Raw genomic sequence first — 57,671 nt, forward strand, 5'->3', positions numbered from 1 at the left:
TGTATTTCGAACGGCAAAAACGATCAGTCGGCTTGTGGTGCTTCTNCCGGTTTGACTGCTTCTTCGTAAGAGACCGCTTTGTCGGTCACCTTAGCCTTCTGCAGAACAGTATCCACAACTTGTTCTTCCAGCACAACCGAACGTACTTCGTTCAGCTGCTGGTCGTTCTTGTAGTACCAAGCTACAACCTGCTCAGGCTCCTGGTAGGCCGAAGCCATTTCCTGGATCATTTCGCGAACGCGATCTTCGTCAGGCTTGAGGTCGAACTGCTTGACCACTTCGGCCACGACCAGACCCAGCACAACGCGGCGCTTGGCTTGTTCTTCGAACAGCTCGGCCGGCAGTTGGTCAGGCTTGATGTTGCCACCGAACTGCTGGACCGCTTGAACGCGCAGGCGATCCACTTCGTTGGACAGCAGGGCCTTAGGCACTTCGATCGGGTTGGCAGCCAGCAGGCCGTCCATTACCTGGTTCTTGACCTTGGACTTGATAGCCTGGCGCAGCTCGCGCTCCATGTTCTTGCGAACTTCGGTGCGGAAGCCTTCGATACCGGTTTCCTTGATACCGAACTGAGCGAAGAACTCTTCGTTCAGCTCTGGCAGCTTTGGCTCGGAAACGGTGTTCACGGTCACGGTGAACTCAGCGGCTTTGCCAGCCAGGTCCAGGTTCTGGTAGTCAGCAGGGAACGTCAGGTTCAGAACGCGCTCTTCGCCGGCTTTTGCGCCAACCAGGCCGTCTTCGAAACCAGGGATCATGCGGTTGGAACCCAGCACCAGCTGAGTGCCCTTGGCGGAGCCGCCAGCGAATGCTTCGCCGTCAACCTTGCCAACGAAATCGATGTTCAGTTGGTCTTCGTTCTGGGCGGCGCGATCGGCCACTTCGAAACGAGTGTTCTGCTTGCGCAGAATTTCCAGCATGTTGTCCAGGTCGGCATCAGCCACGTCAGCGCTCAGGCGCTCAACAGCGATACCNTCGAAGCCAGCAACGGTGAACTCAGGGAACACTTCGAAAACTGCAACGTATTCCAGATCTTTGCCAGCTTCCATCGATTTAGGCTCGATCGAAGGCGAGCCAGCCGGGTTCAGCTTGTGCTCAACAACAGCTTCGTAGAAAGAAGCCTGGATCACGTCACCCACAGCTTCCTGACGCGCATCGGCACCAAAACGACGCTTGATTTCGCTCATTGGCACTTTGCCTGGACGGAAACCAGCGATCTTGGCCTTTTGGGCAGTCTGCTGCAGACGCTTGTTGACCGCAGTCTCAATACGCTCTGCCGGCACGGTGATGCTCAGGCGGCGCTCGATAGCAGTAGTATTTTCAACAGAAACTTGCATGGATATTCCTCGTTGCACAGACGTTAGCCGGCCGTTTCCGACCCCAGAATCAAGGGCATGCATTCTAGTGGGTCAAACTCAAGAAGTCACCCTACTGAAAACGGGTAGAAAAACAGCAGGCCATTTATAGGTNNGGACAAACGGTTGTGCCTCGCCCTGTTAGCAAATACAGCCAGTCACGCCAGGGCTCTGCACCCATCCTTCTATATATAGAAGAAGTTGCCAATCATCTCCCTGACAGCCGGTCTTGCGAGCAAGGCCGGCGGGCGGCGCGGCATCATCGAGAAACATAAATACGACGAAACACCCCACCCCTGCGACTCAGGACATGCAGTCGCTTAACACTCGAACCGCTAAAACAAAAAAGGCGCCAGACTGTTAAATCTGGCGCCTCTCGAAATATGGGGTGGACGAAGGGGATCGAACCCTCGACAACGGGAGTCACAATCCCGTGCTCTACCAACTGAGCTACGCCCACCATATTGCATTAACAAAGAAGNCAATCAACTCCCCTGCTGCGCCCCAACCAGGCCAACCGGCTTGAGTGAAGCTTTATTTGGTGCGGATGAAGAGACTCGAACTCTTACACCTCGCGGCGCTGGAACCTAAATCCAGTGTGTCTACCAATTCCACCACATCCGCGCTTGAAGCTCTTAAAGCAAAGGCGCCAGATGATTAATCTGGCGCCTTTCTAAATATGGGGTGGACGAAGGGGATCGAACCCTCGACAACGGGAGTCACAATCCCGTGCTCTACCAACTGAGCTACGCCCACCATATAGCGCTACTTGTGCCAAAGCTGCCTAATGGCGCACCCGGCAGGACTCGAACCTGCGACCATCCGCTTAGAAGGCGGATGCTCTATCCAGCTGAGCTACGGGCGCCTTATTAATCTGTACTCTTGGAGGATTACAAACTAAGTGCTTCCAGCCTTACAGAACAGCAATTCTGCTCGACCTTCTTAAGCAGTGCTAGGCTGTGCCCGACAAGTGCGACGAATAGTATAGAGGGCCTTGAAACCCGTCAAATCTTTTTTGAAAAAAATTCATTTTATTTAAGGGGTTAGGCCAATTTGCAGACCAAGCGCCTTTGCCCTCACGTCCTGGCGTGCGAGAATACGCGCACTTTTTTTCCCCTCTCGATGGTTAATCACGCGTAATGACTGCACAACTTATCGACGGCAAATCAATCGCCGCCAGCCTGCGCCAGCAGATCGCCAAACGCGTCACCGAGCGTAGCCAGCAAGGCCTGCGCACGCCTGGCCTCGCGGTGATCCTGGTCGGCAGCGATCCTGCCTCTCAGGTTTATGTCTCGCACAAGCGTAAAGACTGTGAAGAAGTCGGCTTTATTTCCAAAGCCTACGACCTGCCTTCCGAAACCACTCAAGAAGCACTGACCGACCTGATCGATCGCCTGAACGACGACCCGGCGATTGACGGCGTTCTGCTTCAGCTTCCTTTACCTGAACACCTGGATGCCTCCAAGTTGCTGGAGCGCATTCGTCCAGANAAAGACGTNGACGGNTTCCACCCTTATAACGTCGGCCGTCTGGCCCAGCGTATCCCGCTGCTGCGCCCCTGCACGCCGAAAGGCATCATGACGCTGCTGGAAAGCACCGGTGTCGATCTGTACGGCCTCGATGCCGTGGTGGTCGGCGCGTCCAACATCGTCGGTCGCCCGATGGCCATGGAACTGCTACTGGCTGGCTGCACCGTGACCGTCACCCACCGCTTCACCAAGGACCTCGCCGGCCACGTCGGCCGTGCCGATCTGGTGGTGGTTGCCGCCGGCAAGCCGGGCCTGGTCAAGGGTGAGTGGATCAAGGAAGGCGCCATCGTTATCGACGTGGGCATCAACCGCCAGGAAGACGGCAAGCTGGTAGGCGATGTGGTGTACGAAACCGCCCTGCCCCGCGCGGGCTGGATCACCCCAGTACCCGGGGGTGTCGGCCCGATGACGCGTGCCTGCCTGCTGGAAAACACACTGTACGCGGCAGAAACACTGCACAGCTGAGTGCCTGCCTCGACATAAGCAATGAACAAAAAAACCCCGCCAATGGCGGGTTCTTTTTGCCTGAAGTGAAAGATCGACCATCCGCCGGAAAATGACTTTTTTTTCACGTTCCCACGGACTTTTACCTCCTCCCTGAACAACCATCGACAGTTATTCAGCCATACTCCAGAATGTCGCGCTTTTACGAAATAACCCGTTACATAACGGCTTATCAACACCTTATGAGTCTGCCAGCGTGAAAATCCGTCTTTCCATCCTGAGCCTATTGTTTGCCTTTACAGGGACGTTCCTCACGCCAACGGTCAATGCCGCTGAAACCACCGCGGCACCCCGAGACACGAAACAACTCAAGCTCGCTTCCGGCAGTTCTTTGCTGCTGGATATGCAGACCAACAAAGTCATTTATGCCAGCAACCCCGATGTGGTTGTCCCCATCGCGTCGGTCAGCAAATTGATGACCGGTCTGATTGTGGTCGAAGCCAGGCAGAACATGGACGAGTACATCAATATCAACATCAGCGACACGCCGGAAATGAAAGGCGTGTTCTCCCGGGTGAAAATCGGCAGCGAAATGCCCCGCAAGGAAATGCTGCTGATCGCCCTGATGTCCTCGGAAAACCGTGCTGCTGCGAGCCTGGCGCACCACTACCCTGGCGGCTATCCGGCCTTCATTGCCGCAATGAACGCCAAAGCCAAGGCGCTGGGCATGACCAGCACTCACTACGTCGAGCCGACGGGCCTCTCCCCTCGAAACGTCTCCACGGCCCGCGACCTGAGCAAATTGCTGATCGCCGCCCACAAATACCCGTTGCTGACCGAGCTGAGCACCACCAAGGAAAAAACCGTTACGTTCCGCAAACCCAACTACAGCCTGGGTTTCCGCAATACCGATCATTTGGTCGGCAAGCCGAACTGGGACATCAAGCTGACCAAGACCGGTTTCACCAACGAAGCCGGTCACTGCCTGGTATTGGTGACCAGCATGGGCAATCGCCAGGTGGCGCTGGTAATCCTCGACGCCTTCGGCAAGTACACGCATTTTGCCGATGCCACCCGCATTCGCAGTTGGGTCGAAACCGGCAAAGGCGCAGACGTGCCGTCGGTAGCCTTGCAGTACAAGTCGGACAAGAACCTCAAGCACCGTCAGAGCGGTGTTGTTGAAGCGTCAAAATAAATCAGCGGCAAAAAAACAAAGCCCCGATCATTCGGGGCTTTTTTTCGTCTGGCATTAATCGTTCGGCAAAGGCATCTGGTCATCATCGGGAATGCCATCCCCAGCGCTTGGATCTCTCATGCCGTGGGGATGCTCCGTCGGTACCACCATTGGACGCGCCAATGGATCCCTTAACGGATCGTTCGGATCCATCACCGGATCAATGCCCTCTTCGGGCGTTGTAGGGACACTGTCCGGACGTTTGTCGTTGAAACTCGAATCAGTAGACATACGCACCTCACCAAGGGTTAGGGTTTCAGATCAGCGAGTGGGTCGTAGGGCTTCGCCGGAGCCTTGGGATTGTCGCCCGGCTTTACATCCCTGGGCGCCTTGGCAGGTCCGATGGGATCGACCTGAGGATCGGCGAGGTCCGGCGAATCGGGGTCGAAATCCAACTCGTCGCCCGAAGAATGTTCGGATGAATGCGGGCCGTCAGGGGTATTGGACTGTGCCATGTGGCGCCTCCTGGAATCTGGCCCGGAGAAACCAGGCCTTATCCCTTAGAGGCAAAGCGTGCCTGGCGGTGCCGGGCACATGACGAACGGAAACCTATTGCGCGGTCAGCGCTTTCTTCGCACGTGCAGCGGCCTGTTCCTGACCGGCCTGTCCAAGATCACTCGCCGCCTTCAACCAGCGCTGCTGATCGACGTTGGCAGGTATCTGATTGGGCTTCTGAATCAATACAGCCCAGCCGCCGGCATCTTTAAAAGAGGACTCAAACGAACTGAAGCTCATCAAATTCCGGCGGTTCATGCCGGCGCGCAGCAACACCGTCTGCTTCTGACGGTTGTACCCGGCAAGAATGGCGTAACGCGGTTCAGCCCAGAGCGCCGTGCCTTCAGTGAAGCGCACCATCACCGGATAGCCGGCCGCGACCTGGGTTAACAGTGCCGGCAAATGGCTGTCGAGGGGATAAACCACCATCCCGTACTCACGAGCAAGGTTTTGCATGTTCTGCTGCAACTGGGCTTCGGCGCCCGGCAAGTGCAAGGGTTTTTCGAGCAACCCGGGCGTAATCACGACGCCCTGCTGTGCCAGCATGCTGGCCAATACCTGTGGTCCGCTCTGATAGTCCTGGCCACGGTAGAACGTACCGCTGAGTTCGACACGTTCCGGCAGCCGCTTGATCTCCGGTGCCACACTCCCCGCGCATCCTGCCAAAACTGCGACGCAACCCACCATCAGCGCCGCCGCTCGAATCCGAGAAAATACCCGCACGATCATCACTCTCTTGTTCAGACGCCAGGCAATACGCTCCCGGCTTGGCCGTCGATCATAGGACGCCACGCGACGCCGGTATAGCCTTAACCCGCAGTTGAGTGCGTTCGATAGAGCGAACTGGTTGATGACAGCCGACCTTTGGTCAATAGCCTGAAACACAGCAGCGACTAGACTGTCATTTGCAAAGAGTGTGTGCCCGATGCAGGGCAAAGAGGAGGCACCGATGAGCCTGACAATGACAATCGTAATGTTGATTTCCGGCTGGCTGGCCGTGGCCGCCGCCATGTTGTGGGGCGTTTTGCGGATTACCCGTCGGCACCATCACCACCCCGCTCAATCGTCGCCTGTGGCCAAGACCGATAAACCACCGGTACACCACGCGACCGCGCACTGATCTTTTCGGATTCGCAAACAAAAACGGCCGCCTGGGCTCTTTCGAGCGCAGGCGGCCGTTTCGTTTTTGCGGGTTAAGCTTCAGCCGCTATTTTCTTCTGCTTGGCCCGGCGCGACATCATGTTCAAGCCCTCAATGGTCGCCGAGAAGGCCATGGCCGCATAGACGTAGCCTTTTGGCACGTGAGCGCCGAAGCCTTCAGCGATCAACGTCATGCCGATCATGATCAGGAAGCCCAGGGCCAGCATCACGACCGTCGGGTTGTCGTTGATGAACTTGGCCAGTGGTTCAGCCGCCACCAGCATCACGATAACCGAGGTCACCACGGCAATGATCATGATCGGCAAATGCTCGGTCATGCCCACGGCGGTAATGATGCTGTCGATGGAAAACACCATGTCCAGCATCAGGATCTGACCGATCGCAGCAGCGAAGCCCAAGGTCACGGTCGAGGTCGCCGACATCGGATCATTCGGTGCCGGGTCCATGCTGTGATGGATCTCGGTAGTCGCCTTCCACACCAGGAACAGGCCACCGGCGATCAGGATCATGTCTTTCCACGAAAACGCGTGGCCGAGAATATCGATCACAGGCTCCGTCAACTGGACGATGAACGCGATGGTGCTCAGCAGGCCCAGTCGCAGAATCAGCGCCATGCCGATACCGATGCGGCGTGCTTTCTGCCGATGCTGCTCGGGCAGCTTGTTGGTCAGGATCGAGATAAAGATCAGGTTATCGATGCCCAGCACGATTTCCATGACGATCAAGGTGGCCAGGGCGACCCAGGCGGTGGGGCTTGCAGCGAGTTCTAAAAGGTATTCCATGGGTCAGTCCTGACTCGTTTGAACGGTTTAGATGTCCTGGGACGAAGATTCGGTTTTCTTCTTATCTTCGGCCGATGGTTCTTTTTTGCTGATCAGGCCGCCGGTGGCATCGCTGATCGCCTCTTCGGCGGCTTTGTGGGTGTCGTCAATCGCCTGTTTGGCGGTTTCGGCAGCCTTGCCCATCAATTGCTGAGCGCTTTTCTCGGCCTGGTCGCAACCGGCCAATACCAGTAAAGACGCAATCAACAGTGCCGTGGTTTTAAGCTTCATGATGCTTTCCTCGATAGAACAAAACGGGCCGAAACGATGGCCCGCTGATAGCGACGCATTCTAGGGAGGCAAACACTTCAGGAAAATTCGTATTTTTAGCGGNTATACTTCGATTTTTACGAANTGTATACGACGATGCTCAATTACCGACAGCTGCATTATTTCTGGGTGGTGGCCAAGACCGGCAGCATCGTGCGCGCCTGTGAGCAATTGAACCTTACGCCCCAGACCATCAGCGGGCAGATTTCTCTGCTCGAACAAACCTATGGCATTGAGCTGTTCCGACGGGTCGGCCGGCAGCTTGAGCTGACGGAGGCCGGGCGTCAGACCCTGCCCTACGCCGAGCAAATGTTTCAGCTGGGCGGCGAACTGGAGGCGATGTTGCGCGCGCAGCCCAATGAACAGCAGATCCTGTTCAGGGTCGGCGTGGCGGATGTGGTGCCCAAATCCATCGTTTACCGGCTGATTGCACCTACGATGGAATTGAGCGAGCCGCTGCGCATCACCTGCCGCGAAGACAAACTGGAACGGCTTCTCGCCGACCTGGCGATCCAGCGGCTGGACCTGGTGATTTCCGACAGCCCGATGCCCTCGCACCTGGACATCAAGGGTTACAGCCAAAAACTCGGTGAATGCGGGATCAGCTTCTTCGCCACCGCCGAGCTGGCGGCACAGTACGGTCAGGATTTCCCACGCAGCCTGCACGGCGCACCACTGCTGATTCCCGGGCCGGAAACCGTGGTGCGCAGTCGCTTGCAGCGATGGTTTGCCGAGCAGCAAATCCAGCCGCGCATTGTCGGCGAGTTCGACGACAGCGCACTGATGCAGGCTTTCGGTCAATCGGGCAGCGGGATTTTCATCGGCCCGAGCGTGATTGCCGACGAAGTGAAACGCCAATACGGCGTGGAGCTGATTGGCCAGACCGACGCCGTGACGGAGTCGTTCTATGCAATCTCGGTGGAGCGCAAGGTCAAGCACCCCGGCATCGTGGCGATTACCGAAGGTGCCCGACGCGAGCTGTTCACCGAGGTGTGAAGGGTCAGGCGCAAATTTCGCGAGGTTTCATGGTCATCAGCGCCATGGCCAGGAGAATCGAAACCAGGATAAACGCGGCTGCGGCAAAACCCAGCCCGCCCAAGCCAACGCTGTCGATCACCCGTCCGCCGACCATCGCACCCAGGCCGATGCCGAGGTTGGCCCCGGCGATGTTCAGCGACGCNGCAAACGCTGGCGCATGGGGCGCGGCCTTCATCAACCGCACGTGGCTGACCAGGAACATCGCCGCCTGGGTCACGCCCCAGATCCCCATCGCCGCCGCCAGACCGAGTGGCGAATGAATGTTCGGCACCAACGCCACCATGCCGGCGATCATGAACGTGCAGAACATCATCGAAGCCATCAGCGGATGACGATCCACCGCGCGTCCGCCCAACGAGTTGCCGATCAGACCGACCGCGCCGAAGCCCATCAGGCACCAGCCGACCACCGTGCCGTTGAAACCGGCCAGGCGCTCAAGGATGTCTGCCAGGTAGGTATAAGCGGTGAACATGCCGCTGAACACCAGCACTGACAGCAGGATATGACCCTGCATCAACGGGCTGCGCAGGATCTTGAACTGCGAACGGAAGCTCACCTGATGCTGATGCAGATTGGTTTTCGGCAGGTAGATAAACAGCAGCAACGCCTTGGCAAACGCGATCACCGCCAGTATGGCAAACGCGGTACGCCAGCCGAACATGTCGGAAATCAACGTGCCGACCGGAATGCCGAACACCGTGGCACAGACGATGCCGAAGCCGATTTTTTCGATGGCTCGCCCGGCGTATTCGGGGCCAACAATGTCCACCGCGGTTTCACTGGCCAGCGCCCAGAACACCGGCAACCCCAACGCGGGGATCAAGCGGGCAATGGCCATCACCCCGATGTTCGGTGCAAACGCCGCGAGGGTGTTGGCCAGGCCGAACATGATCAACACCGAGATGAACAGTTTGCGCCGCTCGAACCTTGCGAAGTACGCGGTCAGAAACGGCCCGAACGCGGCGACGGTGAAGGCAAACAGAGTCACCAGCAAACCTGCTTGGGGGATGCTGACTTCAAGGTCTCGGGCAATCGCCGGCAACAGGCCGACGATGATGAACTCCGTGGTCAGCACGGTAAAACCGGCGGCCGACAACAGAAGGATGGGCAACAGCATGCAGAACTCCAGAAAACGACGACACCAGCGATAGCCCGAAGGCCCACTGGCATGACTTGAAAATGAGGATGGGCAATCTTAACAGAGTGTTTCCGATCAGGGTTGCACGAACCTGCCGATCTCGTTGATCACGCGGGCGGCAGATCGTCACAGGTCTGAAGGATCAAGACCACGCTGTGATAAAGTCCGCGCCCTGCGATACGTACACCTTGTTCATCGGCCATTCACTGGCATTGATGTCGCGATACCCCCGCACCTAATAATCAGAGATGCCGTTTTATGACTGCTTCATCCCCTTCGCTATTGCAACGCTTGAAACGCTTGAGCCTGGTCTCGCAAATCGTCATCGGCCTGATCGCCGGGATTGCCCTGGCGCTGATCGCGCCGGAGGTGGCGAAATCCACGGCATTCATCGGCAAGGTCTTCGTTTCNGCCCTGAAGGCCGTCGCACCGATCCTGGTGTTCGTGCTGGTCATGGCCTCGATCGCCAACCATAAACACGGCCAGGAAACCCACATCCGGCCGATTCTGTTTTTGTACCTGCTGGGCACGTTTGCCGCCGCGGTGGTCGCGGTCGTTGCCAGCATGATGTTTCCGTCCAGTCTGGTGCTGTCCACCCATGACGTCGCTGTCACCGCTCCCGGCGGCATCGGCGAGGTGTTGCAAAGCCTGCTGTTGAGCGTGGTGGATAACCCGGTGAGCGCACTGATGAATGCCAACTTCATNGGCATTCTGGCGTGGGCCATCGGCATGGGCATCGCGATTCGCCATGCTGGCGAAACCACCCGCACCGTGCTCGACGACCTGTCCAACGGCGTGACGCTGATCGTGCGCGTGGTGATTCGCTTCGCGCCGCTGGGGATCTTCGGCCTGGTGGCATCGACCTTGGCCACGTCTGGTTTCGGGGCGTTGATCGGCTACGTGCATCTGCTGGCCGTGCTGCTGGGCTGCATGTTGTTCGTGGCGCTGGTGATGAACCCGGTGATTGTGTTCTGGAAACTGCGACGNAACCCCTACCCACTGGTGCTGATGTGCCTGCGTGAGAGCGGCATCACCGCTTTCTTCACCCGCAGTTCGGCGGCAAATATCCCGGTAAACCTGGCGTTGAGCAAACGCCTGGGCCTGCATGAAGACACCTATTCGGTATCGATCCCACTGGGCGCCACCATCAATATGGCCGGTGCCGCGATCACCATCACCGTGCTGACCCTGGCGGCCGTGCATACCCTGGGGATTGCCGTCGACCTGCCGACCGCCGTGTTGCTCAGTGTGGTGGCGGCNNTGTGTGCGTGTGGCGCTTCGGGCGTGGCCGGTGGCTCGTTGCTGTTGATTCCCCTGGCGTGCAGCCTGTTCGGTATTCCCAGCGAGATCGCCATGCAGGTAGTCGCCGTAGGCTTCATCATTGGTGTGTTGCAGGATTCGGCGGAAACCGCGCTCAATTCGTCCACGGACGTGCTGTTCACCGCTGCGGCTTGCCTGGGCGAAGAAGCAAAAGCGCAACGTCTGGCATAACACTTCACCCTGTGGTGTAGTCGCACAATGTTTACACATGAAAAAGCCCCCGGGCTTGCCTGGGCGAAGAAGCAAAAGCGCAACGTCTGGCATAACACTTCACCCTGTGGTGTAGTCGCACAATGTTTACACATGAAAAAGCCCCCGCAACCTCAGGCTGCGGGGGCTTTTTTGTACCTGGGCGGTTTAGAACGCGCCCATGTAGTCGCGCTTGCCCACTTCTACGCCGTTGTGACGCAGCAAGGCGTAAGCGGTGGTGACGTGGAAGAAGAACTGCGGCAGGCCGTAGGTCAGCAGGTAGGACTGGCCGCTGAAGCGCTTCTCTTTCGGGGTGCCTGGGCGGGTGATGATCTCGATGCCTTCTTTGCCGTCGATCTGCTCAGGCTTGATCTCGCCGATGTAAGCCAGAACCTTGGCGATCAGGGCTTGCAGTTCAGCGAAGGTGGTTTCGGTGTCGTCGTACTTCGGCACTTCGATCTCGGCCAGGCGCGAGGACACGCCTTTGGCGAAATCAACGGCGATCTGCACCTGACGCACCAGCGGGAACATATCCGGGAACAGGCGCGCTTGCAGCAGTGCATTGGGCTCGATGTTCTTGGCGGTGGCATGGGCTTCGGCTTTGTTCAGCACATCGCTCAGGGCGTTGAGCATTTGTTGGAAAACAGGAACCGAAGCGGCATACAGGGAAATAGTCATGGCAGTCTCGTGTGGTGACAGGGGGAAACGTGGGGCGATTATAGCGATGCGCGGTCCCAGGTGAAGCGATAGATAGTGTCGGGCGGGCCAGGATGNCGGCAGGAGAAGAATATGAAACCGGGAAAGGACGCAGAACAATGAGCATTGAGCAAGAGACGACCTTCGACGAGCCGCGCCTCAACAGCACGGAAATCCGCATTCTGGGCTCGTTGATCGAGAAGCAGGCCACCAGCCCGGAAACCTATCCGCTGACCCTTAATGCATTGGTGCTGGCCTGCAACCAGAAAACCAGCCGCGAGCCGGTGACGAATCTCACCCAGGGGCAGGTCGGCCAGAGCCTGCGCGCCCTAGAAGGTCGCGGCTTTACCAAACTGGTGATGGGCAGCCGTGCCGATCGCTGGGAGCATAAGGTCGACAAGGCGCTTGAACTGGTGCCGGCCCAGGTGATTCTGGCGGGATTGCTGTTTCTGCGCGGGCCGCAGACGGTCAATGAACTGCTGACCCGCAGCGGACGCATGCATGATTTTGAAGATGCCGAGCAGGTGGTGCACCAACTGGAGCGCCTGATTGCGCGCGGGCTGGCGCTGTTGGTGCCGCGTCAGGCGGGGCAACGGGAAGACCGTTATATGCATGCGTTGGGTGATCCGGCGGATATCGAAGTCATCCTCGCTGCCCGGCAAAACCCGGCCGAACGCGGTGCCGGTAGCGGCGTATCCGTAGAGCGTATCGAAGAGCTTGAGGCGCGAATTTCCGCACTCGAAGAACGACTGGCACGCCTCGAGTAACCAATACGATCCCTGCTACAAGATCTGCGCCATGCCTGTAAGGTTATTCGCCATCCCAGTAANGTAACCAATACGATCCCTGCTACAAGATCTGCGCCATGCCTGTAAGGTTATTCGCCATCCCAGTAATCCACGCCGTCGCCCGGGCGGGCGATGGCGACGAAGCCTGAGGCATTGCCTTCGGCGTCGACCTTGAAGTCGTCCATCACCACGTATTTGCCGGAATCCGGGTACTCGCAAATCTCCGGCGATTGCTGGGTGCTGACCGCCAGGTAACGAAGTTCGCCCTTGCTGTTGTTGATGATCTGGTGCGCCGCTTCAGGACCGCCCGGCGGGCAGGCGATCACGTCACCGGCGCGGATCGGAAAACGCTCGGCACCAAGGCGCACCACCCCCTCCCCAGCCACGACGTAAAACATCTCCTCGTTGACCCGATGACTGTGAAAAGGGCTGCCACGCATGCCTGGTTCGAGCACGTACAACCGATAACCGAGCTTTTGCGACCCCAACTGCTGGCCGACGCGGGCCATTCTCTGTTGGTAGCGGCCGGCGGTTTCACCGGTGGGCGCCAGGGCTTCGGGCAGCGGTTCGAGTTCGACCTGATTCAGGTTGAGAATGGGGGGATGCATGGGAACCTCGGGCACGGTTTGTTGGTTGGGGGGCAAGTCTTTGCTTGCTGGCGGGAGTATAGGCGGGAAATGTGCGGCAATTGATTGGGCTTGCCTGNNGCGAGCAAGCTCGCTCCCACAGGGTTCTCTGTCGATCACAACATGTGCGTACGACGCCAATCCTCTGTGGGAGCGAGCTTGCCCGCGATGAGGCCAGTACAGCCAACCAATAATCTGAAGGATCAGCTGCGAGCAAACTCCACCGCTTTCTTGAACTGCTCATCCGTCGGCCGCACGCCGGTGTACAGCACAAACTGCTCCAACGCCTGGATCGCGATCACTTCCAGCCCGGTAATCACCCGCTTGCCCTGGGCACGCCCGCGCACGATCAGCGGTGTTTCTGAGGGTATCGCCACCACATCGAAGACGGTCTCGGCAGCAGCGATGGTTTCAGCGTCGAACGCCAGTTGATCGGCCTCAGGGCCGCCGCTCATGCCAATCGGCGTGACGTTGATCAACATCTGCGGACGCTGAGTGCCAAGTTCCGCCTGCCACTGGTAGCCCAGTGATTCAGCCAGCGCCCGCCCGGCACGTTCGTTACGCGCCACGATCACGCCGTTGGTATAACCACCGTCGCGCAAGGCACTGGCCACGGCCTTGGCCATGCCGCCGCTGCCACGCAGGGCAAAGGTCGCGTCTTTTGGCACCTGATGGGTTTCAAGCAGCTGGGCGATGGCGATGTAATCGGTGTTGTAGGCCTTGAGGTGGCCATGGGTGTTGACGATGGTATTGATCGATTGAATGGCCGCTGCCGACGCGTCCAGCTCATCGACCAGCGCAATGCAGGCTTCCTTGAACGGCATCGACACGCCGCAGCCACGAATGCCCAGTGCACGAATGCCGCCAACGGCACCCGGCAGATCCTGACTGCTGAACGCCTTGTAGTAAAAATTCAAGCCCAACTGTTCATACAGATGATTGTGAAACCGCAGGCCGAAGTTGCCGGGGCGCCCGGAAAGCGACATGCACAGCTGGGTGTCTCGGTTGGGGTTCATCTGCATGAAACATCTCCTTCATAAGCACTTTCAGATGGACGGGATTAGCCATTCCATCGTGGTCTGATCGATTATTACGGCGTGCCTGAGCAGGTTCGCCGGGGCCGTAAAGAAGTCGGTACAGACCTTACACAAAATTTACCCAGCGGCCGTGCTGTTTTTCAGAAATACGTTGTCTTAAAAGTATCCCCGCGACAATCCTTGAGTCTATTGATTGCACAAGCGCCGGGTCGAAGAACCGAGGAATTATCATGATCCGTAAAATCCCCACAGTTGCCTTGCTGCTCGGAGCTCTTGCTATCACAGGGCAAGCAGAGGCTGGCGGCGGTCACGGTTGGCAGGGTCCAGCGGTATTTGGCGCGATCGTTGGTTCGGCAATCGTCGGCTCGGCCATCATCAACAGCAACCGGCCTGTTTACGTACAGCAACCGGTCTACGCCCAGCCGCAGCCGGTTTACATACAACAGCCGCCACCGGTTTATTACCAGCCCGCGCCGGTCTACGTGCAGCAACCGGTCTACTACGCACCACCGCCGGTTTACTACGGCCCGCCACGTGGTTATTACGGTCCACCACGCGGCTACTACGGCCCTCCCCACGGTTATGGCCGCTGGTAACAGATTCAACAGGCCCCGCCTTATCAGCGGGGCTTTTTTGTGACCGTTCGTCGGCGAAGGTCTGGGAAAATCGCGTCAAGGTCGCTGTCGGGACAGTGTGGGCGGTTCAGTTTGGCAAGATTGACTCGACCGCCCTTCCCCCGACTTGGGGAAAACGGTCATATTTATGTCATGCCAGGTCCGCAAGCTTGGATCTGTCCGTAAACAACAGGTTGATAAAAACAAGGACGACCTCATGCCCACGCAAAACCCGCACCGCATTGTCGGCTTGTGCACGTCCAGCAAGGTCTACAGCGCACTGACCGAACTCAAGCACCTTGAGGGCCACCGCAGCGCNAANTTNCTTTCGCTGCTGGCAGAAAACCTGGTGCGCAAAGGCCTGCTCAACGAGCAGGAAGTGGTCCATATGCTTGATATGGTGGTCGACTGAACCCGACACTCACTGGCGTCAATGACGACTATCGAAAGTGTTGATTGTCCGTTCGAGAGGCAGGTCCGTAAGGTAGCTCCATCGATTGATGGAGGTATTTATGTCCCAGGTTCAGATCATGTCCGTAATTGGCAGCGCCGTTCCCGCACCGCTCAGAGAGCTAGGATTGCTCGCCTGTTGGTATCTGGTGCAGGACGGCGAGCCGATCAGCGGACCGCTCACTTCACTGCCGGCCGCCCAAGCGTTGTCGCAACGAATCGGCCAAGGGAAGTTCAGCGCTTAAGGCAGCTGCACCCTTGGTTTGGTTTCGAGGAAAATGGCCCAGCTCGACATGAACAGCGCCGCGATCAGCGGCCCGATAACAAAGCCGTTGAGGCCNAAAATCGACAGGCCGCCCAAGGTCGAGATCAGGATCAGGTAATCCGGCATCTTGGTGTCCTTACCCACCAGGATCGGGCGCAGCACATTGTCCACCAACCCAATCACGAAAACGCCGAACAGTCCCAGCACTACGCCCTGCCAGATCGAACCGCTCAACAGGAAAAATGCCGCCACCGGCGCCCAGACAATCCCCGCCCCCACCGCCGGCAACAGCGATAGAAACGCCATCANCACCGCCCAGAGCAACGCACTGGGAATGTCCAGAAACCAGAAAATCAAACCACCCAGCGCACCTTGGGTNACGGCCACCAGNAGGTTGCCCTTTACGGTCGCCCGAACCACGCGATTGAACTTGAGCTGCAAACGACGTTTCTGGTGTTCCTGCAACGGTACGGCGGAGCGAACTTTACGCGCCAGTTCCGCGCCGTCTCGCAGGAAGAAGAACAGCAGGTAGAGCATGATGAAGAAGCCGACCACAAAATCGAACGTGCCCTGACCGAAACTGAAGACCTGCGTGGCGACAAACTCATTGCCCGTCACCGCACTCTTGATGATTTTCTCCCGCAGCCCGTCCAGCTCACCGAGCCCGGCCCGATCCAGCAAATGCTGGAAGTACGGCGGCAAGCTGTGCTTGAAATGTGTCACATACCCCGCGATGTCCAGCTCGCCGCTTTCAATGCTTTTGTAAAGCGACGCCCCTTCCTGGACCAGCAAGATACTGAGAATGATCACCGGCAGGATCGCGATCAGCAGGCAGATGCTCAGGGTGAGCAGGGATGTGAGGTTGCGCTGCCAGCCGAACTTCAGTTGGATCCGGCGTTGCAGCGGTGCGAACAGAATCCCGAGGATCACCGCCCAGAACACCGCGCCGTAGAACGGCAGCAAAATCCAGATAAAAGCGGCGGTGACCACTCCGAGCAAAATCACCAGCGATTTGTTGTGTACCGTCTGTTCGTTCATGTCCGATCCATGTCAGTGCGCTCTGATATTGAAGAGCCGTGCTGATGCTTAGTCCGCGACGGTTCGCGCGAGTGCCATCCGTTTGTTCATCAAGCATAGATCCAGATCAATGAACCCCGCGGGCAAGGCGATTACCCTCGCGGGCTTTTGCGATCGACACTGCCATGACGCTCCTTGCTCCCGAACTGCTCGCCCCCGCCGGCACCTTGAAAAACATGCGCTATGCCTTCGCCTACGGCGCCGATGCGGTCTACGCCGGCCAGCCGCGCTACAGCCTGCGAGTGCGCAACAATGAGTTCGACCACGCCAACCTGGCACTCGGCATCCACGAAGCCCACGCGCTGGGCAAACGCTTCTACGTGGTGGTGAACATTGCGCCGCACAACGCCAAGCTGAAGACCTTCCTCAAAGACCTGGCCCCCGTAATCGCCATGGGCCCGGATGCGCTGATCATGTCCGACCCGGGGCTGATCATGCTGGTGCGACGCCACTTCCCCTTGATGCCCGTTCACTTGTCGGTGCAGGCCAACACGGTGAACTGGGCCAGTGTCGAGTTCTGGCAGCAACAGGGCTTGAGCCGGATCATCCTGTCACGGGAACTGTCGCTGGAAGAAATCGCCGAGATCCGCCAGCAAGTCCCGGCGATGGAGCTGGAGGTGTTTGTGCACGGTGCCTTGTGCATGGCCTATTCCGGCCGCTGCCTGCTATCGGGCTACATGAACAAGCGTGACGCCAATCAGGGCAGTTGCACTAACGCCTGCCGCTGGAAGTATTCGGCGACGCAAGCCACGGAAAATCAGCTCGGTGAAATCGTCCAGCAGTTCAGGCCGGAGCCGACCCTGGGCATCGGCGCGCCGACCGATCAGGTGTTCCTGTTGCAGGAAGCCAATCGCCCGGATGAACAGATGCCCGCGTTCGAGGATGAGCACGGCACCTACATCATGAACGCCAAGGACCTGCGCGCGGTGCAGCATGTGGAACGCCTGACCCACATGGGCGTGCATTCGCTGAAGATCGAAGGCCGTACCAAATCCCACTTCTACTGCGCGCGCACCACCCAGGTGTATCGCAAAGCCATTGATGATGCGGTGGCCGGCCGAGCCTTTGACCGTAACCTGATGACCGATCTGGAGTCCCTGGCGCAACGCGGCTACACCGAAGGCTTTTTGCGCCGTCATGTGCATGACGAATACCAGAACTACCAGAACGGCAGCTCGGTTTCAGAACGTCAGCAGTTTGTAGGCGAGTTGACCGGCGAACGGCGTGATCGCCTGGCGCAAGTGACGGTCAAGAACCGCTTTGGCCTGGGCGATCACATGGAACTGATGACACCCCAGGGGAATTTCCACTTCGATCTGCATCAGTTGCAAAACGGCAAAGGCGAGCCGATCGACGTGGCGCCGGGAGACGGGCACACGGTGTATGTGCCGATTCCGGATGCGGTGGATTTGCGGTTCGGGTTGTTGATGCGGGATGTGAACGGCGTTTAGCGCCTTTGTGTCATGCAATAACTGCGGCCTAACCGGGCAAAAACTCCTCACGCAACATCGCCACAAACGCTTCCCGCGCCGGGTGAACCCCGGCGTTTTCATGCCAGTAAAACAGGTTGTCGATGGCCGTCAGCTCAGGGAACTCAAACCCCGCGCACCCCGCCCCTTTGGCGTACTGGTCAAACACCCCTTTGGGCACCAGCGCGACACCGGCCCCGGCGCTGACACACCCGACTATCGCGCCATAACTGGCCAGGCTGACAATCGGCAGCGCCTGTCCCTGTCGTAACAACCAATGCTCCAGCGCCGCCCGGTAAGGACAGCCTTGGGGCCACATGAACACGGTCTTGTCCTGCAAATCCGCGATATCGCGTACCGGCCCCAGGGATGTCGAGGCTATAAGCAGCAGTTCTTCACGGTACATCGGCGTGCGCTTTAGCTGCGAGCGCTCGACATCCACCGCGACGATGGCGCCGTCGAGCCGATGATTGAGCGTGTCATCGAGCAGCTGGCTCCAGGTGCCGGTGGTCAGCTCCAGCGCGACGCCGGGATATCGCTTGTGAAACTTGGCCAGCAGGCGCGGCAGACGACCGGTGGCCGAGGACTCGATGGCACCGATACGCAGCGGGCCGGATGGTTCGGCCGAAGGGTCCACCGCCCGTTTGGCTTCAACGGTCAGCGCCAGAATTTTCGAGGCGTAAGACAGAAACGTCTGGCCCGCCGGGCTGATACGCAAGCCTCGGCCCTCGCGTAGAAACAGCGCCACCCCCAACTCGGCTTCCAGCGACTTGATGCGTGCGGTGATATTCGAAGGCACGCAATGCAACAGCTCCGCCGCCCGGGCGATGCTGCCGACCTCGGCAACGGTCTTGAACATGCGAATCTGCGCCAGCTCCATACATCATCCAAAGTGAACAGTTGCCGCAGTATAAGTCAGTTGTGGCGAATGGTCAGGCTTCCGATACTCGGTGCATCAACCCACCGGTAATCGACCATGAAGCCCTCAACGCACACCGTCAAAATTCTCCTGGCCATGGCGTTTGTCGTCGCCTGCTGGGGCTTCTCACCGACCGGCATCCACATCGGCTTGCAGGCCTACGACCCCGGCCACCTGGCGCTGCTGCGCTTTCTGATCGCATCGGTGTTCATGGCGGTCGTCGCCGCATTCAAGGGCATCAGTCTGCCGAAGCTTGGCGATCTGCCGTTGCTGTTCGTCCTTGGTTTTTTTGCCGTGAGCCTGCACCACGTCGCTTTGAACATCGGCCAGCAAAATGTCAGCGCTGGCGCTTCCAGTGTGCTGGCACAATCGACGCCGTTATTCAGCACCCTGCTGGCGCGTTTCGTGTTCAAGGACCAGGTCAGCGCCTGGCGCTGGGGATGTGTCTTGTTGGGATTGATGGGCGTGGTGATTGTGGTGGCCGGTGATCGAGGGCTGGGCAGCATGGATGCGCACGGATTGCTGATCTTGCTGGCGGCGGTGTCGTGGAGTTTCTACTTCGCATTGCAAAAGCATCATTGCGCTCGCTACGACGGCTTGACGCTGGTCTGCTACACGGTCTGGTCGGGCACGGCGCTGTTGCTGATTTATCTACCGGGGTTGGCCGGCAAGGTCGCCAGCGCGCCGATGCAGGTGCAAATGGCCGTGGTTGTCTTGGGCGTGTTTCCCAGCGCCCTCGCCTACCTGGCCTGGGCGTTTGTGCTGGCCCACATCGATTTGAGTCGGGCGACCATGACGCTGTATCTGATTCCGCCCACCGCCATGGCCATTGCGGCGTTTGCCATGGGCGAGCAGCCAACGTTGATGATCGGGATCGGTGCCGTGGTGGTGCTGATCAGCGTGCTGGCGTTGAATCTGGAGCGGCGCCCTGCGGTCATCGCGGCGCAGCCTGCCCGGCCATGACTGCACGCCATGCAGAATTAAAGAATCGCCTTGCGATGCCGACGTCCTCTGTTCACAAGAACGTGACGCCATCGCCTGGAAATGCTTATGAACCGTTTCGCTGCTGCCTGTGTGCTAGGGATGTTGTCCGGTTGCGCCAGCCCGCCACCCGCGACTCCCGCCCCACCTCCCTACCGGCAGCCGGTTCTGACAGTGCAAGAAGTGTTCAAGAAAACGCCACTGGAAAACTCAGTGATGCGTAACGGCGATGCGCTCAGCTATCAGGTCCACACCCCGGCTTACACTCGCCATGGTTTACCGAGCGTTGTACAGCTGCAAGCGGACTGCAAGGTGCCCGATGTCAAACTGCTGTTCCTCGACGACTTCCCGATCGCGACGACGGATGGCAGCCACCAGCACACACCGTTGACGGTTCTGATTCCCAAGGAACTGGCAGCCGAGCTGGCCAGCAAGCCGCACTTCAGCGAAGCCTGTACGCGCACCGCAGCGTCGGACTGGCGCATTGTCCATCGCACTGAAGCCGCTCGCTGGGTGATGATCGACGTCAACAGCCTGAAAACCGAGGGCAACGTCAGGCGGTTCTGGGGCGGGTTCGACGAACCCGTGCTGCTCACCGACAAGCCCAACCTGCAACTGTTCGGACAGACTCGCGAGCGCTACGAAGTCGATTGCGCACGCAAAACCTATCAAGTATTGAGCTCATTCCAGCTCGGCCCGAATGATCGGGTGTCCATGGGCGGGGTACTGAACAACCCGTCGCAGGCCTTCGTACAGGGCAGCGCGGACACCCAGACCTTGCTGAACGCTGCGTGCGCCGCACCCTCGCAGCGCTCGACACTGCCTGCGTATGTCGCCCGCGCCAAACTTGCGCTGAGCTACCAGATAGAACCTCTGTCCACTTCAGTACTGAAAGCTATCACCGATTTAAAGCTCGCACCGCCCACCCGGACACTCAAGCGCACGGTGTCGAAGATCAATAACACGCTCTTATATTTTTCAATCTCAAGCACGGAAAATGCGCTGGTGTTCGACACCGACGCTCAGAGCGGACAATTGCGCGAGCGCCGGGAAAAGGCTCCCGCCGGCCGGTACATCGTCAGTTTCAGAGGCTTGTTGCCACTGGCAGAACACTATTCGCTGACAGAGAGCACGCGAAACAGACCACCGTTATCCACCGTCACCGACACTCAGCAATTGAGTTTCACCGGCGACTGGCAACGCATGCCGGTGGGTGCGTCACTGGAAATGCGCGCCAGCAAACGGGAACGAAGCACCCTCGATGGCGAAACAATGAAACGGGAAAGTGTGCAGTGCATCGTGCAGCGTGTGCTCGACGCAGCCCAGGTCAACAGCGAGTTGAAAGGTCCCGCCAAAGAACTGCGCTGTCAGTTTGACCTTGGCCAGAAACTCAAACGTGACAGCAAGATTTTCTACCTTGAAGACTACGCTTACTTCTTTCTGTCCTCGTCCATGTTAGGGGGCACAGAGAGTCGAGTCAGGCTGGTCAAGGTCGAAGAATAAAGAAAAACCCGGCACAGTGGCCGGGTTCTGTTTATCGCCTGTCATCGGATAAAGGGGTTGGCTCATCCGCTGGCGGTACGTCCTCGTCAGCGGCCGGATCCTTCCAGTCTTCAGGTCGATCGGCGTCTGCGGCAGCCGGGTCCAGCGAAGGGTCCCTGCCGGGTTGAGAATCGTGATCCAACGTCGGCTCGTCGGTGCCGGGCATCGGTCTGGTCGGGGCGGTATCGGGTGTTCCACCTTGGAACATTGAGTCGTTAGCCATGACGCACCTCACTGATGAGGTCCAGCAAATCTGGGCCGTACTCGTTGGAAGCGGGCGCAGGAATGGCGTGCTATCGACTGGACAAACGGTTGTCAGGCGCCGGCCGAAAACCGGTCGCGACTGTTGGTCAGGTGCAGCCACATGGCGGCGCGTGCGGCGTCCGGGTCCTGCCGTTTGATCGCGTTGAGAATCGCCTCGTGCTCGAGGTTGGCCAGTTGCCCCAACTTGCTCAAATCCGCCGCGCCACGCTCGGCGGCATTGACCCGGGTCCGGGGAATCATGGCGCTGCCCAGGTGCTGCATGATTTCGGTGAAGCACACGTTGCCGGTGGCTTCGGCGATCAACAGGTGAAAGCGCTTGTCGGCCTCGACGCAGCTGTCGTTGTTGGCGAGCAGGCTTTGATAGTCGTCGAGTGCTTCGCGCATCTGCAGCAATTGCTGATCGGTGCGACGGCTCGCTGCCAGCGCGGCGGCCTGGGTTTCCAGGCCCATGCGCAACTCCAGAATGCTGCGCACCCCCAGCGCGGTATCGACATTCAATCGAAGCCCCTGCTCCGGCGCGCGCTCCAACACAAAGGTGCCGATGCCGTGACGGGTTTCCACCAGGCCTGAGGCCTGCAACTTCGAGATCGCCTCACGCACCACAGTGCGGCTGACCCCGTGCTCCTGAACAATCGTGTTCTCCGACGGCAGCTTGTCTCCCGGCAACATCTGCCCGAGCAAGATGCTTTGGCTCAGCTTGGCCACCAGGTCATGGGCCAGGTTGTGGGTGCGCTTGCGCGCGGGCGCGTCGAGGTCTTCTTGCATGGCGATCATCCGGAAGCAGGGCTAACGGAATCGTAGCACTGCGCTCGGCTGGAATCCCCAACAAAACAACTCAACTTGTATGACAACACTCAACAAATGGTCGTAAATGACTTCCACCTAGCCCCTACAAAACCACAAACAAAATAAAAAATAGCCGGTGAAGCGCCATTTATCTGGACGCAAGCGCTTGCAGGACAAAAAAACCTAGTTGTATGATGTCTATCAACATAGCAACACCCCGTCACACCCCGCATAAAAATAATCAGTGGGAGAAAACCAAGTGAATACCTCCATATCCGTGATGCACGAAGGCGCCGATTCGGTCCTGAAGTCCGCCATCTCGAAAGTCAAACGCCATGTCCTGCCGCTGTTCGTCATCATGTTCATCGTCAACTACATTGACCGCGTGAACATCGGCTTCGTCCGCGCCCACATGGAGCAGGACCTGGGCATCGGCGCTGCCGCCTACGGACTCGGCGCCGGCCTGTTCTTCATCGGCTATGCGCTGTTCGAAGTCCCCTCCAACATGCTTCTGCAAAAAGTCGGCGCCCGCATCTGGCTGACCCGCATCATGCTNACCTGGGGCATCGTCGCCACGCTGATGGCGTTCATCCAGAACGAAACCCAGTTCTATGTCCTGCGCTTTCTGCTGGGCGTGGCCGAAGCCGGGTTCTTTCCCGGGGTGATCTATTACTTCACGCGCTGGTTGCCAGGCGTCGAGCGTGGCAAGGCGATTGCCATTTTTCTCAGCGGTTCGGCGATTGCTTCTCTGATATCCGGCCCGCTGTCCGGGTTGCTGTTGCAGATCAGCGGATTCGGGATGCATGGCTGGCAGTGGATGTATTTCATCGAGGGGATGTTTTCAGTCGGGCTCTGCGTCTTCGTGTGGTTCTGGCTGGACTCCAAACCCCACGACGCCAAATGGCTGACCCGCGCCGAGCAAGATGCGCTGGTCAAAGCCATCGATGACGAACAACTGGCCCGGGAAGCGGCGACACCGATCAAGCCGTCGTTGGGTACGCTGCTCAAAGATCGCCAGATCATCCTGTTCTGCCTGATGTATTTCTGCATCCAACTGACGATTTACGCCGCCACCTTCTGGCTGCCGAGCATCATCAAGAAGATGGGCGACCTGAGTGACGTGCAGGTCGGGCTGTTCAACTCGATCCCGTGGTTGCTGTCGATCGTCGGCATGTACGCCTTCGCATCTTTGTCCGCCAAATGGAAACACCAGCAAGCCTGGGTCGCCACTGCCTTGTTGATTGCCGCAGTCGGCATGTTCATGTCCACCACCGGCGGGCCGATCTTCGCCTTTGTCGCGATTTGCTTTGCGGCCATCGGTTTCAAATCCGCTTCGTCGCTGTTCTGGCCGATTCCTCAGGCATACCTGGACGCGCGAATCGCGGCGGGCGTGATCGCGTTGATCAACTCGGTGGGCAATCTGGGCGGCTTCGTTGCGCCGACCACGTTCGGCCTGCTGGAAGAACACACCGGTTCCATTCAGGGCGGGCTGTATGTCTTGGCCGCGACATCGATCATCGCCGCGATCATCGTCTTCGCCGCGCGCAACACACCGAAAACCGCACCCGCCGTTGCCCTGGGCAAACCAGCGCCCAATCACGCCTGAATCACTGTGTTGAAGGACAAGACAATGAACCCACAAGACACCGCCAAAGCCCCGATCATCACCAGCATGCAAGTGGTGCCGGTGGCCGGTCACGATGGCATGCTGCTCAACCTGAGCGGCGCACACGGGCCGTTTTTTACGCGCAATATCGTGATTCTCAAAGACAGTTCCGGCAATACCGGTGTCGGTGAAGTNCCGGGGGGCGAGCGCATTCGCCAGACGCTGGAAGATGCACGTTCGCTGGTGGTCGGCAGTCCGATCGGCACGTATCAGAAGATCCTCAATCAGGTGCGCCAGACCTTTGCTGACCGTGATGCTGGCGGTCGCGGTTTGCAGACGTTTGACCTGCGCATCACCATTCACGCGGTCACAGGCCTGGAAGCCGCCCTCCTCGACTTGCTCGGCCAGCATTTGGACGTGCCGGTTGCGGCCCTGCTCGGTGAAGGCCAGCAGCGTGACGAGGTGAAGATGCTCGGTTACCTGTTTTATGTCGGTGATCGCAATGAAACCGATCTGGCCTATCGCAGCGAACCGGAGGCCGACAACGACTGGTTCCGCGTGCGTCACGACAAAGCCATGACCGCCGACGCCGTGGTGCGCCTGGCCGAGGCCGCGCACGCTCGCTACGGTTTCAAGGACTTCAAACTCAAGGGCGGCGTACTCAGCGGCGACGAGGAGATCGAAGCCGTCACCGCCTTGGCCGAACGGTTCCCGGACGCGCGCATTACCCTCGACCCGAATGGAGCATGGTCACTCAAGGAAGCCATTCGACTGTGCCGCGATCAGCATCACGTACTCGCTTATGCCGAAGACCCGTGCGGCGCGGAAAATGGCTACTCGGGCCGCGAAGTCATGGCTGAATTTCGCCGGGCCACGGGTTTGAAAACCGCGACCAACATGATCGCCACCGACTGGCGCGAAATGGGCCACGCCATCCAGCTGCAATCGGTGGATATTCCGCTCGCCGACCCACACTTCTGGACGATGCAAGGCTCGGTGCGTGTGGCGCAGATGTGCAATGACTGGGGCCTGACCTGGGGTTCGCACTCCAACAACCACTTCGATATTTCCCTGGCGATGTTCACCCAGGTGGCGGCGGCGGCGCCGGGCGACATCACCGCCATCGACACTCACTGGATCTGGCAGGACGGCCAGCGCCTGACCAGGGAGCCACTGAAAATCGAAGGGGGTTGCGTGCAGGTGCCGAAGAAGCCCGGGCTAGGGGTTGAACTGGATCTGGATCAACTGGCCAAGGCCCATGAGTTGTACAAAGGCATGGGACTGGGCGCGCGGGATGACAGCGTGGCGATGCAGTTTCTGATTCCGGGGTGGAAATTCGATAACAAGCGGCCGTGCCTGGTGCGCTAATTCTTCGAAACCACCTCACCCCCTGCGGGAGCGAGCTTGCCCGCGATGAGGGACTGACATACAACATTGATGTTGACTGNNATGACCTCATCGCGGGCAAGTCGAACCGTCACACCGCCGCCCCCACAGAATTTTGTATCAGCCCGAAGCTTGCAACAACCACTCCTTGAACATCGCCATCGCCGACGTTTCAGGGCGCGACTGCAAGCGGGTCAACCAATAGCTGCCAGTGGTGATACCGATGTCGAATGGTTGCTCGATCGCCCCCGCCGCCAGTTGTCGGGCGAACATCAGCGGCGGCGCCAAGGCAATGCCGGCGCCTTGTAGCGCCGCCTCCATCATGGCCAGCGAGGAGTCGAAGACGATGCTCTTGGGCGGTGGCGTATTGGCCGGTAACCCCGCGGCCAGAAACCACTCGGGCCACTCGTCCGTGCGATAGGAACGCAACAGCGTCTGCTTAAGCAAATCCGCAGGTTCTTGCAACTGCCCGGCTATTTCCGGGACGCAGAGCACCGACAACGGCGCGTCGATCAGCTTTGACGCCTCGATCCCGTGCCACGCTCCGGCGCCAAACCGGATGGCGTAATCCAGGCCTTCGGCAGCCACATCCACCCGGTTGTTGTTGGTCGACAGGCGCAAATCTATGAACGGATGTTTCGACTGGAAGTCCGCCAGTCGCGGCAACAGCCATCCCACCGCAAAGGTCCCCACGGCGCCCACGGTCAACACTTCACGAAAATGCCCGCCCTCGAACTGGCCTAAGGTATGTGCAATACGGTCGAAGGACTCGCGCAACACCGGCAGCAGGGTTTCGCCCTCACTGGTCAGCATCAAGCCGCGTGGCAGGCGCTTGAACAGCGTTACGTTAAGCTGGGCTTCGAGGCTTTTGACTTGATGACTGACGGCCGCCGGCGTGACGAACAACTCCACCGCTGCCCGAGTGAAGCTCAAATGGCGCGCGGATGCCTCGAAGGCACGTAATGCATTCAGCGGCAGATGAGGACGAATCATGCCCACTCCCAAATTTTTCTAATGGCTAACCCGAAATATCGTCGTTTGTCGATTGCCGCCCGACTGCCTAGATTTGGCGCGCCCGTCAGCCGTCCGGTGTTGGATCCGGTCGGAGTGTAGCGGTTAAAGTAATGGCAACTCATGGAGAGTGGTTCCAATCATGTTCAAATTTCATCTGCCAAGACTGGCGTCCCTCAGCACTTTCGCCCTGTTACTCAGCGCAAGTCATTGTATGGCCGCCACAAAATCCGACGATCAACTCGACGCCCTGGTGAAAAACGCCATCGGGCCGGTCATGCAACAACAGAATATCCCTGGCGTCGCGGTCGCGATCACCTTGAAGGGTCAGCAGCATTACTTTAACTACGGCGTGGCGTCGAAAGAGGACGGTAAACCCGTCAACAAAGACACGCTGTTCGAAATCGGCTCGGTGAGTAAAACCTTCGCCACCACGCTGACGGCCTACGCCCAGGCCAGCGGCAAACTGTCCTTGTCTGACCGGGCCAGCCAGGTGTGGCCTGAGCTGCGCGGCAGTGCATTCGACACCATCAGCGTATTGCAACTCGCCACTTACACCGCTGGCGGGTTGCCGCTGCAGTTCCCTGACGAGGCCGATCATCCAGACAAAATGCTCGCCTACTTCAAACAGTGGAAGCCCGTTTATGCACCAGGCACCCACCGTCAGTATTCGAACCCCAGCCTTGGGCTGTCCGGTTATCTGGCGGCCAAAAGCATGGGCCAGCCGTTCGATGAGTTGATGGAAAAAACCCTGCTGCCCAAACTCGGCCTCAAGCACACTTACCTCAAGGTGCCGCAGGAGCAGATGGGGCTTTACGCCCAGGGTTACGGCAAGGAGGGCAAACCGGTGCGGGTGAGCCCGGGAGCGCTGGATTCGGAGGCGTATGGGGTGAAAACCAGCGCGGCGGATTTGCTTCATTATGTTGAAGCGAACCTGAAACCGGAGACGCTGGAGAAACCAATGCAGCAAGCGATTGCCCTCACTCACAGCGGTTACTACACCGTGGGCGAGATGACGCAGGGCTTGGGTTGGGAGCACTACCACTATCCGGCCAGCCTCGAAACGTTGCTGAGTGGCAACTCGACGGAGATGGCGATGGAAGCGCACAAAGTCCAGTGGCTGAACCCACCGCAACCTGCGCAAGACGCGGCATGGTTCAACAAGACCGGGTCGACAGGTGGCTTCGGCGCTTATGTCGCGTTCGTACCTTCGGAAGACATCGGCATCGTTATTCTGGCGAACAAGAATTACCCGAACGCCGAACGAATCAAGATTGCTCACAACATATTGAGTGCCCTACTCAAGTAAGAGTCAGTTCACTTCCTTCAGGCCGGTCAAATACCTGTGGCGGGGGGGCTTGCCCCCTCGCCATAGGATCGCGTGCTCAAGTAAGAGTCAGTTCACTTCCTTCAGGCCGGTCAAATACCTGTGGCGGGGGGGCTTGCCCCCTCGCCATAGGATCGCGTGCTCGCAATAAAATGGGCGACCTTTTTGGGGTCGCCCATTGTCGTTATTACGTCAGTTCAATGCCGAGTCGGCGCAGGAGCGTCAGGCGCATCGTTCCTCGGATCGAGATTGTCCCGAGCCTGATTCACCAACAACTCCGCAATCCCCGCCAACTGCTGAATCGCTCCCAGCATCACCCGGTTCGAGCCATCCAGCTTGACGGCAAAACTCACAAGCACCGCATTCAGGGACGCAAGGGTTTCGCTGGCCTGATGCAAAAGGGTGAGGGTGTCGACGCCCGGGGCAACAGACAAGATCTGATTGATCGGGACGGAACGCCTGGGCTTGCGCACTCGAATGCGGGTGTCGCGCTCGGCCGTTTCGCCCAGCCGGACAAGCTTCAGGTGAGTGGCGTCGGTTGGGCGTTGCGGATCATTTTTGCCGATCTTCTTCATAGACGAGGCTCCTTTCTGGCCATTGGTTATTTCGTCCCTGGATCCCTCAGTGTTGCGGACTCCCACGTCCGACCGCGATGGTTGCGGTGGCTGACAAAGGCTAACGGCGCGCTCTGACAGAAACCAGTTCATGAAGTCCGACAGGACTTGCAGGAAATTTCCGAGACCAATGAAATCAATACCTCCCCGCCCGGAACACGCGCCTTTTTTTAGCCGCAGCCGAGCAAAAAAAATGGGCGTCCCCTTGAGGTCGCTTNNNGAGCAAGCCCGCTCCCACAAGGGTGATGGCGGCGTACACAAAGACCGAATCCTGCCGGGGTCAGTCAGTGTTCAATCATCCGGCATTTCAGGGGGCTTGGCGGGTTTGGCGGGTTTGCCCGGTTTTTCACCCTTGGCACCTTTGGCGGCCGGTTCGGCAACCACGGGGGTCGCGACTGTCGGCGGTGCGGCTTCTTTCTCGGTCGCCGGCAAGGCGTCGATGGTTTCGAATATCTTCTTCAAATCGACCGACTTTGATTCATCCCCCGAACTCTCGAACTTCTTCTCGCCGTCCTTGCCCACCAGGATGACTTTGGGCAACGCCCCCGCGCCGAGTTTCAGCGAGCGGATCAGTGCCATGGTGTCCTGCTGGCCGAGATCCTTGCCGTCGAGCTGACCGAACATATTCAGCACGGTGTACACCCTGATATTGCGCTGGGCGACACCTTCCTTGTTGGCCGGATCGTTCAGCGAATTCTTGAGGCCCACCCAGACGGGGTCAACGGTGCTGGGAGCAATCACAATCAGTGGCCGGGCCCTGCCCTTGTCGATGTCCAGCGGTGAGCCGTCTTCGGCGGCGAGCAAGGGGCCGGCGAAAGCCAGCAAGGTAGTCAGGGTCAAAGACCTGATGAGCATGCGCATCTCCTTTTGATATCCACGCTCTAATGATTGCGCATCGCGGCGATCGTTCCGGGTGACGTACCGCAATTGTGTTCCGCCTTGACCCAAGCTTAGGTCAGGGCGGTCATTGCGCAACAGGCTGAGCTAATCTCATCACTCATAACGAACCACCTGATCCGCCGTGAGGCCCTCGCCATGAGCGCTCAGTTGAACCACACCATCGTCTGGTGCCGAGACAAGCAGATTTCGGCCCATTACCTCGCCGAGATCCTCGGCTTACCCGCTCCCGAGCCGTTTGGGCCGATGCTGACCGAGCCCTCTAAGCGTTCCATTATCCTTTTGACCAGGGCCAGGCCTACGCCCAACCCGCCTTGTTTGGTGGTAAAAAAAGGCTTGAAGACCATTTGTTGCTGTTGCTTGGTCATGCCCTTGCCGGTATCGCTCAGGATCATGCACACATGGCCGGTCTGCGGCGATTCAATCTCGATACTCAGCACGCCGCCCCTGGGCATGGCTTCCAGGGCGTTGGCAATCAGGCTATTGAGAATTTGCGTCAGCAACACCTGCTGACTAACCACTGGCGGGCAGACCTTGGGTGTGAAACGGACTTCAACGCCGGAGCGTTTGATCAGCGCGTCGAAGGCACCCAGGGTGTCATCAATGATCAATACCAGATCCACCGCCTCATAGTCGTCATTCATCGGCCGCAACGACATCAGCAATTCACGAACCCAACGCGACATGCGATCGACCTGATTGATGATGTCGCCGATGTTCTTTTGCGTATTCTGGCTGGCGATTTCCTGGGCCAGTTCGGCGCTCGAGCGAATGTTCGCCAGCGGATTGCGCAAACTGTGGGCCACGGCCGAGGACATTTCACCCAGCGCCACGAAGGTTTCGTTGGCGATCAACTGTTTCTGCTGGCTCTCGAGCAGCTCGGACGCACGCCAGACAATCCAGAATAGCCCGAGGTAAATGACGGCACCACCAAGCAGGGTCGCCAGCCAGATCGACTTGAAACCACGCTGGATGCGCGCCACCAGGTCTGCAGGTTCTTTGTAGATCTCCACCATGGCGATTACTTTGCTTTTGTCGGCATTGAACATCGGGATGTAGTTCTCGATGAACAAGTACTTGGGTTCGCGCAGCAGCATCTGTTCGGGACGTTCTTCATCGATCTGGTGGTAGCTGGTGGACACGGTTTCCTTCATCTCAAAGGATTCGTCCAGCTCCTTATCATTTTCAATGCGCACGCCGACCAACTCCGGGTTGGTCGACCAGACCACCGTGCGATCCAGAGCGTACACCACCGCCAACAGCGTGTCCGGCAAGTGTGCGACATGATCAAGAAACTCTGTGCGGGCAGCCGCACGAGAGCCAGGATCGACGTCGGAATAGGCATTGTCACCTCGAGGATCGAGCATTTCGCCCATGGTTCTGTTCGGGGTAATCGAGGCGTGGCGGATTTCGGCATCACCAATGGCCTGAATGAATTGCGCAGTCAGCATGGAGTCGCGCTCGATGCTTTCCTCGACGACGAAGCGCGTAGATATATAACCCAGCCCCAGCGCCACGGCGGCGATGATGAAAAAACTGCCTAGGGAAAACCAGCGCAGCAGATTGAACTGGCCACGCAAGCCCGTGCCTTCTCCTGCCGCCCTGTGCGGCAACGCAGGTACTTTTTGACGTTGGAGTATCTGCATGGGTGGCTCCTGAGTACCGGGTTGAAGCCTCTTCATTGGATCAGTGCTGGTGGCATTGATCGAGCCCGACGGCTCAATGATTGTATTCAGCTGCTATTGCAGCTGCGCCGCCTGCAACGATTGTTGACGGTCAGTTTCTTCCTGCAAAAATCCCATAATTGACTGCGCAGCGTTCTCATCCAGACGCAGGTTGGGCATCGGGATTTTGTCGAAACGTTCAAACAGCTCCAGCGCGATAGGGTCCTTTTCCGCGAGCATGCGGTCCGGTTCACGAATCCAGCGGCTGAGCCAGGCCGGGGCGCGTTGCCGAGTCACGCCAATCAAATCCGGGCCGATACTGCGCAGCCCGATGCCCTGCCCGTCCAGCGGACCCAGGCTGTGGCACGACGCGCATCGGGTGCGAAACAGTTCTTCGCCATTGCTCGGCGGACGGATCTCGGGCGCATCGGCGTAACTTTCTTCAACACTGGGTTTCTTCCAGTTCTGCAACGTGTTGGCCAACTGATCGGCGAGGATCCACGGGTTCTCGAACGGCGAGGCTTTCATCCAGCGACCGGTGCTTTGGTTGCCGACGATCAGGCTCAGGTTGTGGTCTTTGCTACGTCCGTTGTCGACGCCTTCGATGAACAGGCCGAGTTTTTTTCGAAGATCGGTGACCGCTTCGAATTCACCGGTCAGAAACTTCCAGCCCGGCCCGACCTTGAAGCGTTGTGCATAAGCCTTCAGCACTTCTGGCGTGTCGCTGAGCGGATCAATGCTGATGGAGTAGAAGAAGATGTCCTGGCCGACCCGGTCGCCCAACAACTTTTGCACCTGACGCAAGCGTGCGGTTTCCAGCGGGCAGGAGTCGCTGCACGAAGTAAATATGAAATTGATCACCACCACCTTGTCCTTGATCAAGTCATCGAAGAAATGCACCTGCCGACCGTCCTGATCGGTCAGCAGGGTGTTGGGGAAGTAATCGCTGCCCCAGGGTGTCGCCGATTCCGTCGGCGACAACACCCCTTCGTGGGCGAGCAGCACCTGACTGGCCAGGAGACAGGTCACCAGGACCAGAATCAGGTGCATGCCCAAGGCGCGGGAGCGCGGCGTAGGCGGTGGTGTGTCGGCTCCCCTGCGCTTCATTTTTTCACCGCCACTTGTGGGCCGAAGCCATCGCCATTGCGGAAGGTTGGCAGTGCGGCAGAGTTGACGTAGCGCACGCCATCCCAGCTCGGCAACGGTGTCGGCATCAACTGGAATTGCCCGGGTTTCTCAATGTCCCAGCGCAGCAGCATCGAGTTATCTTCATGCTGAGTGTTGTGACAGTGCTCCATGTACGTCCCGGCGAATTCGCGAAAGTTGATCGCCATCTCGACGCTGTCCAGGCCATCGTTTTCCGAACCGATGCGGTACACGTCCTTGCGTGCCCATTTTTCCCATTCCGGTGGCGCCTTGCCGCCGCGGCTGAGTATGATCCCCTCTTCGAAGTGCACGTGCACCGGGTGGCTCCAGCCCTTGCCGCCTGCCTTGATGTTCCACACTTCCAGGGTGCCGAAACCGCTGACGCCGGCATCGGTGGGACCGGTTTTCAACTGGGTTGCCGTGTTCAAACGACGCGGGTCCATGTGGAAGCCGAATCCGCCATCGGTCTTGACCGTCCACGGTGCTTCATCGGTGCCGTCGGAACGGCCAAAGGTGAAGGTGCGGTGGCGCGCCTGGGACAGCAGGACCTTGTCGGCGGCATTGTCGCGATGGATTTTCAGCGGGATCATCACCAGGCCTTCGGCTTTACCCGGTTTGGCCGGTTCGTACGCCGCTGGGTCCATGGCCAGGTCCTGACCGGTGTAGGCCTTGACGTTCAGTTGCAACACCTTGCCTACCGCCGGGTCACCCTTGTCCCACTGCGGTCCTTTGCTGCTTTGCTTGATCACCGCCAGGTATTTCTCCGACAGCACATCGCTCAGCGAGACAGGTTCTTTCGGACCTTTGCCATCGTCATGGGCGAGCAGGTTGACGAAGAAAATCTTGTCGCCTGGCTTGATGCCGTTTTTGGCGAAGTTGACGATGATGTCGAAGCGCTCGGCAATGCCCTGGGTNGGCAGGATTGCATTGTGGTCCTGCCGGTCACCGTCGGCATCCAGGTCCATGCTGCCGTCGAAGGGCACGGCGTGTTCCATGATGTTGCCGTCGTTGCCGATCAGGTGGAACGGCACCCGGTTGTAGGAAACCCCCGAACCCGCCGGCCCCGGAAACTCGCCGCCATTGCCGCTGATTTCACGNACGAGCGCCAGCTTGTAGTAACGCGACACCGAACCGTTGAGCATGCGGAATCGATAGCTGCGGGCGCGCACGTCCAGGGTCGGTTTCCACTGCCAGTTGACCAGCACCTGGTCACCGAGGAAGCCGTCGGTGTTGAACGGGTTGAACCACAGCTGACCAGCCTGATCCCACGCCTTGTCGGCGAACACCAGGTTGACGTCGTAGTCGCGGTTGCCCCACGGCAAGGCGCTGCCGCTGGGGAAACGCAGGTTGACGCCGTCGTTCACTGACTCGTTGCCGCGGTCCAGGGCGCTGTAGTAATTCATCATCGCCGCGTTGCCCTTGTAGACGTTCTGCGCGGTGAAATCGAGCATGTGGTCGTGGAACCAGTGGGTGCTCATGGTTTCGCGCCAGTCGCCGCGGATCTTGATCGTGCCGTGGTCGCAGGTCTTGCGGCTGGGGCTTAAATCGTTGGTCCACAGGGTTTCGCCCGGCGAGCACGGGAACGCCGCGCGCGGGTCATGGGCGTCGGTGTTGATGCTGTCGTAACCGGCCAACTGGATCGGCCAGCGATAGTCGTAATACTGCCCCGGGAAGAAAAAGGCGTTGGCATAGCCGTCGCTTTCCGCCGGTGAGTGACCGTTGTGTTCGTGGGTGCTGATGGTGTGCAGGCCGAAGCCCATGTTGGCCGACGGGTCGATTGGCAAGCCGTTGTAATGGCGCATCAGCACCGGTTGACCGTAACGCACCATCAGCAACTTGGGCGGCAAGGTGCCGTCGAAGGTCCAGACCGAATTGTGGTTCTGCACCGGCATGTTTGGGTGGAAACGCGCATCGACGCCTTTGGCGGTGCCGTCCGTGGCCGGCACACCGGCAACGTTGTGATAGAGGCCACCGGGGCCGAACTCACCCAGCGCATAACCATGCATCTGATGGCTGTCACGCCAACCGCTGTTGACCCTCGCCCCGGTTTGCACGGTTTTGTAGGCCGTTTGCGGGTAGAACTCGTTCCAGCGCTGATGCGACCAGCCTTTTCCTGGCGGCCGACCTTCAGCAGAAGAACCGATATGGCGGTTGAGAAAATACTCGATCTGCGCCTGCCACGGGTTGCGGTCCACCACGTTCGAGAACTGGCTGGGGAACGGCGTCAGTCCCGGTTGACGCAAGAAGGCATCCAGCGCCGCACTCGGCGGTGCACTGCGGGCTGCGCTGGTGGGATCTTGTTGAGGCAACGGCCCAATGGCCGCCGGGGGAAAACCCAGCGGCGCCGCCGGTGTGGTGGGGTCGAGTTTTTCCGGGCCGAATTCTTCGAACAGCACCAGCTGCTGAGTGAACGGCTGAGCACCAAACAANGGGCTNGGTTTGCCGTTGGTGGGGAAGTTGAANNNGGTCTGCAGCGCTGGCGGCAGGATGTTTTCCTTGCGCGTGGTGTCTTTGCTGCCTTTGACGCCACCCGGCAAGTCGAAGGAATCGAGGTTAGCCGGGGGCATGGTCAAAATGGCGTTCAAGGCGCCTACTTTGTCAGTCGGTTCGTCGTAATATCTGGAAGGATCGTTCGGCTCAGGCTCTCGTTCGTCATCGATGGGGCTGGCACGCAGCGTCGCTGTGCCCAGAGCCATTGTCAGGAGGACGCTTAGAGGCGTTATCAGGCCGAACCATTTGAAGGGGAACCGCGCTTTTCTGTCCATCACCAGCCGCCTCGAAATCGTGAAGGGGTAGTGGTGGGAGTGCAAGGAGTTCGCCAGATTCGTAATGCTCTATACAAAGCATCAATACCCAGCAGAACAATGGCTTATCAACATCAATTTGCCATGCCCAAAAAGCGACTGGGGCATGGCACCCGCTACTGGGTAAAGTTCCTCCCCATATTCAGGGAATTCGCTTGAACAACAGGCGGACACACCGTGCCGTCGCCCTCGCGACTTTCCCGACTGAACACCCCGCCGCACCGCTCCATCATCCGCTTGACCTGCACCAGGCCACCTTGCCTGGTGGTGAAAAAAGGCCGGAACGCCAGGCTGCGTTGCTCCAGGATTTTTGCGACAGGAACAGCCCGGCGTCTTATCAGCTTGTTCAGCAGGCAAGAGTCCGTGGGAAGCATTCATCACGTTTGGATTACAGGTGGCGGGCGCGTCGAAAACCGATCAACAGAAACAGGGTGAACAAGCCGAGGACAAATCCAAGACCAATCGCCGGGTTTACCACTGGCTCAAGGTGATCTTCTTCGCAGGCAGTGCTATTGAATTGCGCGACAGTAATTCGCTGATGATCCATCGAAGACCGCGTTTGGCCAATTTGGATCGCCGCCTGTTGCTCTAGATCCAACGCCTGATACTTCCAGAGCGTTGAAGATCCTTCTCGGCAGTAGGTAAATTCAGCGGGATGTGAAGCGGCAATAATACAAGCGTCGTTGATGCCCATTTTTTGCAGCGTTTCTGTTGCGGATCGGGTGAAGTCCAGCTCGAAGACCGGAATGATCCCGGTAGCAGAAGCGGTGAGCGAAACCAACAGGCTGCTCATGGCGCAGGTCGTTGAAATGTTCAAGGTCGGGCTCCCCTATTTCCATTCCCTGGTCAAATGTTGATCGAGCGTTTCCCACGAACCGACATACCGGCGTGCCAGAGTGGTTCACGCATTTTCGGCCGAACAAACGGCCAGAGTTTTAAAAAAACGGAGGGCATCCATTGCCCTCCCCTCCGATGTCCACGCTCCCTGCGACATTGCTGATCAGAACCTCAAGTGGCCAGAATGAAGTCTGCGGCAGTGACGGTTGTTGCATCGGCCACACCGACCAGGCGGATGGATTCAGGCCCTGCGGAGCTGATCAAGGTATCCGCACCGATATCGGTGATGATAACGATGCCGGCAAAGGTCGCAGCAGTGACGCCGAACGCGGAAATATCGAGCCGGTCCTGGCCTCCCACCGCGTCGGCATCGAAGCCGATGATCTGATCGGCCCCGAAGCCCGCTGCGAACATGAAGATATCGTTGCCACTGCTGGCAACCATCATGTCGTTACCGGCACCGCCAGTGACCGTATCGTTGCCAATTCCGCCATCGATAAAGTCAATGCCGGTTCCACCCAACAATATGTCGTTAGCGTCACCACCGAGCAGCGTGTCGTTGCCTGATCCACCATTCAAGACATCCGCCCCATCACCGCCGTCGAGGCTGTCATCGCCATTGCCGCCGTTCAGGGTATCGGTGCCAATGCCACCGAACAGTTGGTCGTTGCCGTCGTTACCATTGAGGGTGTCATTACCCGCTCCGGCGGTGATGACGTTGTTCAACCCGTTGCCGTTGCCGACGAAGTTGCCGACTCCGGTGTAGGTCAGATTCTCGACATTAGCGCCAAGCGTGTAGCTGGCCAGCGAGGTCTGCACGGTGTCCGTACCGCCACCTAACACCTCGACCACCACGTCCAAGGCTGCGTCGACGACATAGGTATCGTTTCCGGCGCCCCCCACCAACCGGTCAGCACCTGCACCGCCATTGAGGAGGTCACTACCCACCCCGCCGGTGATGATGTTGGCTAGCGCGTTACCGGTACCGGTGAAGTTTGCGGTTCCCGTATAGGTCAGGTTCTCGACGTTGGCACCGAGCTGGTAGCTCGTCAGACTGGTTCGCACCAGATCGGTACCACCACCCAGCGCCTCGGTGACAAGGTCACCGACGTTGTCGACCACAAACGTGTCGTTGCCGGCACCGCCGTTCATGGTATCCGCGCCGAGCCCACCGTTGAGGGTGTCGGTGCCGTCCTCGCCATTGAGGACGTCGTTGTCGTCTCCGCCGTTGAGGATGTCGTTGCCCGTGCCGCCAAACAACTGGTCGATACCGGCCAGGCCATTCAGCGTATCGCTCCCTCCCAGGCCAATCAGCACATCGTTACCCGCAGTGCCGGTGAGGGTGTTCGCAAACGCATTGCCCTGCAGGACCACGCCACTCAGTACCGTTACTGCCGCCGTCGCCGCAGAGGTCACCGACTCCAGCGTGCCGAAGCCATCGGTGTAGCGCACGATCACTCGCAGTTGCAGATTGCCTTGCGCCGCACCCGGGGTGAAGGTCGCAGCAGTCGCACCGTTGATGTCAGTGAAGGACACACCGACACCTTGCTGCCACTGGAAGCTGAAGGTGCCCAGTCCATCCGCATCGACAATCTCGCCCGTCAGCGCGGTCAGCACCTGCCCTTGATTCGGTGTCGTATCGCTGATCAACAATGCGCCTGTCGGTGCATCATTGGCGTTGGCCACCGGCCCCAGGGTGTTGGATGAAACGCTTTCGGCCGCACCGAAGTCATCCACGTAACCGATGACCACGCGCACTGCCTGTCCGACCTGAGCCTGGCCAAGCGCGAACGTGCTACCGGTAGCGCCGTTGATGTCGACGAAGCCAGACCCGTTGTTCGCCTGCCATTGGTAGGTGAACTGCGGATTGCTCAAGCCATCGACGTCGATGATGCTCGCCGGGTCAGCGGTCAACACCTGGTTCTGCACGGCAAGCCCGGTTAAGGTTGGCCCTGCAGTCGGTGCATCGTTGACGTTTTCCACCGGCCCCAGGATGTTGGACGAAACGCTTTCGGCCACACCGAAAGCATCTACGTAACCGATGACCACGCGCACTTCCTGATCGACCTGAGCCTGGCCAAGCGCGAACGTGCTACCGGTAGCGCCGGCGATGTTGACGAAGCCAAGCCCGTCGTTCGCCTGCCACTGATAGGTGAACTGCGGATTGCTCAGGCCATCGAGGTCGATGATGCTCGACGGGTCAGCGGTCAACAGCTGGTTCTGCACGGCAAGCCCGGTAACGGTCGGCCCTTCGGTCGGTGTGCTGTTCCCGGACGAATCGACGATCTCCAGCGTGCCCTTCGCATCCTGGTACACCGCCCGGACGCGGATGTTCAGACCTGCCACATCGTCCGTCACCCGGTAGGTGGTGCCGATCGCCCGCGTTGCCTCGCCCGCAGCGAGGGAGGTGATGTCATCATAAACGCCCGTGCCGGCAATGGTTTCGACCTGCCAGTAGTAAGCCACCCCGCCAGTCACCGCACCGGTCGGGTTGGTCCCGCTTTGGTTGTCCGCGTCGTGTACCGCCCGATCACTGACTCGCAGCAACTGGCCGGCAACAGGCGTTTCGTCACGCACACCGGTTGCAGCATCGAGGATTGCCAGATGACCCGATGGGTCGTTGTTTTGAGCGGTGCCCACTCCGGACGATTGCGCCACGTCAGCGAACTGCAGACGCTCGATGCCTGTCAGGCGATCGACGCCATCACGCCCCGCCACCGAGTCGGTCACGATGACAGTGTCGCCATCGATCTCGATGCCGTATTCCCCCAAATTACCGGAGAACAATGCAGTGTCGTAGCTGTCATTGCCGGTCAGAATCTCCCGCACGATGACCAACTGGCCCGGGTTGTAAGTACCGTTCAACATAAACGGCACCAGCGGCTCCATGCTGTCGAACGTGGCGATTTCCTCGCCTGTGCCATCGACATTTTCCCGCACGCTTATACGCACGTTCAGCCACTTGTCACCATCGATGATGTCGTCACCACCGCGACCTTCGATCAGGTCGCTGCCGCTGCCGCCGAGGATGATGTTGCCACCGTCGAAGAACGTTGCTCCGGCGGGCAGAAGATCAACCAGGCCGTCGATCAGGTTGATGTTGGTCAGCACACTGCCAGTTGCTCCGGCGCCGGGCAGTGTTGTGGCATCTTCGTTATCACCGCGCAGGTAGTCCCCGTGTGATGAACCCGACAAACCTTCCATGATGTCGAACCGCACCAGCGCCGAAGCCCCCGAACCCGGCACCGGCGGAACATCGAAAAAGCGATCGGTGAAGTCGATGGTCACGCCCTGGGCGAGCCCCTTGAAGGTTGCCCAGTCATAGCCGGAGCCACCGATATAGCGGTCACCCAGGCCGAGACTGCCGACCATGATGTCGTCGCCGCCCTCGCCGTTGAACTTGTCGTTTTCGCTAGCGCCGATGAACACATCGTGGCCGATTATCGGGTCGTTGCCGAGCGGGTCGAAGTTGTCGCCAGGTGCACCATCCGACGTGCCCTTCTCGATCCAGTCGTCGCCTTCGTTACCCATGTCCTGTTCGTTGGCTTTGCTGCCCAGAATGAAGTCGTTGCCGTGGCCACCAATAGCCTCGGAGGCGTCCTCGCCGGTCACGATGAAGTCATTGCCGAACCCGCCGATGATCAGGTTGACGCCATTGCCACCGTGCAGCACGTCGTTGCCGTCGCCCCCCTGGATGTTATCGTCGCCGCCGCGGTCAGTGATGATGTCGTCGCCGGCGCCACCGCGCAGTTGGTCGTTGCCGTCACCGCCTTCGATGACATCGTTGCCGCCGTCACCCCAGACCGTGTCATCGCCTTCACTGGCGATGAGGATGTCGGCATTGTTGGTGCCGCCCAGCACGATGTGCTGATCACCCGTGTACTTGATGTAGTTGGTGTCCGGTCCTGCGGTCAGCGGGTTGTCGCGGAACACGACCTGCTCGCCGTTCTCGCCAAGCGGATCAGCGTTGCCCAGGCCATCGTTGTACTGCTTGCTCTGGTCCCTTTCCAGATAGAAACCAGGGTCCGAGAACACCAGGCCCGGCAAGTGCGTAGCCGAGGTGTTGGCCATGATCAGCTTGGCGAACGAATTGCTTTCCAGTTCGGCATTCATCGACAGGCCAGCCGTACGCTCCAGATAGTAGAAGCGGTCACCGTCCTGCAGTTTTTCCAGCTGGTTCTCGAACACGAAGTTGAAGGTCGAGCCGAGCATGCCGCCGAACGGGGTTTTCTCTTCGGCCAGGCCGCCGATCCAGAGATCGATGGCATCTACGCCCGTGATCGTCACTCCCTTCAGATCGTCGGCAGTTCCCATCACCCCATCTTTGCCGGCCAGCGTGACGTTGGCCCAGGTACCGGTTCCGTTGAGGAAGTCCAAGCGGTCAGCCGGCGCATCATCACCACCAAATACCAGCGCCATGGCTGCAGCGCGTTTGGCTTCCAGTGTGGTCGCCTCCGTGATCGTGCTATGCGTGCCATAGGCTGCGATGAAGTTGATCAACGACTCTGGATGCTTGAGGTGCTGCACCAGGTCGACCCAGCTGATGTAAGGCTTGAGTTGGGTATCACCGGTTTGGCTGTAGATGTCGCGGCGGACCGCATTGAGCGAAGGAATCCCCACATCGCGGCCACGGGCAATGTTGATCGCTGGCAGGTCGAGCGGCAGGCCGAGCAGGTTGTTGCGCAGCGCCTCGGTGACGAACTCGTCGATTTCGTTACCGGCTTGCCGAGTCATCCCACGCACGATCGCACTGGTCGCATCTTCGGGCGTCACGCCACTGGCGGCATACGCCAACGGGTTGAGGAACGCCGCGATCAGGCCGAGTTGCTGATCAGGATCAGCGCTGTTCGGATCGCCGATCACGTTGAAGTCGACGTCGAAGCGATCGACGGTCTCGGTCAGCATCGAGTGGCCAAACCGGTACACGGTATGGGCGAACTCGGCGACGATCGAGGCATCGAGGTCAACGTCATAGACCTGGGTCGGTGCAAAGAACAGGTCAACGTTGGGCTGGATGGTCCGCGCAAACTCCTCGAACACCAGGTGCTGATACTGCATCTCGGTGCCGAACTTGGCAGCCTGGAACAAGCGCTCGCCATTCCACACAAGCGCATCGATCTCAGCCTGGTTGGCGGGCAAAGCGCTCACCGGAGTGAGCAGCCACTCGTTGAGGAAGGCTACGTCACCCGAATCAAGCACGGTGTCCTTGGTCTGCGCGACCAGCCGATTATGCTCGGAGTGGAAGATCGCATGCACCGCGGTCAGGCCGATGTTCTCGTTGACCCGGCCGTCGCCAGCGATGTAATGCGCATCGAGCAACTCGTTGTCGTAGGCCAGGTTGGCCCCGGTCTGCGGATTGAACGGCACTGCGTTGCCAGTATCCGAATCCGCGTCAGGCACGAGCACGCCACCGCTGAACACCGGCGCTGCATTGTGGGCAATGTCGGCGAGGAACTGGTGACCGGTACGCACAGCGTTGGTCAGGCTAATGGGGTCAAGCGGATTGCCTTCGACAAGGACGTCATCAGCCGTGCCACCAAGACCGTCAGCGCCCTTCATCACGACCATCGGGAAGCCGTTCGGCCCCTTGATGAAATTGCCATAAGCGTCGGTCGCCAACAGCGGGGAGTTGTCGACGTCGGCGTCGGTAAGGCGGATACCCAGAATGTCGTTGGCCTGCGCCTTGACCACTTTCCAGGTCGCCATACCACCGATTTCGGTGTCGTCTGCGGTACCAAACTTGCCATCCGCCCCCAGGTCACGGTTAGTGATCAATCTGCCGGTCGCGATGGGGCCGTTGTCGGTCAGCTCATAACCGCGCAGGAAAACCTGGTGTGATGGGTGCGAGCTGTAGGTCTGGTTTTGATCCACGAATGGCGACGTGGTGTTGGTGTGCTCATGGATGTCGTCGGCCGTGCCGAGAACGCCATCCGCCCCGGGCAGGTTGGTCGCGCGGGTCAGCACCATGAAGTTGGTGTTGCCACCGGGCACATACAGCGGATCATCCGGTTGCAGCGGGATGAAGATCGTGCCCGAACCGCCTTTGGTCACCAGGTCCAGACCGTGATCGAAGAACTGCCCGAAGAAGGTCATCCAGGCGTTGAACGGCGCGGACAACCCTGCGTCCGACGCGGTGTTCTCGAACAGGTACACATCATGGTCGTCGGCAGTACCGAACTGACCATCCATGCCGGGGCTGGCGACTATTCGAGTGCCATCCTTGAGCACGTCGTCGTTCCCCTCTGCGCCGAAGTTGAGCACACCGTCCGCACCCGGGTCGTAAGCAGTGGCATAGGCCGCCGGGTTGTTCGACGTCTGGTCGACGATCAGATTACTGATCGTGCGCGGCTGCGAGTCAAACACAAAGCCGCTGTTCTGCTGATACGACGATCCCGGAATGGCCGGCGAGCCGGGGCCGAAGAAGCCGGCAGGAGCACCTTCCGCCGGATTGAAGACCGGATCGGTCAAGCGCGGGAAGGTGTTATCCGCGGCACCAAACTCGGTGTTGTTGATGCCGTTGAGGTTCATCAGGTTGTTGTTCGAGCCGTCGACCGCACGCAGGCCCAACGGCGCGCGGATATTCGGGATCAGCGAGAGGATGTCCTGACCGGCCGCATCAGCCTCGGCAATCTTGATCTGATCAAGGATGAAGTTGAGGTCGGAGCGGACCATGTTAAGGCCCTCGCCCCCCGCAGTGGCATTGACTACCGGTGTCTGCGCCGTCGGCACAACCGGCTCGCCGGGAGCCACCACATCAGTCGGTTGCGAGAACACCACTTCAGTCGTGCCGTGACCATCCTGGTAGATCGCTTTGACCCGCAGTGCCAGCCCGGCAAGATCCGGCGAGACCTTGAACGTGGTGCCGTCGGCACTTTGGAACGCCAGGTCACCCGCTGGCAGCTGGATGATGTCTTCGAACACGCCGGTGCCGGGGTCGGCTTCGAACTGCCAATAGTAGGACACCGAGGCATTGTTGACGAAACCCTGCGGGTTACCCACCGTGATGTTGTCGGAATCGCGCACTCCGGCCATGCTCACCGTCAATGTGTCGCCCACTGTGATCGCGCCGCCGTTTCCATCCGCGACGGTCGGTCTGCCCAACGGTTGTGCGTTCAGATCCGGCACCAGCACTTGCTGGGTATCGGCGAACTGCAGGCGTTCGATATGCAGCAAGGTATCGGTGCCGTCGCGACCCGCTTCGGTATCGGTCACTGTCCAGACATCGTCCGCCACATTGGCCGTGCCTCGGGTGTCACGCGTCACCACATACTCAGACTGAAGGCCGGAGAAAACGGCAGTGTCGAAAGCCGCCCCGCCTGTCGAAGTGCCGGGCAGGATTTCCCGCACGGCCTTGAGCTGACCTGGGTTATAGGTGCCGTCGATCATGAACGGAATCATGTCGACCATGCTGTCGAAGGTGGCGATTTCAGGGCCGGTATGGTTGACGTCGTTGGGGCCATACACCGCAATTCTGACGTTGATCCATTTGTCGCCATCGATCAGGTCATCGCCACCACGCCCCTCGATCAGGTCACTGCCATTGCCACCGAGGATGATATTGCCCGTGGCAAAACCAGTGGTCGGCAAGCCGGCATCGGCCAGGAATTGCTCCAGTCCGCGAATCAACGCCACATTGGTCAGCGCACTGCCCGTGGTCCCGCCGTGGTCGGCAATCGTGACCGCATCAACATTATCGCCCTTGAGCACATCGCCAAATTGCGAACCGGACAAGCCTTCGACCTCGGCAAAACGGTCGAGGATCGAGGTCGGCGAGGCACCGACCGGATTGAACGGCCCGTTGTTCTGGTTTGGCGCGTTGCCGTGTGGTTGCGCCAGCGTGGCCATGGTCAGGTCAACGGTCACGCCGACCCTGTCATTTTTGTAGGTCACCCAGTCGAAACCGGACATGCCGTCCATATTGTCCTGGGCATCGCTGCCGACAAAGATGTCATCGCCACCCTCGCCGATCATTTCGTCGAAGCCACCACCACCGACAAAGATATCGTTGCCGATCACGTCATCATTGAGCAACGGCGAGGCGTTATCGCCTGGCGCGCCGTCCTGGGTGCCGCTTTCGATCCAGTCATCTCCTTCATTGCCCGTAGCTGGCAGGTTGGTCTTGGCACCGAGGATGAAATCGTCACCCTGACCGCCGAAGGTGGTGCTGATGTCTTCGGTGGTGATGATGAAGTCCTGGCCATCGCCCCCCAGGATCAGGTTGCCGCCAACCAGCATGCTACCGGCGACGATCACATCGTTACCGGCATTACCTTCCAGACGGTTGTCACCGAACGAGTCGGTGATGATGTCATCGCCCGCGCCGCCCAGTACCGCATCGTTGCCGGCGCCGCCTTCGAGGCGGTCGTTGCCGCCGTCGCCGTAAAGGGTGTCATCGCCCTCACCGGAGACGATGATGTCATTGCCAGCGGTGCCACCCAGGACGACATGGTCTTCACCGGTATATTGCAGATAATTACTGTCCGCCCCCACGGTGTCGGGGTTATCGCGGATCACCAGCGGCACGATTTCCACACCGTTGATCATGAGGCCGCCAGTTGGATCGGCGCTGCCCGCGCCAAGGCCAGTGAACTGATTGGCCTGATTCACTTCCAGGGTGTAAGTAGGCGTCAGGAACACGGTGTTCGACAGGTGTGTGACATCGGTGTTGAGCATGATCAGCTTGGCAAAGGAGTTGTTTTCCAACTCGGTGCCGAAGTTCAGGCCCGCGGTACGTGACAGATAGTAGAAGCGGTCGCCGTCCTGCAACGCCTCCATCTGGGTCTCAAACACGAAGTTGAACGACGAACCGAGCATACCGCCGAACGGCATCTTCTGCTCGGCGAGGCCACCGACCCAGAAGTCGATATCGTCGACGCCCGTGATCGTTACACCCGCCACGTCGTCGGCAGTACCCAGCAGCCCATCCTTGCCGGCCAGCGTTACGTTGCCATAGGCACCGGTACTGTTGAGGAAGTCCAGGCGGTCAGCCGGCGCATCATCACCACCGAATACCAGCGCCAGGGCTGCAGCGCGTTTGTCTGCCAGCGTGGTCGCCGCCGTAATCGTTTCATGCGTGCCATAGGCTGCGATGAAGTTGACCAACGACTCGGGGTGTTTGAGGTTGTCCGCGAAGTCTGCCCAACTGATGTACGGCTTGAGTTGGCTGTCGCCGGTTGATGAGTAGAACTCACGCCGCGCCTCATTCAAAGTCGGGATACCCGTGTCGCGACCACGCGCCAGATTCAAGGCCGGCAAATCGAGGGGCAGACCGAGCAGATTGTTGCGCAACGCTTCGGTGACGAACTCGTCGATCTCGTTGCCGAGCTGGCGGGTCACACCGCGAATGATCGCCCCTGCCGCTTCGTCCGCAGTGGCCCCGCTGCCGGCGAACGCCAGCGGATTGAGGAAGGCCGCGATCAGACCCATTTGCGAATCCGGGTTGTTCGGGTCAGTGAGCAGCGGATTGAACTCGGGGTCGAAGCGATCGACGGTCTCGGTCAACATCGAGTGACCGAAGCGATACACCACATGGGCGAACTCGGCGAGGATGGCCGGGTTGATCGAGGTGTCATACCCGTTGGGGGCAAGGAATGCGTCAACCTGCGGCTGAATGGTCCGCGCGAACTCTTCGAAGACGAGGTGCTGGTACTGCATCTCGGTGCCGAACTTGGCGGCCTGGAACAGGCGTTCGCCGTCCCACACCAAGGCTGATATTTCGGCGAGTGTCGTAGGCATTGCGGCGACGTCGTCCACCAGCCACTCATTGAGAAACGCCAGATCGCCGGCGGCCAGGATGGTTTGCTTGGATTGCTGGACCAGGCGGTTGTGCTCGGAGTGGAACACATGGTGCACGGCGGTCAGGCCAATGTTTTCGTTCGCCCGGCCGTCGCCGGCAATGTAGTGGGCGTCGAGCAGTTCGTTGTCATAGGTCAGGTTGTTGCCGCCCGCACCCACGGGCTGCGCATTGCCGACATCGGCGTCGGCATCCGCTTGCAGAACCCCACCGACGACGACCGGCGCGGCATTGTGGGCGATGTCGTCGAGGAAACCATGTCCGGTGCTTACGGCGTTGGCCAGACTGATCGGCGCATCCCGGTTGCCTTCGACCAGTTGCGTGACGTCATCAGCCGTCCCGGCAATACCGTCGGTACCGTTACTGGTGCGCATCACCACCTGCGGCATACCGTTCGGCCCCCGGATGAAGCTGCCATAGGCATCAGTCGCGAGCAACGGCACGTTGTGCACATCGAGGTCGGTCAGGTTGATGCCGAGAATGTCACGGGCCTGGGCTTTTACCACTGCCCAGGTCGCCATGCCGCCGCTTTCGCCGTCGCCATCATCGGCCGTGCCGAATTTGCCATCAGCGCCGAGATCGCGGTTGGTAATCAAGCGCCCCGTTGCAATAGGGTCACCGGCCGCGTTGAGGACGTACTCACGCAGGAACACCTGGTGCGACGGGTGCGAGCTGTATGTTTGGCTCTGGTCTACGAACGGTGAGGTGGTGTTGGGCTGACCATCATCGGAAGTGCCGACAATTCCGTCCGCGCCGGCCGTACGCACTGCACGTGGCAGCACCATGAAGTTGGTCGGGCTGCCCGGCACAAACAACGGATCGTCCGGCTGCAGCGGAATAAACACAACGTCGGTACTGCTCTTGCTGAGCAGATCAAGGCCGTGGTCGAAGAACTGGCCGAAGAAGGTCATCCACGAGTTGAAGCCGGCGGTCAGGCCGGCGTCCGGCGACTCGTTGGGGATGAAGAATACTTCCTTGTCGTCGGCCGTGCCGAACACGCCGTCCAGACCGGGGCTGATCACTGGGTCAGCACCACCGTTCGCAGCGACAGCGGCCGGGTTGTTGGCGGTCTGGTCGTTGATCAGGTTACTGATAATCCGTGGCTGCGGATCGACCACCGTCCCTGTCCCGGCGTACGACGCACGATACGAAGCGTCAAGCAGGCGCAGGAAGGAATTGTCCGCAGCGCCAAATTCGCTTTGTCCGGCGACCAGGTTGTTGTAGCTGCCATCGACGGTTCGCAGGCCGTATGGCACCTGACTGTTGGGTAGCAAATCACTAAGGCTGGCGCCGTCGGCATGCGCTTCTGCGATGAAGATTTGCTTGAGAATGAACTCCAGGTCCGACTTGTTGAAATTGGCCATTTCGATTGCCCTCGATCTATATGGGAAAGGCTCGGGACGAATAAATCCTCCCGCGCCAAGTCACGTGCTGGCTTGCGCAGTTCGTTGGTTCAGTGTTTGGCGAGAGCAGGCGTGGGGCAGGCAAAGCCGTCCCCTGCGCCGGTGAATGCGCGCCTGGAATTCGCTGGATGAAATTGCTCGCTGAGCGTTTAGGCAGAGCGATTCCGAGCCACTGGTGGGCCATGGAATCGGGAAGTCGAAGCGAACTTCCTGAACAGCTCCGTCACGGTGCAACAGAACAAAATGATCGACATGCCGTGCTCCTTCAGGACCACCGTGCCCTGCACTTTCGAAGCGATGGCAAGATTCAGACGGGCGCCCTTGAACATGACTAAAGTTCTATAGCAATGCGCTGTCAATATTACGACGTAAAAAAATATCATCGTCATTGGACATGCCAACTTACTGTTATTAAACGACATATAAATATTCATACGAACTACTAGAGCGAAATGTTATTTCAAACTGTATCGCTAGAGAGACAAACGCCACCTACGCTGCTGCATGTGAACATAAAAATTTACGGAACTTTTCCAGGAACGCTATGGCTTGTGTCCGCGAGAAGCATTCGCAACTACATCTATGGTTTTTCACACATTTTCCTTGCTGCTTTTTGCCGCAAGCACACCCGGCTTTTCGGTGAGGGTCTATCAAATGCACAAGCTCTCAAGTACCCGATCCGAACTGGCCGACGCGCTCTTTCGACTTCGCCGCAGTTTTTACTCGTTGGCCGGATTCAGCGGCGTCATCAACGTCATGATGTTGACGCCAGCTATTTATATGCTGCAGGTCTACGATCGGGCCTTGGTCAGTCGTAACGTCACAACATTGACGATGCTGACCTTCCTGGTGATAGGCCTGTTCTTGCTAATGGCCACGCTGGAAATGTTCCGCACCCGTGTGCTGATCCGAGTCGGCAACTGCCTCGACATGGACCTCAATCGACGCATTTTCACCGCAGCATTCGAGCGCAACCTGAGTCGCGCCGGAGGCAATCCGGCCCAGGCCCTGCAAGATCTCGCACAGGTGCGTCAATTTCTCACCGGCAATGGTCTGTTCGCATTCTTTGATGCGCCTTGGACCCCCATCTACCTGCTGGTCGCCTATTTGATCCACCCGCTGCTCGGACTGGTCACGCTGATCGGCTCGCTGATTCTGGTGGGCCTGGCTTATCTCACCGAGAAGGCAACGCAAAAGCCACTGGCCGAAGCCAATCAGGCTGCCCTCACCTCCGCCAGCTACGCCAACAACAACCTGCGCAACGCCGAGGTTATCGAGGCCATGGGCATGCTGCCTTCGATCGGCAAGCGCTGGTACCAAAGCCATTTGCACATTCTGGAAATGCAGACCCTGGCTTCCGACCGTGCCGCCCTGATCAGCAGTACCGGACGCTTCGTGCGCATCACTTTGCAATCGCTGATCCTCGGCGCCGGCGCGTTGCTGGCGATCGAAGGCAAGATCACCCCGGGGATGATGATCGCTTGCTCGATCCTCACCGGCCGCGCGCTGGCCCCGGTTGAACAAGTCATCGCGTCATGGAAGCAATTGCTTGGCTGCCGTTCGGCCTGGGCCCGGTTGAACGAGATGCTGAACGACTATCCTCGCCGGCCACCGAGCATGTCGCTGCAGCGGCCGCTGGGCATGCTGGCGGTGGAGAATGTGTATGCCGGTGCGCCCGGCACCAGCAACACGATTCTGCGCGGAGTGAGCTTCAACCTTTCCCCCGGCGAAAGCCTTGGCATTATCGGTCCATCCGCCTCGGGCAAATCCACCCTCGCTCGTCTGTTGGTTGGCGTTTGGCCGGCGCAGGCCGGCAAGGTGCGCCTGGACGGCGCGGACATATTCACCTGGAACAAGGGCGAACTTGGCCCCTGGCTCGGTTACCTGCCACAGGACGTGGAGCTGTTCGAGGGCACCATCGCCGACAACATTGCGCGCTTTGGCGAAGTGGACAGCGATGCGGTCATACGCGCCGCCAGGACGACTGGAGTGCACGAGATGATCCTGCGTTTGGCGCAGGGTTATGAGACCCGTCTGGGCACCGATGGCAGCCCGCTGTCCGGAGGCCAGAAGCAACGCATCGCCTTGGCTCGCGCGCTGTATGGAGAACCCAATCTGATTGTGCTGGACGAGCCGAACGCCAACCTCGACGACGTCGGTGAAAAGGGCTTGGTCGAGGCGCTGGCTCAACTGAAAAACCGCGGCGCCACCGTCATTCTGATTTCCCACCGTCCCAATGTGCTCTGCGCCGTCGATAAGGTGCTGATGCTGCGCGACGGCGGTGTGCAGATGCTCGGTACTCGCGACGAAGTATTTGCAGCGCTGCGCAAGGCCAGTGTGATGCCTGCGGGCGCATCGACTCCGCTGGCCTCCGTCAAATCACGGGAGTGACCGATCATGCAAATGAGCCAACACACCGAGATGATTCTCGCCGATCCCAGGAACGTGGTGGATCTGGACGTCGGTAAACCCGTGCGCTGGGGCATGTTGCTGATGCTCGCCGGCTTCGGCGGCTTCCTCCTGTGGTCCTGGCTGGCGCCACTGGATGCCGGCGTGGTCGCGACTGGCACGGTCAAAGTCACCAGCAATCGTAAAGCCGTGCAGCATCTGACCGGCGGCACTGTGGAGGCCATTCTTGTTCGCGAAGGTGATGCAGTGAAAAAAGGCCAGGAGCTGGTCCGCCTCGACTCGCTGCGCGCCGCCTCCGAACAGGGTGCGGTCAGCGCCCAGTACATCGTCAGCAAGACGGTGGAAAACCGTCTGGAAGCGGAACGCGACGGCCGCGACGTGGTGAACTACGACCCCGAATTGCTCAAGCGCTTCGGGAATGACCACCGCCTGGTGGCCGCCATGAATCTGCAACAACGCCTGCTGGATACCCGACGCGCCGGCCTCGCTGGCGAAATCAGCATCCTTCAGGAAAACCTCGCGGCGTCGGCGGTGCAGCTCAAGGGCCTGCAGCAGGTCTATGGCGCCCGCGCCTCGCAGATCGACTTCCTCAACCAGGAACTAAAAGGTACCCGCGTGCTGGCGGCCGAAGGCTATGTGCCACGCAACCGCCTGCTTGAGCTGGAACGCAGCAATTCCGACCTCTCCGCCGGCCAGGCCGAAAACCTCAACAACATCGCCCGCATACGCAGCCAGACCACCGAAATCAAGCTGCGCATCCTTCAGCGCCAGCACGATTACCAGAAGGAAGTCGAATCGCAGCTCACCGACACCGCCAAGGAAAATACCACCCTGGCCGACCGCTTGCGTGCGCTGGACTATGAAGTGACCCAAACGGTGATTCGCTCGCCGATTGATGGCATCGTCCATTCACTGAGCATTGCGACCATCGGCGGGATCATTCAGCCCGGCTTCAAAATCATGGAAATCGTTCCGGACAATGAACCGCTGCAGGTTGACGCGATGATTCCGGTACAGGCGATCGACAAGATGGTCCCCGGCCTGGCCGTGGACATTGCGTTTCCGGCCTTCAACCATGCCCAGACGCCCAACATCCCTGGCCGTGTGAAGACAGTCTCCGCCGACCGCCTGCTCGACGAGGAAAGCAAGCAACCGTTCTATCTGGCACAGGTAGAAGTCACTCCCGATGGCATGAGCCAGCTTGGCAGCAATCACATTCGTCCCGGTATGCCCGCCAGCGTCACCATCAAGACCGGCGAGCGCAACTTGATGAGCTATCTTCTCAAACCAATGCTCGAGCGTGTAGACAGCTCGTTCAAGGAACAATGAAATGGACCGTCATTGCCTGATCTTTTGCCTGCTTGCGCTGTCCTTCCCGGTTAGCGCCATGGACCTCAAGCAAGCCTGGGATCTGTTGCAGTACCAAGGCCCCGTCTATCGCGCCGCCGTACATGAAAAAGAGGCCGGCCTGGAAAACCGCGCCATTGGCCAGGCCGGCCTGCTACCGCAGATCAGTGCCTCGGCCTACGACAACAAGGTCAATGGCACCCAGCGCCAGAGCGGCATCGAAAGGGATCTCGACTACGACTCCAAGGGCGCTAACGTGCGCTTGCGCCAGCCGCTGTTCAACAAACAGAAAATGGCCGAGTTCCGCCAGGGTAAACAGCGTGCCGACTACAGCGTCGCGGTGTTCGATGCCAAGAGTCAGGACGCCGCAGTGCGCCTGGCCGAAAGCTATTTCGACGTGCTCCTGGCCAGCGAAACCATCATCCTTGCCAAAGCCAAGTTAAGCGCCTTTGACGAGCAACTCGCTTCGGCTAAACGACGCATGGAGTTGGGGGCCGGTACCGTCACCGACATCGATGAGTCGATCGCTCGCCGCGACCTCGCCGCGGTTGAGCTGATCGAAGCGCAGGACAACCTGGTCAACGCGCGCCGCAAGCTTGAGGAATACATCGGAGAATCCCCCGAATCCCTGACCACCTTGCGTCCGACCTTCGATACGCCACCGCTGCTACCGAGCAACCTGCAGGACTGGTTAATCAAGGCTCAGACTGACAGCCCGCTGATCCATGCGCGCCGTCATAGCAGCGACCTCGCGGAAGAAGAAGTGAAGCGCGCCAGGGCTGGCCACTGGCCGACACTTGATTTCGTTGCCGGCTACACCGCGGGCGATAGCCAATCAATCTCCGAGCTGAATCAACGCAACCGCTACGCCTCAATCGGGCTGGAGGCAAACTTCCCGTTGTACAACGGTGGTGGCACTAGCGCGTTGACGCGCCAGGCGAGTGCCAATAGCTATAAGGCCCTGGACGAACTCGACGCTACGCGCCAGGAAGTCATCTCCGGTACCACCCGTGAGTATCGCGGCGTAGAGAGCGGCGCCCAACGTATTCGCGCGCTGGAGAGAGCAGTGGAGTCCAACGAACGCTCACTGACTTCGACACGCAAAGGCTTCAAAGAAGGCGGCACCAGCACCAACTCGGACGTTCTCAATGCCGAAGAGCTGCTCTTCGATGCGCGCCACGATTTGTTCGAGGCCAAGCTGCGCTACTTGATGTCGCGCCTGCGCCTGGCCTCTTCGGTGGGCAGTCTGGGCGACGACGATATTGACCACATCAACGACTACCTCGGCCCGGAACTGTTGGTCACCAACTGACGTTCACCTGCGCAGCACTTTTTGAGCAGAGGGTGCGGCAGCGATCTTTATCGACAACCAAGAGCAAGCAACGGCCCAACGAGATCAACGATTACGGCGGCGGCCGGCGGGTGTATTTCGATGACCCGGACGGGCATCTGCTGGAGATTCTCACGCGTTCCTGATGCAGCAAGCGATGCCGGCTCAAAACGCCAGTTTGTAGCCGATCAATACCAGCATCGTGGCCAAGCAAGGACGCAATACCTCGTCGGAGACTTTGCCGGTCATGTGGCTGCCGAGGTAAATCCCCGGCAGCGACCCCATCAGCAAAAAGCCCAGCAGGTGCCAGTCCATATTACCCATGCTGGCGTGGCCCAGGCCCGCCACCAGGGTCAACGGCACGGCATGGGCGATCTCGGTACCGACGAGGCGGCGTGTCGGCAGCAGCGGATAGAGGATGAACAGCGCCACGGTGCCGAGGGCGCCGGCACCAATCGAGGTCAGCGCGACCATGGTGCCCAGGACCAGACCGGTGATGACCGTCAACACATTCAAGCGCGAACCGCTGGGGTTGTACTGACCGCCCGCCCGCTTGTGGGCGAAGTCGAGCAGGCGCTTCTTGAAGAAAATCGCCAGTGCCGTGGCAAACAATACGAAGCCCAGCGCCTGTTTGATGACGGCGTTCATCGCGTCGGGCGAGGTCTGCAAACTGCTCAGGAACCACAGCGTCAGTGCCACCGCCGGCACACTGCCGAGGGTCAGCCAACCGGTGATCGCCCAGTCGATGTTGTTGTTCTTGCGATGAACCAGCACACCACTGGATTTGGTAATGGCCGCGTACAGCAAGTCGGTGCCCACCGCCGTGGCCGGGTTGATACCGAACCAGAGCAGAATCGGGGTCATCAACGAACCACCGCCCACACCGGTCATACCGACGATAAAGCCCACGACCAACCCTGCAACCACCAACCCGAAGTTAACGAAATCCATTAACACGCCCGCAAAAAACACATGAAAAAACTGGCCCGCAGCATAGCGATTTTTCTTATAACCACTTATATCGATGCGGACTATCGTTATTCCACAACACACCTATCTTCCTGTAGACACAATCCCTGAGGGAGCGAGCTTGCTCGCGATAGCTGTCTGACATTCAACACTTGTAGTGGCTGATAACCCGCAATCGCGAGCAAGCTCGCTCCCACAGGGGATTTGCTGAGTCAGTGAAGGCTGGGCCAAATTGAAGCGGGATCTACTGCACCGGCAAAAAATTCAAAAACAGCAAGCTCTGCGCGTAGTTCAGGCCGATCCGCCGATAACGCTCGTCCAGCATCTGCGTCAGCAGGTCCAGCCGCGCAACGATCTTTCCGAACTCCACGGCAAAACTCAGGTTGCTGCCCTCCTCCGAAATTTCGTTGGAGAACAGCAAGGGCTCACCGCTTTTACTTTGCCGCTGACTCAAGATCCAGGTGGCTTTCTCGATGTTGCGTGCGGCGTTGCTGACGAAGGTCGGGTTGATCGCATCGGTCATGTAGAACTCGAGACGATTGCCGTGGGCGGTGACCAGCATGCTGCCAATGGCGTAAATGAAAGCGCCGACCCGGTCGCCGAGAAACTCCGGGCTCATGGCGTAGCTCAACGCCGCGAGGTCTTTCTTGCCACCGAGAGTCGGCAGCGGCTGTTGTTGTTCGATGGCCAGGCGCACTTGTTTACCGGCGGTGCGGGCGTCGAGGAAGCCGGATTTTTTCAACTCGTCCGGGTTACGCAGGTAGAGCTTGCTCATCAGCAAGTAGAGGCTGTCAAGGTTGTCGCGCATCGTCAGGGTCGCCATACGGTCGACGCTGGTCTGGAGGAATTCCTGGGGCGTGCCTTCGCGGAACTGGCTGACGATGTCGCTGCCCTGTTGCTGGCTGCAACCGCTGGCGAAGAGCATCGACAGGCTGGCCAGCAGCAGGCATCGGCGACGTAGAGGTGAAGCAAAGAAGGGTAAAACTCGAGCCATGGGTGCTTGAACTTGGGCATTGGCCGACGGTGGGGATCGCCGCAGGCTGGCCAAGGATAGAGCCGCCAAAGCTGAAAAAGTGCAGTGCCGATGGTCCGTAAACGCTGCCCCCTAGAACGAACACCGAGACATTAGTCATACTTTATAGTTGCAACACTCCGCATATCAGCTATAAATCCTGCCTTAATCGATGATCAAAATCGATTATTAGTATGACTACATGCCAAAAACAACAAAAAAGGAAGGTCAACCATGCTGCACTCCCGACACCTGCTCTCCGGCCTCGGACTGTCCCTGATGATCGCCACACTCCCCACTCAAGCGGCTGGCCTGTCCAGCGAACACAAAGCCTTCGGCAAAACCAATGACGGCACCGCCGTCGAACAGTACGTGTTGCGCAACAGCCATGGCATGCAAGCCACGGTCATCACCTACGGCGGCNTTTTGCAGTCGCTGAAGGTGCCGGACAAAAACGGCAAGCTCGACGACGTGGTGCTGGGTTTTGATGACGTTCAGGGCTACCAGGCCGGCAGCGCATTTTTTGGCGCGACCATCGGGCGCTTTGGCAACCGCCTCGCGGGCGGCGCCTTCGAACTCGACGGCAAACGCTATCAGGTGCCGCTCAACGACGGTTCCAACTCGCTGCACGGCGGCCCGCTGGGGTTTGACAAGCACGTGTGGAAAGCCCAGCCAAGCAAAGGCAAGGATTCGGTGGGCGTGACCCTGACCTATCTGTCGGCGGACGGTGAAATGGGCTTCCCCGGCAACCTTAAAACCGAAGTCACTTACAGCCTCACCGAAAACAATGAGTTGCGCATCGACTACAAGGCCAGCACTGACAAACCCACCGTGCTCAACCTCACCAACCACAGTTACTTCAACCTCGCCGGCGCGGGCAACGGGGATGTACTGAATCAGCTCGTCACCCTGCATTCGACCCACTACACGCCGGTCACCGCCAAGCTGATTCCGACCGGCGAACTGGCCCCGGTCGCCGGTACGCCGATGGACTTCACACAGCCCACCGCCATCGGCAAAAACATCAAGGCCGATCACCCGCAACTCAAATTCGCCGAGCCGAAACAGGGCGGGTTTGANTTCAACTGGGCCTTGGATGCCAAGGGCGATGTGGGCAAGCTGGCCGCCGATGTCAGCGACCCAGTCTCCGGGCGCCGCTTGCAGCTCTACACCACTGAACCCGGCGTGCAGTTCTATACCAGCAACTTCCTCGACGGCACGGTCAAGGGCAAGGCCGGCAAGACTTACCAGCACTGGAGCGGTTTCACCCTGGAGACCCAGCACTACCCGGACTCGCCGAACCAGCCGAACTTCCCGTCCACCCGGCTTGACCCAGGCAAGGTCTATACCCAGAGCACTGCGCTGAAGTTCTCGGCCCACTAAACCTCCAACATCCACAATCATGTGGCAGCTGCCGAGCAGCTGCTACACGTCTACGGAACCACCGAGGTATTCTGCTGCCAACCGGAGAGTATTTATCGATTCGAAAAAGGAGGTTTTCATGCGGACCCTCGAACTGGCCGGCGTCAACGTACCGGTCATCGGCCAAGGCACCTGGCGCATGGGCGAAGATCCCTCGCAACACAACAAGGAAGTCGCCGCGCTGCGCCTGGGCATCGAGTTGGGCATGACCCTGATCGACACCGCCGAGATGTACGCCGAAGGCGGCGCGGAGGAAGTGGTGGGTGAAGCCATTACAGGCCTGCGCGACAAGGTCTTTCTGGTCAGCAAGGTCTACCCGCACAACGCCAGCCGCAAAGGCATCCCCCAGGCCTGCGAACGCAGCCTGCGACGCTTGAACACCGANTACATTGACTTATACCTGTTGCATTGGCGCGGCCAGTACCCGCTTGAGGAAACCGTCGAAGCTTTCGAGCGNCTGCGTGAAGACGGCAAGATCGGGCGTTGGGGCGTGTCCAATTTCGACGTCGACGATCTGCAGGAGTTGAACTCTGCGGACTGCGCCACCAACCAGGTGCTTTACAACCTGGAAGAGCGCGGCATCGAATTTGATCTGCTGCCCTGGTGCCAACGGCATCAGCAGCCGTTGATGGCATACTGTCCCATCGGTCAGGGAGGAACGATGCTGGCCCACCCGGCACTCAAGCAGATTGCCACCCGTCACTCGGTGACGCCGGCACAGGTAGCACTGGCATGGATTCTGCGACAGACAGGCGTGATCGCCATTCCCAAAGCGGTCAGACCTGAACATGTGCAACTGAATGCGCAGGCCGCGCAATTGCGGCTCGGAGACGAGGACCTGAAGGCGCTGGACCACGCGTTTCACGCGCCACAACGCAAGCACCGGTTGGCCATGGTCTAAGCCATCGCGGTTCTGTCAGAGGGCTTCTGCATGAGAAGCACTGATCAGCTCGACGACTTTAATTTGCCACGCTTTATCCAGGCTCAAGACCCGGTGTTCAATCGGGTTCAAGAAGAACTGCGTGCGGGCCACAAACGCAGTCACTGGATGTGGTTCGTCTTTCCGCAGTTCGCCGGGTTAGGCGGTAGCGAGATGTCCCGGCACTTTGCCATTCGCTCCGTCGAGGAAGCCGTGGCTTACCTGAATCATCCGCTGCTGGGTTCACGACTGCGTAGCTGCACAGAACTGGTGCTGAGCATCAAAAAAAGCTCAATTGCCGGCATATTCGGCCATCCCGATGACCTCAAGTTTCACTCGTCCATGACACTGTTCGCCCAGATTGCGCCCCAGGGCAGTGTCTTCCACAAGGCACTGGATCAATACTTCCACGGCATACGGGATGACTGGACGCTGCAGCTGCTGGACTCAAAACAAGCCCAGTTGCCCACCAATCAAGGTTGAGAAGTCGTCGTCCACGAAGGGCAGAATCGCATCCGCCACCGGTTGCAATTGCCGGGTGACGTAATGATCGTAGTCGATGGGCGCGCTGCGAATCTCCAGCGGTTCGGGCCCGGCGACACTGATCACGTAGCTGATCCAGCCGCCGTTCTGGTATTGCCGGGGGCGGCCCTGCTGATCGTTGTAGTCATCGGCGATCCGCGCCGCACGGACGTGGGGCGGCACGTTGCGTTCATAGTCATCCAGGGTACGGCGCAGGCGCTTGCGGTAGATCAGGCGGTCGTCGAACTCGCCGGCCAGGGTTTTACGCACGTAGTCGCGCACGTAATCCTGATAGGGCTGGCGATGGAAGATGCGCTGGTAGAGTTCCTGCTGGAATTGCCGGGCCAGGGGCGACCAGTCGCTGCGCACGGTTTCCAGGCCTTTGTAGACCATTTCTTCGCTGCCATCGGCGCGCACGACCAAGCCGGCGTAACGCTTTTTACTGCCCTCCTCCGCGCCGCGAATGGTCGGCATCAGAAAGCGTTTGTAGTGGGTCTCGAACTGCAATTCCAGGGCGCTTTCCAGCCCGTATTCCTGTTGCACATGCTCGCGCCACCATTGGTTGACGTGGTCCACCAGCGCGCGGCCAATCTGCGCGGCCTCTTCCTGGCCGTGGGCACGACGCAGCCAGACGAAGGTCGAGTCGGTGTCGCCGTAAATCACCGTGTGCCCTTGGGCTTCGATCAACTGCCGGGTGCGCAGCATGATCTCATGGCCGCGCAAGGTGATGGACGACGCCAGGCGTGTA

General features: G+C 59.2%; 45 protein-coding genes, 4 tRNA genes and 4 pseudogenes (1 of these 53 running past the window's edge). 23 read left to right on the forward strand and 30 right to left on the reverse strand.

Annotated elements, in window-relative coordinates:
* Positions 1-23: 23 nt before the first annotated feature.
* The 5 genes from tig to B7L09_RS06025 form a co-directional block, all read right to left on the reverse strand.
* Positions 24-1,334 (reverse strand): trigger factor, encoded by a 1,311-nt coding sequence (tig, locus tag B7L09_RS06005; RefSeq protein WP_094468136.1) that lies wholly within the window; start codon positions 1,332-1,334, stop codon positions 24-26.
* Positions 1,335-1,736: 402 nt separating this feature from the next.
* Positions 1,737-1,812: transfer RNA gene (locus B7L09_RS06010), tRNA-His, on the reverse strand.
* Between the two features lie 79 nt (positions 1,813-1,891).
* Positions 1,892-1,976, reverse strand: a tRNA-Leu gene (locus B7L09_RS06015).
* A 56-nt stretch (positions 1,977-2,032) separates the two neighbouring features.
* Positions 2,033-2,108: transfer RNA gene (locus B7L09_RS06020), tRNA-His, on the reverse strand.
* 32 nt (positions 2,109-2,140) lie between these two features.
* A tRNA-Arg gene (locus tag B7L09_RS06025) sits at positions 2,141-2,217 on the reverse strand.
* A gap of 274 nt (positions 2,218-2,491) precedes the next feature.
* Between B7L09_RS06025 and folD the strand changes: the two genes are divergently transcribed.
* Entirely contained in the window at positions 2,492-3,346 is an 855-nt protein-coding gene (gene folD / locus B7L09_RS06030; RefSeq protein WP_094468137.1) for a bifunctional methylenetetrahydrofolate dehydrogenase/methenyltetrahydrofolate cyclohydrolase FolD, read from the forward strand.
* Positions 3,347-3,581: 235 nt separating this feature from the next.
* Complete coding sequence (pbpG, locus tag B7L09_RS06035; protein ID WP_094468138.1) at positions 3,582-4,520, forward strand: D-alanyl-D-alanine endopeptidase; 939 nt, start codon at positions 3,582-3,584, stop codon at positions 4,518-4,520.
* 54 nt (positions 4,521-4,574) lie between these two features.
* Here pbpG and B7L09_RS06040 read toward each other — a convergent pair whose 3' ends face one another.
* The 3 genes and pseudogenes from B7L09_RS06040 to B7L09_RS06050 form a co-directional block, all read right to left on the reverse strand.
* A complete protein-coding gene (locus B7L09_RS06040) occupies positions 4,575-4,790 on the reverse strand; it encodes a hypothetical protein (protein ID WP_094468139.1) in 216 nt (71 codons plus the stop codon).
* Between the two features lie 17 nt (positions 4,791-4,807).
* Positions 4,808-5,014, reverse strand: a complete 207-nt coding sequence (locus tag B7L09_RS06045; protein WP_094468140.1) for a DUF6021 family protein — start codon at positions 5,012-5,014, stop codon at positions 4,808-4,810.
* A gap of 94 nt (positions 5,015-5,108) precedes the next feature.
* A pseudogene (locus B7L09_RS06050) lies at positions 5,109-5,836 on the reverse strand (cysteine peptidase family C39 domain-containing protein).
* Between the two features lie 143 nt (positions 5,837-5,979).
* On the opposite strand from B7L09_RS06050, the gene B7L09_RS32285 reads away from it, so the two are divergent.
* Complete coding sequence (locus B7L09_RS32285) at positions 5,980-6,174, forward strand: hypothetical protein (protein ID WP_094468142.1); 195 nt, start codon at positions 5,980-5,982, stop codon at positions 6,172-6,174.
* A gap of 73 nt (positions 6,175-6,247) precedes the next feature.
* On the opposite strand, the gene B7L09_RS06060 is transcribed toward B7L09_RS32285, so the two are convergent.
* Both B7L09_RS06060 and B7L09_RS06065 read right to left on the reverse strand, forming a co-directional pair.
* The gene (locus tag B7L09_RS06060) at positions 6,248-6,997 is read right to left on the reverse strand and encodes a TerC family protein (RefSeq protein ID WP_094468143.1); all 750 of its coding nucleotides are present in this window, start codon (positions 6,995-6,997) and stop codon (positions 6,248-6,250) included.
* A 27-nt stretch (positions 6,998-7,024) separates the two neighbouring features.
* Positions 7,025-7,267 (reverse strand): hypothetical protein, encoded by a 243-nt coding sequence (locus B7L09_RS06065; RefSeq protein WP_094468144.1) that lies wholly within the window; start codon positions 7,265-7,267, stop codon positions 7,025-7,027.
* Positions 7,268-7,402: 135 nt separating this feature from the next.
* Here B7L09_RS06065 and nhaR point away from each other — a divergent pair, with 135 nt between their 5' ends.
* Entirely contained in the window at positions 7,403-8,302 is a 900-nt protein-coding gene (gene nhaR / locus B7L09_RS06070; RefSeq protein WP_094468145.1) for a transcriptional activator NhaR, read from the forward strand.
* Positions 8,303-8,306: 4 nt separating this feature from the next.
* On the opposite strand, the gene B7L09_RS06075 is transcribed toward nhaR, so the two are convergent.
* Positions 8,307-9,461, reverse strand: coding sequence for an MFS transporter (locus tag B7L09_RS06075; protein WP_094468146.1), 1,155 nt, complete (start codon positions 9,459-9,461; stop codon positions 8,307-8,309).
* A 279-nt stretch (positions 9,462-9,740) separates the two neighbouring features.
* Here B7L09_RS06075 and sstT point away from each other — a divergent pair, with 279 nt between their 5' ends.
* A complete protein-coding gene (gene sstT, locus B7L09_RS06080) occupies positions 9,741-10,973 on the forward strand; it encodes a serine/threonine transporter SstT (protein ID WP_094468147.1) in 1,233 nt (410 codons plus the stop codon).
* 186 nt (positions 10,974-11,159) lie between these two features.
* On the opposite strand, the gene B7L09_RS06085 is transcribed toward sstT, so the two are convergent.
* Positions 11,160-11,669, reverse strand: a complete 510-nt coding sequence (locus B7L09_RS06085) for a DUF1993 domain-containing protein (protein ID WP_094468148.1) — start codon at positions 11,667-11,669, stop codon at positions 11,160-11,162.
* 137 nt (positions 11,670-11,806) lie between these two features.
* On the opposite strand from B7L09_RS06085, the gene B7L09_RS06090 reads away from it, so the two are divergent.
* A complete protein-coding gene (locus B7L09_RS06090; RefSeq protein WP_094468149.1) occupies positions 11,807-12,454 on the forward strand; it encodes a YceH family protein in 648 nt (215 codons plus the stop codon).
* A 110-nt stretch (positions 12,455-12,564) separates the two neighbouring features.
* On the opposite strand, the gene B7L09_RS06095 is transcribed toward B7L09_RS06090, so the two are convergent.
* On the reverse strand, positions 12,565-13,083 hold the full coding sequence (locus B7L09_RS06095) for a cupin domain-containing protein (RefSeq protein WP_094468150.1): 519 nt from the start codon (positions 13,081-13,083) through the stop codon (positions 12,565-12,567).
* A 221-nt stretch (positions 13,084-13,304) separates the two neighbouring features.
* Positions 13,305-14,123 carry a shikimate 5-dehydrogenase gene (locus tag B7L09_RS06100; protein ID WP_094468151.1) on the reverse strand — a complete coding sequence of 273 codons (819 nt, stop codon included), beginning with the start codon at positions 14,121-14,123 and terminating at the stop codon, positions 13,305-13,307.
* Between the two features lie 245 nt (positions 14,124-14,368).
* Here B7L09_RS06100 and B7L09_RS06105 point away from each other — a divergent pair, with 245 nt between their 5' ends.
* The 3 genes from B7L09_RS06105 to B7L09_RS06115 all read left to right on the forward strand — a co-directional run bounded on the left by B7L09_RS06105 (position 14,369) and on the right by B7L09_RS06115 (position 15,447).
* Entirely contained in the window at positions 14,369-14,734 is a 366-nt protein-coding gene (locus tag B7L09_RS06105) for a hypothetical protein (RefSeq protein ID WP_094468152.1), read from the forward strand.
* A gap of 235 nt (positions 14,735-14,969) precedes the next feature.
* Positions 14,970-15,164, forward strand: coding sequence for a hypothetical protein (locus B7L09_RS06110; protein ID WP_094468153.1), 195 nt, complete (start codon positions 14,970-14,972; stop codon positions 15,162-15,164).
* Positions 15,165-15,264: 100 nt separating this feature from the next.
* Positions 15,265-15,447, forward strand: coding sequence for a hypothetical protein (locus tag B7L09_RS06115; RefSeq protein WP_094468154.1), 183 nt, complete (start codon positions 15,265-15,267; stop codon positions 15,445-15,447).
* Here B7L09_RS06115 and B7L09_RS06120 read toward each other — a convergent pair.
* Positions 15,444-16,505, reverse strand: coding sequence for an AI-2E family transporter (locus B7L09_RS06120; RefSeq protein WP_094468155.1), 1,062 nt, complete (start codon positions 16,503-16,505; stop codon positions 15,444-15,446). The two genes, B7L09_RS06115 and B7L09_RS06120, sit on opposite strands and share 4 nt — an antisense overlap.
* Before the next feature lie 164 nt (positions 16,506-16,669).
* Here B7L09_RS06120 and trhP point away from each other — a divergent pair, with 164 nt between their 5' ends.
* Positions 16,670-17,995 carry a prephenate-dependent tRNA uridine(34) hydroxylase TrhP gene (gene trhP / locus B7L09_RS06125; RefSeq protein ID WP_094468156.1) on the forward strand — a complete coding sequence of 442 codons (1,326 nt, stop codon included), beginning with the start codon at positions 16,670-16,672 and terminating at the stop codon, positions 17,993-17,995.
* Between the two features lie 28 nt (positions 17,996-18,023).
* On the opposite strand, the gene B7L09_RS06130 is transcribed toward trhP, so the two are convergent.
* A complete protein-coding gene (locus B7L09_RS06130; RefSeq protein ID WP_094468157.1) occupies positions 18,024-18,893 on the reverse strand; it encodes a LysR substrate-binding domain-containing protein in 870 nt (289 codons plus the stop codon).
* A 96-nt stretch (positions 18,894-18,989) separates the two neighbouring features.
* Here B7L09_RS06130 and B7L09_RS06135 point away from each other — a divergent pair, with 96 nt between their 5' ends.
* Together B7L09_RS06135 and B7L09_RS06140 are read left to right on the forward strand one after the other, a co-directional pair.
* Positions 18,990-19,895 carry a DMT family transporter gene (locus B7L09_RS06135; protein WP_094468158.1) on the forward strand — a complete coding sequence of 302 codons (906 nt, stop codon included), beginning with the start codon at positions 18,990-18,992 and terminating at the stop codon, positions 19,893-19,895.
* An 87-nt stretch (positions 19,896-19,982) separates the two neighbouring features.
* Complete coding sequence (locus B7L09_RS06140) at positions 19,983-21,416, forward strand: hypothetical protein (RefSeq protein ID WP_141213431.1); 1,434 nt, start codon at positions 19,983-19,985, stop codon at positions 21,414-21,416.
* Positions 21,417-21,447: 31 nt separating this feature from the next.
* Here the strand turns inward: B7L09_RS06140 and B7L09_RS06145 are convergent, their stop codons facing one another.
* Together B7L09_RS06145 and B7L09_RS06150 are read right to left on the reverse strand one after the other, a co-directional pair.
* Entirely contained in the window at positions 21,448-21,678 is a 231-nt protein-coding gene (locus tag B7L09_RS06145) for a hypothetical protein (protein WP_094468160.1), read from the reverse strand.
* A gap of 92 nt (positions 21,679-21,770) precedes the next feature.
* Positions 21,771-22,484, reverse strand: coding sequence for a FadR/GntR family transcriptional regulator (locus B7L09_RS06150; protein WP_094468161.1), 714 nt, complete (start codon positions 22,482-22,484; stop codon positions 21,771-21,773).
* Between the two features lie 280 nt (positions 22,485-22,764).
* Here B7L09_RS06150 and B7L09_RS06155 point away from each other — a divergent pair, with 280 nt between their 5' ends.
* Both B7L09_RS06155 and gudD read left to right on the forward strand, forming a co-directional pair.
* The gene (locus B7L09_RS06155) at positions 22,765-24,111 is read left to right on the forward strand and encodes an MFS transporter (protein WP_094468162.1); all 1,347 of its coding nucleotides are present in this window, start codon (positions 22,765-22,767) and stop codon (positions 24,109-24,111) included.
* A gap of 24 nt (positions 24,112-24,135) precedes the next feature.
* A complete protein-coding gene (gene gudD / locus B7L09_RS06160; protein WP_094468163.1) occupies positions 24,136-25,479 on the forward strand; it encodes a glucarate dehydratase in 1,344 nt (447 codons plus the stop codon).
* Positions 25,480-25,617: 138 nt separating this feature from the next.
* Here gudD and B7L09_RS06165 read toward each other — a convergent pair whose 3' ends face one another.
* Positions 25,618-26,490 carry a LysR family transcriptional regulator gene (locus tag B7L09_RS06165; protein WP_094468164.1) on the reverse strand — a complete coding sequence of 291 codons (873 nt, stop codon included), beginning with the start codon at positions 26,488-26,490 and terminating at the stop codon, positions 25,618-25,620.
* Positions 26,491-26,650: 160 nt separating this feature from the next.
* Here B7L09_RS06165 and ampC point away from each other — a divergent pair, with 160 nt between their 5' ends.
* On the forward strand, positions 26,651-27,817 hold the full coding sequence (gene ampC / locus B7L09_RS06170) for a class C beta-lactamase (RefSeq protein WP_094468165.1): 1,167 nt from the start codon (positions 26,651-26,653) through the stop codon (positions 27,815-27,817).
* 215 nt (positions 27,818-28,032) lie between these two features.
* Here ampC and B7L09_RS06175 read toward each other — a convergent pair whose 3' ends face one another.
* Positions 28,033-28,410 carry a DUF6124 family protein gene (locus B7L09_RS06175; RefSeq protein WP_094468166.1) on the reverse strand — a complete coding sequence of 126 codons (378 nt, stop codon included), beginning with the start codon at positions 28,408-28,410 and terminating at the stop codon, positions 28,033-28,035.
* Between the two features lie 330 nt (positions 28,411-28,740).
* Complete coding sequence (locus B7L09_RS06180; RefSeq protein WP_094468167.1) at positions 28,741-29,304, reverse strand: DUF4174 domain-containing protein; 564 nt, start codon at positions 29,302-29,304, stop codon at positions 28,741-28,743.
* Positions 29,305-29,484: 180 nt separating this feature from the next.
* On the opposite strand from B7L09_RS06180, the pseudogene B7L09_RS32290 reads away from it, so the two are divergent.
* Positions 29,485-29,598: pseudogene (locus tag B7L09_RS32290) on the forward strand (VOC family protein); the annotation flags it as partial.
* On the opposite strand, the gene B7L09_RS06185 reads toward B7L09_RS32290, so the two are convergent.
* The 6 genes and pseudogenes from B7L09_RS06185 to B7L09_RS06215 form a co-directional block, all read right to left on the reverse strand.
* Positions 29,544-30,992 (reverse strand): ATP-binding protein, encoded by a 1,449-nt coding sequence (locus tag B7L09_RS06185; protein ID WP_094468168.1) that lies wholly within the window; start codon positions 30,990-30,992, stop codon positions 29,544-29,546. The pseudogene B7L09_RS32290 and the gene B7L09_RS06185 sit on opposite strands and share 55 nt — an antisense overlap.
* A 93-nt stretch (positions 30,993-31,085) precedes the next feature.
* On the reverse strand, positions 31,086-32,117 hold the full coding sequence (locus B7L09_RS06190; protein WP_094468169.1) for an SCO family protein: 1,032 nt from the start codon (positions 32,115-32,117) through the stop codon (positions 31,086-31,088).
* Entirely contained in the window at positions 32,114-34,921 is a 2,808-nt protein-coding gene (locus B7L09_RS06195; RefSeq protein ID WP_094468170.1) for a multicopper oxidase domain-containing protein, read from the reverse strand. The genes B7L09_RS06190 and B7L09_RS06195 overlap by 4 nt, the downstream gene beginning before the upstream one ends.
* Positions 34,922-35,102: 181 nt before the next feature.
* A pseudogene (locus tag B7L09_RS32295) lies at positions 35,103-35,262 on the reverse strand (two-component sensor histidine kinase); the annotation flags it as partial.
* 86 nt (positions 35,263-35,348) lie between these two features.
* Positions 35,349-35,753: a hypothetical protein gene (locus B7L09_RS31950; RefSeq protein WP_158080554.1), complete on the reverse strand. Its 405-nt coding sequence runs from the start codon at positions 35,751-35,753 to the stop codon at positions 35,349-35,351.
* A 215-nt stretch (positions 35,754-35,968) separates the two neighbouring features.
* Entirely contained in the window at positions 35,969-46,954 is a 10,986-nt protein-coding gene (locus B7L09_RS06215) for a peroxidase family protein (protein WP_010458628.1), read from the reverse strand.
* A 693-nt stretch (positions 46,955-47,647) separates the two neighbouring features.
* Here B7L09_RS06215 and B7L09_RS06225 point away from each other — a divergent pair.
* From B7L09_RS06225 to B7L09_RS32130, 4 genes and pseudogenes are all read left to right on the forward strand, one after another.
* Complete coding sequence (locus B7L09_RS06225) at positions 47,648-49,384, forward strand: type I secretion system permease/ATPase (protein ID WP_010458626.1); 1,737 nt, start codon at positions 47,648-47,650, stop codon at positions 49,382-49,384.
* A gap of 6 nt (positions 49,385-49,390) precedes the next feature.
* Complete coding sequence (locus B7L09_RS06230) at positions 49,391-50,731, forward strand: HlyD family type I secretion periplasmic adaptor subunit (protein WP_010458625.1); 1,341 nt, start codon at positions 49,391-49,393, stop codon at positions 50,729-50,731.
* A 1-nt stretch (position 50,732) separates the two neighbouring features.
* Complete coding sequence (locus B7L09_RS06235; RefSeq protein ID WP_010458624.1) at positions 50,733-52,061, forward strand: TolC family outer membrane protein; 1,329 nt, start codon at positions 50,733-50,735, stop codon at positions 52,059-52,061.
* A 62-nt stretch (positions 52,062-52,123) separates the two neighbouring features.
* Positions 52,124-52,225 (forward strand): annotated as a pseudogene (locus B7L09_RS32130) (VOC family protein); the annotation flags it as partial.
* 19 nt (positions 52,226-52,244) lie between these two features.
* Here B7L09_RS32130 and B7L09_RS06245 read toward each other — a convergent pair.
* A complete protein-coding gene (locus tag B7L09_RS06245) occupies positions 52,245-53,030 on the reverse strand; it encodes a sulfite exporter TauE/SafE family protein (RefSeq protein WP_094468171.1) in 786 nt (261 codons plus the stop codon).
* A gap of 262 nt (positions 53,031-53,292) precedes the next feature.
* Entirely contained in the window at positions 53,293-54,042 is a 750-nt protein-coding gene (locus B7L09_RS06250) for a hypothetical protein (RefSeq protein WP_094468172.1), read from the reverse strand.
* Between the two features lie 252 nt (positions 54,043-54,294).
* Here B7L09_RS06250 and B7L09_RS06255 point away from each other — a divergent pair, with 252 nt between their 5' ends.
* The 3 genes from B7L09_RS06255 to B7L09_RS06265 all read left to right on the forward strand — a co-directional run bounded on the left by B7L09_RS06255 (position 54,295) and on the right by B7L09_RS06265 (position 56,884).
* On the forward strand, positions 54,295-55,443 hold the full coding sequence (locus tag B7L09_RS06255) for an aldose epimerase family protein (RefSeq protein ID WP_094468173.1): 1,149 nt from the start codon (positions 54,295-54,297) through the stop codon (positions 55,441-55,443).
* A gap of 118 nt (positions 55,444-55,561) precedes the next feature.
* Entirely contained in the window at positions 55,562-56,383 is an 822-nt protein-coding gene (locus tag B7L09_RS06260; protein ID WP_094468174.1) for an aldo/keto reductase, read from the forward strand.
* A gap of 30 nt (positions 56,384-56,413) precedes the next feature.
* Positions 56,414-56,884, forward strand: a complete 471-nt coding sequence (locus tag B7L09_RS06265) for a DUF1810 domain-containing protein (RefSeq protein WP_094468175.1) — start codon at positions 56,414-56,416, stop codon at positions 56,882-56,884.
* Here B7L09_RS06265 and B7L09_RS06270 read toward each other — a convergent pair.
* On the reverse strand, positions 56,849-57,671 hold the end of the coding sequence (locus B7L09_RS06270; protein WP_094468200.1) for a DNA polymerase II. Its footprint extends 1,538 nt past the window's final position; the window shows 823 of its 2,361 coding nt (coding positions 1,539-2,361); its start codon lies off the right edge, out of view; its stop codon occupies positions 56,849-56,851. The two genes, B7L09_RS06265 and B7L09_RS06270, sit on opposite strands and share 36 nt — an antisense overlap.

Origin of the sequence: Pseudomonas mandelii (genome assembly GCF_002251635.1) — a bacterium.
Classification (GTDB): Bacteria; Pseudomonadota; Gammaproteobacteria; order Pseudomonadales; family Pseudomonadaceae; genus Aquipseudomonas; species Aquipseudomonas mandelii_B.

What these genes read in the sequence shown, in the direction of transcription:
- B7L09_RS06040 (WP_094468139.1), bottom strand. Translation starts at nt 4,790, where the DNA reads ATGTCTACTGATTCGAGTTTCAACGACAAACGTCCGGACAGTGTCCCT.
- B7L09_RS06045 (WP_094468140.1), bottom strand. Translation starts at nt 5,014, where the DNA reads ATGGCACAGTCCAATACCCCTGACGGCCCGCATTCATCCGAACATTCT.
- B7L09_RS32285 (WP_094468142.1), top strand. Translation starts at nt 5,980, where the DNA reads ATGCAGGGCAAAGAGGAGGCACCGATGAGCCTGACAATGACAATCGTA.
- B7L09_RS06060 (WP_094468143.1), bottom strand. Translation starts at nt 6,997, where the DNA reads ATGGAATACCTTTTAGAACTCGCTGCAAGCCCCACCGCCTGGGTCGCC.
- B7L09_RS06065 (WP_094468144.1), bottom strand. Translation starts at nt 7,267, where the DNA reads ATGAAGCTTAAAACCACGGCACTGTTGATTGCGTCTTTACTGGTATTG.
- nhaR (WP_094468145.1), top strand. Translation starts at nt 7,403, where the DNA reads ATGCTCAATTACCGACAGCTGCATTATTTCTGGGTGGTGGCCAAGACC.
- B7L09_RS06085 (WP_094468148.1), bottom strand. Translation starts at nt 11,669, where the DNA reads ATGACTATTTCCCTGTATGCCGCTTCGGTTCCTGTTTTCCAACAAATG.
- B7L09_RS06090 (WP_094468149.1), top strand. Translation starts at nt 11,807, where the DNA reads ATGAGCATTGAGCAAGAGACGACCTTCGACGAGCCGCGCCTCAACAGC.
- B7L09_RS06095 (WP_094468150.1), bottom strand. Translation starts at nt 13,083, where the DNA reads ATGCATCCCCCCATTCTCAACCTGAATCAGGTCGAACTCGAACCGCTG.
- B7L09_RS06100 (WP_094468151.1), bottom strand. Translation starts at nt 14,123, where the DNA reads ATGCAGATGAACCCCAACCGAGACACCCAGCTGTGCATGTCGCTTTCC.
- B7L09_RS06105 (WP_094468152.1), top strand. Translation starts at nt 14,369, where the DNA reads ATGATCCGTAAAATCCCCACAGTTGCCTTGCTGCTCGGAGCTCTTGCT.
- B7L09_RS06115 (WP_094468154.1), top strand. Translation starts at nt 15,265, where the DNA reads ATGTCCCAGGTTCAGATCATGTCCGTAATTGGCAGCGCCGTTCCCGCA.
- trhP (WP_094468156.1), top strand. Translation starts at nt 16,670, where the DNA reads ATGACGCTCCTTGCTCCCGAACTGCTCGCCCCCGCCGGCACCTTGAAA.
- B7L09_RS06130 (WP_094468157.1), bottom strand. Translation starts at nt 18,893, where the DNA reads ATGGAGCTGGCGCAGATTCGCATGTTCAAGACCGTTGCCGAGGTCGGC.
- B7L09_RS06135 (WP_094468158.1), top strand. Translation starts at nt 18,990, where the DNA reads ATGAAGCCCTCAACGCACACCGTCAAAATTCTCCTGGCCATGGCGTTT.
- B7L09_RS06140 (WP_141213431.1), top strand. Translation starts at nt 19,983, where the DNA reads ATGAACCGTTTCGCTGCTGCCTGTGTGCTAGGGATGTTGTCCGGTTGC.
- B7L09_RS06145 (WP_094468160.1), bottom strand. Translation starts at nt 21,678, where the DNA reads ATGGCTAACGACTCAATGTTCCAAGGTGGAACACCCGATACCGCCCCG.
- B7L09_RS06150 (WP_094468161.1), bottom strand. Translation starts at nt 22,484, where the DNA reads ATGCAAGAAGACCTCGACGCGCCCGCGCGCAAGCGCACCCACAACCTG.
- B7L09_RS06165 (WP_094468164.1), bottom strand. Translation starts at nt 26,490, where the DNA reads ATGATTCGTCCTCATCTGCCGCTGAATGCATTACGTGCCTTCGAGGCA.
- ampC (WP_094468165.1), top strand. Translation starts at nt 26,651, where the DNA reads ATGTTCAAATTTCATCTGCCAAGACTGGCGTCCCTCAGCACTTTCGCC.
- B7L09_RS06175 (WP_094468166.1), bottom strand. Translation starts at nt 28,410, where the DNA reads ATGAAGAAGATCGGCAAAAATGATCCGCAACGCCCAACCGACGCCACT.
- B7L09_RS06180 (WP_094468167.1), bottom strand. Translation starts at nt 29,304, where the DNA reads ATGCTCATCAGGTCTTTGACCCTGACTACCTTGCTGGCTTTCGCCGGC.
- B7L09_RS06185 (WP_094468168.1), bottom strand. Translation starts at nt 30,992, where the DNA reads ATGCAGATACTCCAACGTCAAAAAGTACCTGCGTTGCCGCACAGGGCG.
- B7L09_RS06190 (WP_094468169.1), bottom strand. Translation starts at nt 32,117, where the DNA reads ATGAAGCGCAGGGGAGCCGACACACCACCGCCTACGCCGCGCTCCCGC.
- B7L09_RS31950 (WP_158080554.1), bottom strand. Translation starts at nt 35,753, where the DNA reads ATGAGCAGCCTGTTGGTTTCGCTCACCGCTTCTGCTACCGGGATCATT.
- B7L09_RS06215 (WP_010458628.1), bottom strand. Translation starts at nt 46,954, where the DNA reads ATGGCCAATTTCAACAAGTCGGACCTGGAGTTCATTCTCAAGCAAATC.
- B7L09_RS06225 (WP_010458626.1), top strand. Translation starts at nt 47,648, where the DNA reads ATGCACAAGCTCTCAAGTACCCGATCCGAACTGGCCGACGCGCTCTTT.
- B7L09_RS06230 (WP_010458625.1), top strand. Translation starts at nt 49,391, where the DNA reads ATGCAAATGAGCCAACACACCGAGATGATTCTCGCCGATCCCAGGAAC.
- B7L09_RS06235 (WP_010458624.1), top strand. Translation starts at nt 50,733, where the DNA reads ATGGACCGTCATTGCCTGATCTTTTGCCTGCTTGCGCTGTCCTTCCCG.
- B7L09_RS06245 (WP_094468171.1), bottom strand. Translation starts at nt 53,030, where the DNA reads ATGGATTTCGTTAACTTCGGGTTGGTGGTTGCAGGGTTGGTCGTGGGC.
- B7L09_RS06250 (WP_094468172.1), bottom strand. Translation starts at nt 54,042, where the DNA reads ATGGCTCGAGTTTTACCCTTCTTTGCTTCACCTCTACGTCGCCGATGC.
- B7L09_RS06265 (WP_094468175.1), top strand. Translation starts at nt 56,414, where the DNA reads ATGAGAAGCACTGATCAGCTCGACGACTTTAATTTGCCACGCTTTATC.